Source organism: Cohnella sp. OV330 (assembly GCF_900112065.1).
Taxonomy (GTDB): Bacteria; Bacillota; Bacilli; order Paenibacillales; family Paenibacillaceae; genus Cohnella.
The window spans coordinates 504,628-562,298 of the sequence record NZ_FOKE01000003.1; the positions used below are offsets into that span (position 1 = coordinate 504,628).

41 protein-coding genes (2 of these 41 only partly in view) are annotated in these 57,671 nt (G+C 61.0%); 28 read left to right on the plus strand and 13 right to left on the minus strand.

Translation table 11 applies throughout. From position 1 onward, the window contains the following. The 10 genes from BM235_RS09230 to BM235_RS09275 form a co-directional block, all read left to right on the plus strand. On the plus strand, positions 1 to 646 hold the 3' end of the coding sequence (locus BM235_RS09230; RefSeq protein ID WP_090111905.1) for an FAD-linked oxidase C-terminal domain-containing protein. 770 nt of this gene lie to the left of the window's left edge; only the last 646 of its 1,416 coding nucleotides appear in the window; the start codon falls outside the window, past its left edge; the stop codon is at positions 644 to 646. Further along, positions 639 to 2,036 (plus strand): (Fe-S)-binding protein, encoded by a 1,398-nt coding sequence (locus BM235_RS09235; protein ID WP_090111907.1) that lies wholly within the window; start codon positions 639 to 641, stop codon positions 2,034 to 2,036. Before BM235_RS09230 ends, BM235_RS09235 begins: the two co-directional genes overlap by 8 nt. 110 nt (positions 2,037 to 2,146) lie before the next feature. Beyond that, on the plus strand, positions 2,147 to 2,347 hold the full coding sequence (locus BM235_RS09240; protein WP_090111908.1) for a hypothetical protein: 201 nt from the start codon (positions 2,147 to 2,149) through the stop codon (positions 2,345 to 2,347). 222 nt (positions 2,348 to 2,569) lie between these two features. Beyond that, complete coding sequence (locus BM235_RS09245; RefSeq protein WP_090111910.1) at positions 2,570 to 3,409, plus strand: class I fructose-bisphosphate aldolase; 840 nt, start codon at positions 2,570 to 2,572, stop codon at positions 3,407 to 3,409. Next, entirely contained in the window at positions 3,409 to 4,572 is a 1,164-nt protein-coding gene (locus tag BM235_RS09250) for a Gfo/Idh/MocA family protein (protein ID WP_090111913.1), read from the plus strand. Before BM235_RS09245 ends, BM235_RS09250 begins: the two co-directional genes overlap by 1 nt. 2 nt (positions 4,573 to 4,574) lie before the next feature. Further along, entirely contained in the window at positions 4,575 to 5,774 is a 1,200-nt protein-coding gene (locus tag BM235_RS09255; RefSeq protein WP_255374256.1) for a carbohydrate kinase family protein, read from the plus strand. A 535-nt stretch (positions 5,775 to 6,309) separates the two neighbouring features. Beyond that, on the plus strand, positions 6,310 to 6,861 hold the full coding sequence (locus BM235_RS09260) for a D-lyxose/D-mannose family sugar isomerase (RefSeq protein WP_090111915.1): 552 nt from the start codon (positions 6,310 to 6,312) through the stop codon (positions 6,859 to 6,861). Positions 6,862 to 6,938: 77 nt separating this feature from the next. Further along, positions 6,939 to 7,994 carry an aldose 1-epimerase family protein gene (locus tag BM235_RS09265; RefSeq protein ID WP_090111917.1) on the plus strand — a complete coding sequence of 352 codons (1,056 nt, stop codon included), beginning with the start codon at positions 6,939 to 6,941 and terminating at the stop codon, positions 7,992 to 7,994. 39 nt (positions 7,995 to 8,033) lie between these two features. Then, complete coding sequence (locus BM235_RS09270; protein ID WP_090111920.1) at positions 8,034 to 8,801, plus strand: DeoR/GlpR family DNA-binding transcription regulator; 768 nt, start codon at positions 8,034 to 8,036, stop codon at positions 8,799 to 8,801. A gap of 112 nt (positions 8,802 to 8,913) precedes the next feature. Then, complete coding sequence (locus BM235_RS09275; RefSeq protein WP_090111922.1) at positions 8,914 to 9,330, plus strand: VOC family protein; 417 nt, start codon at positions 8,914 to 8,916, stop codon at positions 9,328 to 9,330. 314 nt (positions 9,331 to 9,644) lie between these two features. Here BM235_RS09275 and BM235_RS09280 read toward each other — a convergent pair whose 3' ends face one another. Further along, the gene (locus BM235_RS09280; protein WP_090111924.1) at positions 9,645 to 10,052 is read right to left on the minus strand and encodes a VOC family protein; all 408 of its coding nucleotides are present in this window, start codon (positions 10,050 to 10,052) and stop codon (positions 9,645 to 9,647) included. Positions 10,053 to 10,243: 191 nt separating this feature from the next. Here BM235_RS09280 and BM235_RS09285 point away from each other — a divergent pair, with 191 nt between their 5' ends. Together BM235_RS09285 and BM235_RS09290 are read left to right on the plus strand one after the other, a co-directional pair. Beyond that, complete coding sequence (locus BM235_RS09285) at positions 10,244 to 11,467, plus strand: MFS transporter (protein ID WP_090112280.1); 1,224 nt, start codon at positions 10,244 to 10,246, stop codon at positions 11,465 to 11,467. 6 nt (positions 11,468 to 11,473) lie between these two features. Further along, entirely contained in the window at positions 11,474 to 12,235 is a 762-nt protein-coding gene (locus tag BM235_RS09290; protein WP_090111926.1) for a TSUP family transporter, read from the plus strand. A gap of 404 nt (positions 12,236 to 12,639) precedes the next feature. Here BM235_RS09290 and BM235_RS09295 read toward each other — a convergent pair whose 3' ends face one another. Continuing rightward, a complete protein-coding gene (locus tag BM235_RS09295) occupies positions 12,640 to 13,581 on the minus strand; it encodes a copper amine oxidase N-terminal domain-containing protein (protein WP_090111928.1) in 942 nt (313 codons plus the stop codon). Between the two features lie 194 nt (positions 13,582 to 13,775). Here BM235_RS09295 and BM235_RS09300 point away from each other — a divergent pair, with 194 nt between their 5' ends. From BM235_RS09300 to BM235_RS09330, 7 genes are all read left to right on the plus strand, one after another. Beyond that, positions 13,776 to 15,536 (plus strand): sensor histidine kinase, encoded by a 1,761-nt coding sequence (locus BM235_RS09300; protein ID WP_090111929.1) that lies wholly within the window; start codon positions 13,776 to 13,778, stop codon positions 15,534 to 15,536. Then, a complete protein-coding gene (locus tag BM235_RS09305; RefSeq protein WP_090111931.1) occupies positions 15,511 to 16,536 on the plus strand; it encodes a response regulator transcription factor in 1,026 nt (341 codons plus the stop codon). Before BM235_RS09300 ends, BM235_RS09305 begins: the two co-directional genes overlap by 26 nt. 234 nt (positions 16,537 to 16,770) lie before the next feature. Next, entirely contained in the window at positions 16,771 to 18,471 is a 1,701-nt protein-coding gene (locus tag BM235_RS09310) for an extracellular solute-binding protein (RefSeq protein ID WP_199408926.1), read from the plus strand. 36 nt (positions 18,472 to 18,507) lie between these two features. Further along, positions 18,508 to 19,404: an ABC transporter permease gene (locus BM235_RS09315; protein WP_090112282.1), complete on the plus strand. Its 897-nt coding sequence runs from the start codon at positions 18,508 to 18,510 to the stop codon at positions 19,402 to 19,404. Between the two features lie 16 nt (positions 19,405 to 19,420). Next, on the plus strand, positions 19,421 to 20,305 hold the full coding sequence (locus tag BM235_RS09320; protein ID WP_090111935.1) for a carbohydrate ABC transporter permease: 885 nt from the start codon (positions 19,421 to 19,423) through the stop codon (positions 20,303 to 20,305). A gap of 33 nt (positions 20,306 to 20,338) precedes the next feature. Beyond that, entirely contained in the window at positions 20,339 to 23,005 is a 2,667-nt protein-coding gene (locus BM235_RS09325; protein ID WP_090111937.1) for a glycoside hydrolase family 97 N-terminal domain-containing protein, read from the plus strand. Continuing rightward, on the plus strand, positions 23,002 to 25,221 hold the full coding sequence (locus tag BM235_RS09330; protein ID WP_090111939.1) for an alpha-galactosidase: 2,220 nt from the start codon (positions 23,002 to 23,004) through the stop codon (positions 25,219 to 25,221). Before BM235_RS09325 ends, BM235_RS09330 begins: the two co-directional genes overlap by 4 nt. Positions 25,222 to 25,255: 34 nt before the next feature. Here the strand turns inward: BM235_RS09330 and BM235_RS09335 are convergent, their stop codons facing one another. Then, the gene (locus BM235_RS09335; RefSeq protein WP_090111941.1) at positions 25,256 to 25,864 is read right to left on the minus strand and encodes a TetR/AcrR family transcriptional regulator; all 609 of its coding nucleotides are present in this window, start codon (positions 25,862 to 25,864) and stop codon (positions 25,256 to 25,258) included. A gap of 160 nt (positions 25,865 to 26,024) precedes the next feature. Between BM235_RS09335 and BM235_RS09340 the strand changes: the two genes are divergently transcribed. The 3 genes from BM235_RS09340 to BM235_RS09350 all read left to right on the plus strand — a co-directional run bounded on the left by BM235_RS09340 (position 26,025) and on the right by BM235_RS09350 (position 29,149). Beyond that, positions 26,025 to 26,816: a hypothetical protein gene (locus tag BM235_RS09340; RefSeq protein ID WP_143106656.1), complete on the plus strand. Its 792-nt coding sequence runs from the start codon at positions 26,025 to 26,027 to the stop codon at positions 26,814 to 26,816. 409 nt (positions 26,817 to 27,225) lie between these two features. Beyond that, positions 27,226 to 27,783: an NADPH-dependent FMN reductase gene (locus BM235_RS09345; RefSeq protein WP_369803491.1), complete on the plus strand. Its 558-nt coding sequence runs from the start codon at positions 27,226 to 27,228 to the stop codon at positions 27,781 to 27,783. 178 nt (positions 27,784 to 27,961) lie between these two features. Then, entirely contained in the window at positions 27,962 to 29,149 is a 1,188-nt protein-coding gene (locus tag BM235_RS09350) for a polysaccharide pyruvyl transferase family protein (RefSeq protein ID WP_090111945.1), read from the plus strand. A gap of 88 nt (positions 29,150 to 29,237) precedes the next feature. Here the strand turns inward: BM235_RS09350 and csaA are convergent, their stop codons facing one another. Together csaA and BM235_RS09360 are read right to left on the minus strand one after the other, a co-directional pair. Next, complete coding sequence (gene csaA / locus BM235_RS09355) at positions 29,238 to 29,570, minus strand: chaperone CsaA (protein WP_090111947.1); 333 nt, start codon at positions 29,568 to 29,570, stop codon at positions 29,238 to 29,240. A 52-nt stretch (positions 29,571 to 29,622) separates the two neighbouring features. Beyond that, positions 29,623 to 30,072 carry a MerR family transcriptional regulator gene (locus BM235_RS09360; RefSeq protein ID WP_090111949.1) on the minus strand — a complete coding sequence of 150 codons (450 nt, stop codon included), beginning with the start codon at positions 30,070 to 30,072 and terminating at the stop codon, positions 29,623 to 29,625. 168 nt (positions 30,073 to 30,240) lie between these two features. On the opposite strand from BM235_RS09360, the gene BM235_RS09365 reads away from it, so the two are divergent. Continuing rightward, on the plus strand, positions 30,241 to 31,092 hold the full coding sequence (locus BM235_RS09365; RefSeq protein WP_090111951.1) for an aldo/keto reductase: 852 nt from the start codon (positions 30,241 to 30,243) through the stop codon (positions 31,090 to 31,092). Between the two features lie 63 nt (positions 31,093 to 31,155). Here the strand turns inward: BM235_RS09365 and BM235_RS09370 are convergent, their stop codons facing one another. From BM235_RS09370 to BM235_RS09380, 3 genes are all read right to left on the minus strand, one after another. Beyond that, positions 31,156 to 31,638 (minus strand): tetratricopeptide repeat protein, encoded by a 483-nt coding sequence (locus BM235_RS09370; protein ID WP_090111953.1) that lies wholly within the window; start codon positions 31,636 to 31,638, stop codon positions 31,156 to 31,158. 25 nt (positions 31,639 to 31,663) lie between these two features. Then, positions 31,664 to 32,068, minus strand: coding sequence for a hypothetical protein (locus BM235_RS09375; RefSeq protein ID WP_143106657.1), 405 nt, complete (start codon positions 32,066 to 32,068; stop codon positions 31,664 to 31,666). Positions 32,069 to 32,316: 248 nt separating this feature from the next. Next, entirely contained in the window at positions 32,317 to 33,633 is a 1,317-nt protein-coding gene (locus tag BM235_RS09380; protein WP_090111958.1) for an alpha-L-fucosidase, read from the minus strand. Between the two features lie 164 nt (positions 33,634 to 33,797). Here BM235_RS09380 and BM235_RS09385 point away from each other — a divergent pair, with 164 nt between their 5' ends. Next, positions 33,798 to 34,652 carry an AraC family transcriptional regulator gene (locus BM235_RS09385; protein WP_090111960.1) on the plus strand — a complete coding sequence of 285 codons (855 nt, stop codon included), beginning with the start codon at positions 33,798 to 33,800 and terminating at the stop codon, positions 34,650 to 34,652. A gap of 68 nt (positions 34,653 to 34,720) precedes the next feature. Here the strand turns inward: BM235_RS09385 and BM235_RS09390 are convergent, their stop codons facing one another. Next, positions 34,721 to 35,647 carry an NADP-dependent oxidoreductase gene (locus tag BM235_RS09390; protein ID WP_090111962.1) on the minus strand — a complete coding sequence of 309 codons (927 nt, stop codon included), beginning with the start codon at positions 35,645 to 35,647 and terminating at the stop codon, positions 34,721 to 34,723. A gap of 108 nt (positions 35,648 to 35,755) precedes the next feature. Here BM235_RS09390 and BM235_RS09395 point away from each other — a divergent pair, with 108 nt between their 5' ends. Then, positions 35,756 to 36,643, plus strand: a complete 888-nt coding sequence (locus tag BM235_RS09395) for a LysR family transcriptional regulator (RefSeq protein WP_090111964.1) — start codon at positions 35,756 to 35,758, stop codon at positions 36,641 to 36,643. Positions 36,644 to 36,717: 74 nt separating this feature from the next. Here BM235_RS09395 and BM235_RS09400 read toward each other — a convergent pair whose 3' ends face one another. From BM235_RS09400 to BM235_RS09415, 4 genes are all read right to left on the minus strand, one after another. Next, positions 36,718 to 37,890 carry a ParB/RepB/Spo0J family partition protein gene (locus BM235_RS09400; RefSeq protein WP_090111966.1) on the minus strand — a complete coding sequence of 391 codons (1,173 nt, stop codon included), beginning with the start codon at positions 37,888 to 37,890 and terminating at the stop codon, positions 36,718 to 36,720. 188 nt (positions 37,891 to 38,078) lie between these two features. Next, positions 38,079 to 40,571 carry a DUF4073 domain-containing protein gene (locus tag BM235_RS09405; RefSeq protein WP_158543711.1) on the minus strand — a complete coding sequence of 831 codons (2,493 nt, stop codon included), beginning with the start codon at positions 40,569 to 40,571 and terminating at the stop codon, positions 38,079 to 38,081. Between the two features lie 1,042 nt (positions 40,572 to 41,613). After that, positions 41,614 to 41,949, minus strand: coding sequence for an ArsR/SmtB family transcription factor (locus BM235_RS09410; RefSeq protein ID WP_090111970.1), 336 nt, complete (start codon positions 41,947 to 41,949; stop codon positions 41,614 to 41,616). Between the two features lie 49 nt (positions 41,950 to 41,998). Beyond that, a complete protein-coding gene (locus tag BM235_RS09415; protein WP_158543712.1) occupies positions 41,999 to 42,511 on the minus strand; it encodes an SRPBCC family protein in 513 nt (170 codons plus the stop codon). Between the two features lie 225 nt (positions 42,512 to 42,736). On the opposite strand from BM235_RS09415, the gene BM235_RS09420 reads away from it, so the two are divergent. From BM235_RS09420 to BM235_RS09430, 3 genes are all read left to right on the plus strand, one after another. Then, entirely contained in the window at positions 42,737 to 50,818 is an 8,082-nt protein-coding gene (locus BM235_RS09420; protein ID WP_090111974.1) for an S-layer homology domain-containing protein, read from the plus strand. A 200-nt stretch (positions 50,819 to 51,018) separates the two neighbouring features. Further along, positions 51,019 to 51,621 carry a cupin domain-containing protein gene (locus tag BM235_RS09425; RefSeq protein ID WP_090111976.1) on the plus strand — a complete coding sequence of 201 codons (603 nt, stop codon included), beginning with the start codon at positions 51,019 to 51,021 and terminating at the stop codon, positions 51,619 to 51,621. Beyond that, on the plus strand, positions 51,605 to 57,671 hold the 5' portion of the coding sequence (locus BM235_RS09430; RefSeq protein WP_090111978.1) for an S-layer homology domain-containing protein. 3,509 nt of this gene lie beyond the right edge of the window; the window shows 6,067 of its 9,576 coding nt (coding positions 1-6,067); it begins with the start codon at positions 51,605 to 51,607; its stop codon lies off the right edge, out of view. The genes BM235_RS09425 and BM235_RS09430 overlap by 17 nt, the downstream gene beginning before the upstream one ends.

The following is a 57,671-nucleotide window of genomic DNA, read 5'->3' on the forward strand; positions in this document are numbered from 1 at the left end:
GATCCGCGTCGTCGACGACTTCGCGAAGCTCGGGCTGCCGCTCGACATGGAGGCGATCCTCCTCATCGAGCAGGACGGCGATCCCGAAGCGGTGGAGCGTGATATCGCCCTGATCGAAGAGATCTGCATCGCGGAGCGCGCGGACCGCGTACAGGTCGCGGCGGACCGCGAGGAGGCGGAGCGTCTGCTGACCGCCCGGCGGAGCGCGTTCACCGCGCTCGCGCGGCTGCGTCCGACGACGATCCTCGAGGACGCGACCGTGCCGCGTTCGAAGATCGCGGACATGGTGCTGCGCATCAACGAGATCGCGCGCAAGTACAACGTCACGATCGCGACGTTCGGCCACGCCGGCGACGGCAATCTGCACCCGACGGCGACGACGGACGCGCGCGACCACGACGAGGTGCACCGCGTCGAGCAGGCGTTCGCCGAAATTTTCGAGGCGTCCATCGCGCTCGGCGGCACGATCACGGGCGAGCACGGCGTGGGCATCGTCAAGGCGCCTTATCTCGAGTGGAAGGTCGGATCCGCGGGCCTCGACATGATGAAGGGCATCAAGCAGGCGTTCGATCCGCACAGGCTGCTTAACCCGGGCAAGCTGTTCGCCAAGGAGACGAGAAAAAGGGTGGTGCTGCAGCATGAGTAGTCCAACCTTCGGCAAGCCGGACATCGCGCATGCGAACCCGCTCGCGCGCACGATGCTGAAGAAGCTCGATTACGACCAGCTCACCAACTGCATGCGCTGCGGCTTCTGTCTCCCGGCTTGTCCGACCTTCCGCGAGACGGGCGTCGAGCCCGAATCGCCTCGCGGCCGGATCGCGCTCATGAAGGCGGTCGTCGACGGCGTGATGGAGCCCGACCAGGCGTTCGAGGACCAGATGAACCACTGCCTCGGCTGCCGCGCGTGCGAGCCGGTCTGCCCGGCCGACGTCAAGTACGGCCAGCTCATCGAGCAGACGCGGGACGCGATCGAGGACCACGCGCATCACGGCGCGGTCGTGAACGGGACGCGCAAGCTGTTTTTCCGCGGCGTATTCCCTCATCAAAATCGAATGAAACTGCTGGGCAAGTCGCTCCGGCTGTACCAGAAGTCCGGCTTGCAAAAAATCGCGCGCGGCACGGGCGTCATGAAGCTGTTCCCCGCCCACATGCGGGAGATGGAGCAGATCTTGCCGGAGGCGGCTTCCAAGGGCGTCGTCGAGCGGATCGGCGAGCGTTACCCGGCCAAGGGCGAACGGATCGCGACGGTCGCTTTGTTCAGGGGCTGCATCATGGACGTGCTGTTCGCCGACACCAACGTGAACACGGTGAAGCTGCTGTCCGAAGCGGGGTTCGACGTCGTGATCCCGAAGACGCAGGGCTGCTGCGGCGCGCTTCACGCGCATAGCGGCGAGATGGACCAGGCGCGCGAGCTGGCCCGCGTCAACGTCAAAGCGTTCAAAGATGCCGGCGTCGACTATATCGTCAGCAATGCAGGCGGGTGCGGCGCGCTGCTCGTCGAGTACGATCACCTGCTGCACGAAGACGAGACCTGGGCGGCGGACGCGGCATGGTTCGCGAAGCGCGTCGTCGATATCAGCACGATCCTGGTGGACAAGGGCCGCGTGCCGGCCTTCGCGGAAGAGGCGGCTGAAGGCGAGGTCCCGGCGGCAGTCGCGGAGACAGCGGCCTCGGCGACGATCACGTACCAGGATTCCTGTCATCTGCGCAATGTCATGAAAGGCTCTACCGCGCCTCGCAAGCTCATGAAGTCGGTGGCCGGGGCGAACTTCTGCGAGATGCGGGAGTCCGATCGCTGCTGCGGTTCGGCTGGCATTTACAACGTTACGCAGCCGGAGATGGCGGGCCAGATTCTCGAGCATAAAATGGAGCATGCCAACGCGACGGGCGCGCAGTATCTGCTGACCAGCAATCCCGGCTGCCTGCTGCAAATGAAGCTCGGCATCGACAAGCACGGCCGGGGCGGCGACATGAAGGCGATGCACATCGTGGACTACTTGTACGAGCGGATCGCGCGTCCCGGCGGCGAGGCGTAAAGAATCGCAGATACAGAAGCGTGCCGTATTTTTGATGAATCAAAGATGTGGCGTGCGTATGGGCGGCCGAACCTATATAATGATAGTTAAACAGTCTAGGAGGTTCGCCGTTGAAGAAGTATAACTTCGTGCGCCCGGTGCTGCTCATCGTGACCGCGCTGCTCGTCAGAAGCATCGTTACCAACGCCTGCTTGCTGCTGGGCATGGAGGCCGAACCGGCGTCCAGCGTCGGCTTCATGGCCATGATCGTCGCCGCCTTCATTATTTTCTCCCGCATGAACAAGCGCCGCCGCAAGCCTTCGGACAAGTGAAGGCGATTCGTCCGCAAGCGACTTTTGACTTATAGATAAGCTCGAGCCTCGAGAGGCTGTTCCGACATGTCATGGCATGATCGGGGCAGCCTTTTTTTGGCGGTCGATGCATGTTTGAAACGCTAAAATAGTTTCGTTTTAAAATTAATTGTAGCGTCATGATGTTAATTATGATAAATTAATGTTACAAAATAACATTGTTAATACAGAGGAGATGCGAAAATGTCGCACAAGTACCGCTTGAACCGGATGTTCAGCGCCCAGGGAAAATGCTTTGACGTCGCGATCGATCACGGCTTTTTCAACGAGCATACGTTTCTGGCGGGCATCGAGGAGATGGACGCCGCCGTCCGCACGATCGTCGAGGCCGGTCCCGACTGCGTGCAGCTCAGCACCGGACAGGCGCGCCGCCTGCAGTCGCTTCCGGGCAAGAAGCCGGGGCTCGTATTGCGCACGGATGCGGCCAACATTTACGGCAGCGTCCTGCCTCGTTTCCTGTTCAGCGAGCTGATCGCAGGCGCGATCGAAGAGGCTGTCCGTCTCGATGCCGTCGCCGTGTGCGTCAACCTGCTGATGCTGCCGGAACAGCCGGAGCTGCACCATCAATGCGTGCGCAACGTGACCGCGCTGAAGGTCGAGTGCGAGCGCTACGGCATGCCGCTCATGGTCGAGCCGCTCGTCATGCTGCCGAACGAAGCGAAGGGCGGCTATATGGTCGACGGCGATCTGAAAAAGATTATGCCGCTCGTCCGTCAGGCGGTCGAGCTAGGCGCCGACGTCATTAAAGCAGATCCGTGCGACGACGTGTCCGAGTATCACCGGGTCATCGAGATCGCTTCCGGCGTTCCGGTTCTCGTCCGCGGCGGCGGCCGCGCGAGCGACGAAGAGATCGTCGCCCGCACCGTGGAGCTCATGAACCAGGGCGCCGCCGGCATCGTCTACGGCCGCAACGTCATCCAGCATCCGAATCCGGCCGGCATGACGTCCGCGCTCATGGCGATCGTACATCAGGGCGCGTCCGAGGACGAGGCGCTCGCGATTCTGAAGGGAGGCCGCGCGTAATGGCGAAGGACAAACGCATCATCCGTTTCGGCGTCATCGGCTGCGGTCTCATGGGGAAGGAGTTCGCCAGCGCCGCCGCGCGGTGGTGCCATCTGACGGACGTGGGCTTCGAGCCGCGCATCGTTGCCGTCTGCGACGCCAATCCGGTTGCGACCGAGTGGTTCGTCGACAATGTGCCGAGCGTCGTCCATGCTTACGGCGATTATCGCGAGCTGCTCGCCAATCCCGACGTAGACGCCGTCTACTGCGCCGTGCCTCATAATCTGCATCAGCAGATTTACGTCGATATCATCCGTTCCGGCAAGCATCTGCTCGGCGAAAAGCCGTTCGGCATCGATCGCGAAGCCAACGCCGCGGTTACCGAGGCGCTCGCCCGGCATCCCGAGGTTATCGTACGGTGCTCGTCGGAATTTCCTTTTTACCCCGGCGCGCAGCAGATCGTAAAATGGGTGAACGAGGGCCGTTTCGGCCGGATCATCGAGGTGGAGGCCGGATTCTGGCATTCGAGCGACCTCGATCCGAACAAGCCGATCAACTGGAAGCGGCGCATCGCGACGAACGGCGAATACGGCTGCATGGGCGATCTCGGCATGCACGTTCTGCATCTGCCGCTTCGCTTCGGCTGGAAGCCGAAGAGCGTGCGCGCATTGCTGTCGAAGATCGTGCCGGAGCGTCCGGACGGCAAGGGCGGCATGGTGCCGTGCGAGACGTGGGACAACGCGATTCTCGCTTGCGACGTCGAGACGGACGGCCAGCGGTTCCCGATGGTGCTGTCCACCAAGCGCATCGCGCCAGGACATGCCAACACTTGGTTTATCCGCATCCAAGGGACGGATTTCTCGGCCGAGTTCACGACCAAAAATCCGAAGCAGGTCGGCTCGCTTCCTTACGAGCCTGGCGCCGCGCAAGCTTGGCACGTCGTGGATGCGCCTTACAAATCGGCCTACGGGACGATTACGGGCGGCATTTTCGAATTCGGGTTTTCCGATTCGATCCTGCAAATGTGGGCGGCCTTCTGCGACGAGCTGGTCAGCCGCGACGGGATGAGCCAGCCGTTCCGCTGCGCGACGCCCGAGGAGGCGTCCGCCAGCCATCTCGTCTTCACCGCGGCGCTCGAGTCGGAGCGCACGGGCAACACGATCGCGATCGACTGGGAGGAATAAACGTGACCGACCGCGCAGCGGACATCGTCGTCGCCGGACACATCTGCCTGGATATCATTCCGGCGCTGCCCTCGCATCCCGAAGGCTTAAGCCAGCTGCTGGCGCCGGGCAAGCTGGTCGAGATCGGGCCGGCCAGTCTGTCGACGGGCGGCGCCGTAGCGAACACGGGGCTCGCCTTGCGGCGGCTCGGCTTCGGCGCGCGTCTCATGGGCAAGATCGGGGACGACGCCTTCGGGCGCTCGATCAAGGAATGCCTCGACGCCTACGGCGCCGGCGCGAGCGACGGGATGATCGTATCGGCGGGCGAGAGCAGCTCCTACACGATCGTCATCAGCCCGCCGGGGATCGATCGCCTGTTCCTTCACGCGACGGGAACTAACGATACGTTCGCCGCTTCCGACGTTTCTTCGGAAGCGCTTGCGGGCACGCGGCTGTTTCACTTCGGCTATCCGCCGCTCATGCGCGGCATGTACGAGCGGGGCGGCGAGGAGCTCGTTCGGCTGCTTGCGCGCGCGAAGGAGGCGGGGGCGACCGTGTCGCTAGATATGGCCAGGCCCGACCCGGCCTCCGACGCGGGACGCGCGGATTGGCCGGCGATTCTCGCCCGGGCGCTGCCGCATGTCGACGTTTTCCTGCCGAGCCTGGAGGAGATTCTGTTCATGCTCCGGCCGGACACGTACCGGGAACTGTCGGCGCGCAGCGGCGGCGAGGAGCTGCTCGGCTTGGCGGACGGTGCGCTGCTGTCTTCGCTCGGCGAGGAGCTGCTGGCCCTTGGCGTCGCGGTAGCCGGCATCAAGCTGGGCGAGCATGGGCTGTACGTCCGCACGGCGGCGGATGCCGCTCGCCTGCAGGCGATGGGCGCCTGCGCGCCGGGCGCGGACGCGATCGGCGACTGGCTGGGGCGCGAACTGCTCGCGCCGTGCTTCGCGGTCGACGTCGAGGGCACGACGGGCGCCGGCGACTGCACGATCGCCGGGCTGCTCGGCGGGCTCGCGAGCGGCTTGACGCTCGAGCGGTCGCTGCTTAGCGCCGTCGGCACGGGCGCGTGCAACGTCGAGCGTGCCGACGCCGTCAGCGGCATTCCGCGCTGGGAGGATCTCCAGCGCCGCATCCACGCCGGCTGGCAGCAGCGGACGCCGGTTCTGGCGCTTCGGGGCTGGACGCGGCTCGCGGAGAGCGGGCTCTGGAGCAGTGCGCGCTAGGTCTGGCGGGAGGCGCGTAGGGGGAGCCAGCTCGGTTGGGAGATAAGGCGCAAATGCGCTTATCTGACGGTGGCGGCAGCCTCATCTGGTTGAGATAGGGTGCAAATGCACCTATCCGCGGGAGACGGCAACCTGATCTGGCCGAGATAAGGTGCAAATGCGTCTATCGGACGGTGGCGGCAGCCTGATCTGGCTGAGATAAGGTGCAAATGCGCTTATCGGCGGGAGCTGGCAGTCTGATCTGGCCGAGATAAGGTGCAAATGCACCTATTGGCACTGAGTTACACGGTTTTACCGCGCAACTGGCGCTCGCAGCCCGAGGTTTGCCCGGAGTTACGCGATTTTACCGCGCAACTGGCACTCGCAGCCCGCGTTTTGCCCGGAGTTACACGGTTTTACCCCGCAACTGCGGTGCCGGCAGCCTCATCTAACCGAGATAAGGTGCAAATGCGCATATTGGCCGGCGCCGGTACCCAAATCGAGTCCTATACGGCATCTCCTATACAGACAAACATTTTAAAGAGGAGCGATACCGATGAGCATCAGACGCAGCGAGATTCGCGAGGCGCAGCGGCGCACCGACGAATTGTTTCGCAAGGCAGGCATCGTGCTGACCGAGGAGGAGCGCGCGGGCATCGAAGTGGCGGGCTTCGGCCTCGGCGAGTTGGAGACGGAGGGACTCGAGCTCGTCACCTACGTGAACACGGATCGCTACTGCGCCAAGGAGCTGGCGTTGTTCCCTTATCAGACGTGTCCCGAGCATCTGCATCCCGACGTCGGCGGCGAGACGGGCAAGATGGAGACGTTCCGCTGCCGCTGGGGGCTCGTTTACCTGTACGTCGAGGGCGAGCCTGCCGCGGACGTGAAGGCGCGCATTCCCGAGCGGAGCGCGGCGCACTATACCGTGCGGCACGAGATCGTGCTGACCCCAGGCGAGCAATATACGATACCGCCGAATACGAAGCACTGGTTCCAGGGCGGGCCGGAAGGCGCGATCGTGTCGGAGTTTTCCAGCACGAGCCGCGACGAGTTCGACGTGTTCACCGATCCGGCCGTCGTCCGCATCCCGCCGATCATCGAGGATTAATAGAAAAGGCTTGCCGGAGGAAGAGAGACCGGGCGGTTAGCGCTGCTACGAGACAACGAGGGAGCGGAGGCGGTCGAATGCGACTGTACAGCAAAGATTGGACGCGCCGCGAGCTGGAGGCCCGCGTCGGCCGCATGAGCCAGATCGGCGGCGTGCGGCGCATGACGCTGTCGGAGGGCAAGGAGGCGGGCGTCGAGCTGATCCGGGTGACGACCGGCGCGGGATTGACGCTGGACGTCGTGCCGTCCAAAGGGCTGGACATCTCGCGCGCGGAGCTGTGGGGCGCGCCGCTGTCTTGGCAGTCCGCGGCGGGCGACGCCCACCCGGCCTATTATGAGGCGGCCGGCACCGGCTGGCTGCGGACCGCGTCGGGCGGCTTGCTCATGACGTGCGGCATGACCCACGCCGGCTCGCCGTCGGAGACGCCCGGCGGCTCGCAAGGTCTGCACGGTCGGGCGCATCATACGCCGGCCTCGCAGGTAGCCGCGCGCGAGGTATGGGAGGGCGACGATCTCGTCTGGCTCATCGAAGGCACGATCGAGGAGAACGCGTTGTTCGGCGCGAATCTTAGGCTTCATCGGCGAATCTCGGGCAGGCTCGGCGCCAATGAGATTCATATCGAAGACCGCGTGGAAAACCTGGGCTTCACCACGTCGCCACACATGATGCTGTACCACTTCAACTTCGGATTTCCGCTGCTGGACGAGAACGCCTCCATCCTTTTGCCGCCCGCCGTCACTTCGGAAAGAGGAGAAGCCGGGAACGCAGCCGACTGTGCCGGCTGGGAGCGGCCCGACCCGGATGCCAAGGAGCGCGTCTTCTATCACGAGCTGGACGACCGCGACGGCATGGCCGAGGTTGGTTTGCGCCAGCCGGCCTTCCCGGCGGGGCCCGCGCCCGCGGACGTATTGGTCCGTCTGCGCTGGTCCGCGGACACGCTGCCTCGGCTCGTGCAGTGGCGCATGCCTGGCGCCGGCGCGCACGTGCTCGGCCTTGAGCCGGCGAACTGCCGGGTCGAAGGCTTCGAAGCGGAGGTCCGCGAAGGCGGACCGGCGATGCTCGCGCCGGGTGCTTGCGTGACGCACCGGCTGGAGTTGAAAATAGCGGCCGAACGAGCGATGATAGAGGAATAATGAGCGGACGCGAACGGCGGACGGAAGGAGCGGCGGCAGATGATCCACAATCAGGCGGACTGGAACGCAAGGCAGCGCCAGATCCATGAGCAGATCGCGCAGAGCGGGGAGGTCCGCATTTCGGAGCTGAGCGAGCGCCACGGCGTGACCGAGATGACGATCCGGCGCGATCTGGAAAAGCTCGAGGAGAGCGGGAGCGTCAGACGTACGTTCGGCGGGGCCATCTACGTCTACCGCGACGTCGCGCTGCAGGACCGCACCGGCATGCATACGGACGAGAAGGTACGGATCGGCCGGCACGCCGCGTCGCTGATCGCTCCCGGCGAGTCCGTGTTCCTGGACGGCGGCACGACGACGCTGCAGATCGCGCGGGCGCTTAAGTCCGGCCAGCAGATCACGGTCGTGACCAACGCGCTTAATATCGCGGCCGAGCTCGCGTCCAAGCAGATTCCGACGATCATGACCGGCGGCATGCTGCTCGAGTCCACGCACTCGCTCGTCGGTCCGATCGCCGCGCAGAGCCTGTCCGGCATGGCGTTCGACCGCGCGTTCCTCGGGGCGACGGGACTGAGCGAAACGCACGGCTTCAGCAATTCCAACCTGTACGAGGCCGAGATCAAGCGGATCGCCGTTCGCCAGGCGAAGGAGACGACGGTCGTGCTCGACCGCACGAAGTTCGGCGCGCGCGTGCTCGTGTCCTTCGCCGGGCTCGGGGACGTGAAGCGCATCGTGACCGATCATCCGCCGGGCGGCGAGCTCGCTCGCGCTTGCGCGGACGCTGGCGTTCGGATCGAAGCGGCCGAATAAGTCATCGGTTTCGCCGTCGATTAGCAATCGAGAAGAAACCCGCCTCTTCGCGCCGTGGTAAAATGACGTCAGTGTCCGATTCGGACGACAACGAAACCATGAGGTGACGACGATGGCCTTTCAAATTTCGCAAACTTTTCTTAACCTGCCAGTCAAGGATCTGAAGCGCTCCATTGCCTTCTTCGAAGCGCTCGGCTTCGCGTTCAACCCGCAATTCACCGACGACAATGCCGCCTGCCTGGTTCTCAGCGATACGGCGTTCGCCATGCTGCTGACCGAGTCCTATTTCCAGACCTTCATCAAAAAGGACATCGCGAATGCGACGAAGACGACGGAGTTCATCATGGCCGTCTCCGTGAGCAGCAAGGAAGAAGTACAAGAGCTCGTCCGCAAGGCGCTCTCGTCCGGCGGTTCGGTTTCGAACGATCCGCAGGATCACGGCTTCATGTATACGGAGAGCTTTCAGGATCCGGACGGCCATCTGTGGGAAGTATTCCACATGGATCCGACGTACGTGCACGAAGCCTGATTCATCATGCATTGCGGCTGTCGCCGTTAAAAGCCCGCTATCCCGTCCGCATGGACGCGTAGCGGGCTTTTCCAAATGCAGCAGACCCCGCGACCCGGAAGTCTCGACCAGCAACAAATCATGCCAGCCTGCAGCAACTCGAGACCCGGAAGTCTCACCTAGCAACAAATCGTGCCTATCCGTATCCCCTCGCATCTCGGAAGTCCCGACCAGCAACAATTCATGCCCGCCCGCAGCAAACGCAGTTTTTTTACGCAAGAAAAACGCGAAAAAAAAGACCGCCGAAGCGGTCTTTTACGTGCGCTATCGCGCTGTTAGCCTTGCTGCTGCTGCTCCGTCGACACCTGCCATTCGACGCCGTACTTGTCCTGCAGCGCGCCGAACAGCGCGCCCCAGAATTGCTGCTTCAGCGGGTCGTGAACCGTGCCGCCGGCCGCCAGCTTGTCGAATGCCGCATGGGCTTCTTCGGGCGTGTCGAACAGGAGGCTGAGCGCCGTGCCGTTGCCCCGTTCGATCTGCCGGCTCGGGCTGTCGGACATGAAGATGGTAATGCCGCCCGCGACCATGTGCAGGTGCATGATCTTCTCCTTCAGCGCTTCGGGCGTGCCCGGCGCATCGCCGAACGTCATGACGGAGAGGAGCTCGCCGCCAAGGGCGTCCACGTAAAACTGGGATTGCGACCTTGCGTCTTCGGAAAAAATATAGGGAACCAATCTTGCCATGTTTATCCGCCTCCTGAATTCATCATGCGTCAGCCGTTCCTCTTTTATTCTATCATTCGAGCGTTCCGCCGCTTTCTTTTCGATTGCTCTTTTGGGCGCTTTGAGGGACAATGTTCCTATTGTCCGGCCAACCTGCTATTGCATCATACGGAGGTTTTAGCACATTGATCAAGCGCGCTTCAAAAATAAGCATGAACGAAATATGGCTGCTGTCGATCGTATTCGGCGGCTTCCTCGTGTTCGGTTTGTCGGAAAACGTGAAAGGTCCCGCCATCCCGCGGATGCAGCTGGACTTCGGCTTGAACGAGGGGCAGCTCGGCTTGATGCTCGCGCTCAACTCGCTCGGCTATCTCGTCGCCTGTACCTTCACTTCCTATCTCGCCGACAAAGTCGGGATCAAGGTTACCAGCATCGCGGCGTTCGTGTCGATGGCCGTGGGGGGCGTGCTGATCGGCGTTTCGAACGGCTTTCAGGCGCTGTCCGCCTCGTATTTTTTTATGTACATCGGCAACGGCATGCTGGAGATCGCGCTCGCCATTCTCGCCGCGCGCATTTTTGTCAAGCATACGGGCTTCTTGATGAACCTCTCGCACTTTTTCTATGGTTTGAGCTCGATCGTCGCGCCGATCGCGGCCGCTTCGATGATGGGCTGGCGGCTCCCGGGCGGCGACGCGTTGGGATGGAGGGGCATGTACGTCATCGTGCTGCTGCTGTCGCTGCTGCCGATCATTCCTTCGCTCCTCGGACGGCTCCCGGCCGATCCTGCGCACGACGAGGCGGAGGAGCGCATCTCGTACCGCAAGCTTCTGAGAGATCCCGTCGCTTGGCTGATCGTGCTCGTCCTCACCTCCGGCGTTATCTCCGAGCTGTCGATCGGGAGCTGGCTCGCGAATTTTTTGGAAAAAGCGTATGACTGGAGTCCGACCGATGCGTCGGGCATGCTGTCTGCCTTTTTCCTCTGCTTCACGCTTGCGAGGCTGTTGCTCGGACCGCTCACGGACCGTTTCGGCTATACGATGTCGATGATGGTCCTGTCGCTGAGCTCGGGCGTCTGCAGCATCGCGGCGCTATTCGCGGGGGAGGGCGGCGCGATCTTGTTCGCCCTGGCGGGCGTCGGCATCGCGCCGATCTACCCGACCGTGATGGCGCTGCTCTCCAAGCGTTATCCCCGCGGCACGGGAACGGCGATCACCTTCACCGTCACGCTGATGGGCATCGGCAGCGTGCTCGGCAATCTCGCGATCGGCGGTCTGATCGAAGGGGTGCGCGATTGGTATTCGGGCAGGGGCGAGGACGCGAGCAGGCTGCTCGGCCTGCAGGCGGGCTATGGGTTTATCGGGGTGATGGCGCTTCTGTGCACCGCCGCATGTCTTGTGCTATATGTCTATTTGCGCAAAAGAGGGGAAAGGTACTAAGCCGCCATGGATCATCTGAGTATCGGCATGCTGGCGTTGATCGTCGCAGGCGGATTCGCGGCGGCCTTCGTCGACTCGGTCGTCGGCGGAGGCGGCCTTGTCTCGGTTCCCGTCCTGTTGACCGCCGGACTGCCGCCCGCGGCGGCGCTCGGCACCAACAAGCTGGCCGGCACGTTGTCCTCGCTCGCGAGCACCCTGTCCTTTTTCGCATCCGGCCATATCGACGTCCGAAGCGTGCGCGGATTGATCCCGCTATCCTTGCTGGGCGCGGCGCTCGGCACGCTCACGCTCCGGCATGTGCCTTCCGGCTTCCTGAAGCCGATGGTCGTCGTCATGCTGGCGGTCATCGCCGTGTACACGCTGCTCCGCCGGGAATGGGGCGAGCGAGCGTCTTTCGTGCGCTTCACCGCAGGCACCGCCTGGCTGACGGGGATCGCCGCGTTCGCGCTCGGATTCTACGACGGCTTCTTCGGCCCCGGTACGGGGTCGTTTCTGATCTTCGCCTTTCTGCTGCTTGGCTTCGACTTCGTGAAAGCCGCGGGCAATGCCAAAGCGCTCAACTTCGCCAGCAATCTCGCGAGCCTCGCGACCTTCCTCGCACTCGGCTCCGTCCACTACGGCGTAGGCCTGCTCATGGGCGCGGCGATGATCGCCGGCTCTTTGCTCGGCTCGCGCTTCGCGATCCGCCGCGGCCGGGCGTACATCAAGCCGCTCTTCCTCGTCGTATGCGCCTTGCTGATCGGCAAGCAGATGCTCGACTTGTTGTAAGCGCGCGTCGTCTCATCCACCTCGCCCATCCGGACCCAGCAGCCGCTATTTGTCGCCATTTGAACGAATAGTTCACGCTTGCGGACCGGAAAGTCGCTATTTCCTCCAAACTAACCGGATTACGCCTTTAAAAAGGCAATTAGCGGCTCTCCGGTCCTCCAATGCTTCAAACACACCATAAATCTGAAAATAGCGGCGCCTGTGTCCGCAGCCCAGGAATAACGATGCGCAGCATCGCTATTCGGCAGAATATCGGTTACTCTCGCGGAATAAGGATGCGCAGCATCGCTATCCGGCAGAATATCGGTTACTCTCGCGGAATAACGATGTGCCGCATCGCTATCCGGCGGAATTTCGGTCACTCTCTCACAATAACGATGCGCCGCATCGCTATTCCGCGGAAACTACTTCCGCACTTCGCCCGGCAGCGTCAAAGACAGCTCTCCTCTAGCTTGGCCGCCAGATTCGCCTGCGTTCGTGATGCGCGAGCCGAGGATTTCCTTCCCTGCGTCGCTAAGGCGGCCCGAGGTCAGCACGTTTGTCGTGAGGTGGTCCGTGCTGGACCAAAACAGATAGCTGCCTTGCAACTTCGGTGCCGTCCCTTTTTGATCCGTCACCTTCATTTCCCACAGCAGCTCGATCGTATCCTTCTCTCCGACGGGAATATGCGCTTGCCACTTTACGATCCAGCCGTCCTCGGTCAGCTCGGCGTACGACGCTTGATCTCCGTTCACGACGATCAAGCGGTCGGAACGGCCTTCGGGGAACAAGCACGTGACGTTGTAGCCTTCGCGCTCGTGCGTGTATGGCAGCAAGTCCACGGCATAATGCGTGAGCTCTGAGGGGAGAGACATCGCGAGGCGTCGCGCTTCGGCGAGATCGCCGTCGCGAAGCAGCGCGAGCTGCGACGCGTCCAGCGGCGCGCGAATCCGCACGTCCTGACCCTCCACGGACACACGGTAACCGAATTGTTCCGCCAGAAACCGAAGGGGGACGTACACGCGGCCTTTAACGATCCGCACGGGGCTGCCCAGCTTCATGCTGCCCATATGCACCGGATTGCCGCTTGCAATCGCGATGCTGCTGCCGACGGAGAGCTTGACGCGCTCGTTCCATTTGCCGAACGTGGCCGTCTTGGAGGCCGAATCCCAAGATAGCGACAAGCCGAGCGGCTCGGCGACGGAGCTGAGCGGTACAAGCACCCGGCCCTTTTCTACGATAGGTTCATCGGCCGCTTCAACCAGCTTGTCCTTCACGTAAATATGCGTGGGTGCCGCGGCAAATGTCGCTCCGCCGCCAACCACTGCGCTTGCAATCAAGGCGATGCAGACGATCCGCTTAAACATGCGTACACGCTCCTCTCTGACCGATTAGACGAAACTTGAGGTAAATAGTTTCTGGTTTTCCATACGTTTACTGCAAAACAATGCCCGCAAAACGCTCCCGGACAATCGCCCTATTCCACCGACGAACAATGCTGTTATAATAGCGGCAACCAATTGTCCGTCCATCCCTGCCGGCTGCGAAGCGGAGGCTACTCATGAACTTTATTCGACGTTACGCGTTCCTTCCTTCCCTCAGAGGGCGGCTGATCGTGATTCTGATTATCGCCGCGGTCATTCCGAGCCTGCTGACCGGGTACATTTCCTACCGCTGGATCTATATCGTGCAGACGCAAAAAATCGAACGGGACTGGGTAGCGAAGGCGGCGCGGGACCGGGACGAGCTGGACCGGAAGCTGGAGGAGCTCGCCAAGGTGTCGCAGCTGCTCGACGTCGAAGGCGGCATCGGGCGGGAAGTCGTGCAGTTCATCGGCAGCTCCGATTCGTTCGAGCGGTCCGTGCTGTACCGGAATATCGCCCAGTCGATGGCCAACGTCAACTTTTCGAATCCGAACGTCGGCACGATGTTTTTCTATGCCCCGGACCTTGAGGATCCGCTGCTGTTCCCCAATACGAGCGCGAAGCTGGCGTTCGATCCGCAAGCGCTGCCGGTCTTTTACACGCAGAAGCTGTTCTCTTACTTCGGGCCTTATCCTTCGCTCGATCCCGGCGACCGCAAATATCCGGTATTTTCGCTGCTGCGCAAGCTGCCGTACGGCAAAGGCCACTTCCTGTACGCCTATATCGAGACGAAGATAACGGGGCTCGAGGATATGTTCACCCCCGGCGATTCGCCCGCCGACTATCCCAATTCGCCCGTATTCCATGTCCTGACGGATCCGAACGGGAAGGTCGTCTACAGTACGATAAAGTCGGATGTCCCCAACAAAGCTCGCGAGGCAAATTTTGAAACCGGATACAAAACGTTTCGCGCCGAGGGCCGCCACGGCTGGACGGTCGTCCAGCTCATCCCGACCGCCTCGTACAACAGCGAGCTGAACCGGTGGCTGAGGGAGTTCGGCCTGTTCGCCTCCTTGTCGCTCCTGCTCGGCATTTTTCTCGCCTGGCTCATTTGGCGCATGGTCTATCGCCCGATCCGCATCATTAACAAAGAGATTACGCACTTCAGCTACAATCAATCGCCGACCAAGGTATCCGCCACCGGCCTCGCGGAGTTCAACCGGATTTTGACAAACTTCCAGCAGATGAGCCGGCGCATCGCGGAACTGATCACGGACGTCGAGGAGAAGGAGAAGCGCCGGGGACAGCTGGAGGTGGAGAAGCTCCTCGTGCAGATCAACCCGCATTTTCTCCACAACACGCTCAACACGATTCAATGGCTCGCCCGCATGCAGGGCCAGACCAACATTTCCAAGCTCGTCTCGGTGTTCACCCGCGTGCTGCACTACAATCTCGGCAAAAAGAACATGATGGTGACCGTCCGGGAGGAAGTCGAGGCGATCCGGGATTACATCGAACTGCAAGGTTACCGCTACGATCATGTGTTCAATGTCGGCGTACGGGCCGACCCCGCCCTGCTCGAGCTGCCGATCCCGCGATTCATCCTGCAGCCGATCGTGGAGAACGCGCTGTATCACGGCTTCGACGCGGACGAGGGCGGAGAGATCGACGTGGTCGTTTCCGAGGAGAACGGACGCTTGCTGCTGCGCGTGCAGGATAACGGGCAGGGCATACCGGAGGAGAAGCTGGCGGAGCTGCTCGAGAGCCGCGAGCCGCTCCACAAGTCGGGCCTCGGCATCGGACTCAGGTACGTCAGAGAAATGCTCGGCGTGTACTACGGCAGTTCGGCGGAATTGAAGATGGAGAGCAAGCCCGGCATCGGGACGACGATCTCGATTCGGCTGCCGTTCGACAAGACAGGAGGGCTCGGCATTGATTCAGGCATTGATCGTGGATGACGAACACTTGGTGCGCAAAGGACTCCGGCTGCTTTTTCCCTGGCAAAAGTATGGCGTGGAGATCGCGGGCGAGGCTGCGAGCGGCGAAAAAGCGATGCAGTTCATGCGGGAGCATCCGGTCCAGCTGCTCATGACCGATATCACGATGCCGGGCATGTCGGGGCTCGAGCTTATCCGCCAGGCGCAGCATCACGACGCCTCGATCAAGGCGGTCATCCTCACCTGCCACCAGGACTTCGAGTACATTCAGGCAGCGCTGCGCATGGGCGCGGTCGATTATATCGTCAAAACGCAGCTGGAGGAGATGGATCTCGACCAGGCGCTGGCACGGATCGTCAATGCCGTGCGCGCGGAGGCGCCGGAGCCGCGTGCCGGCGGCTCGCAGGCATCGCTGGTCAAGGACGTCGCCGAGCGGGCGGGCAGCGTGCGATGGGTGATGGACGACGACGGCTTCGAGTCGCTCCTCGAGGCGATCCGGCAGTTGAATCCGGACGCCGGACAGCTTGGGGAGATGTGGCAGTCCGCCATGGATCGCTTGCAGCTGAGCTTCCCGATGTTCGACTGGCAGGAGGTCGAGGCGGCAGCGCCGGCCGATGCCTACGGCTTCGAGCAGCGGCTGAGCAAGCTGCGTGCCGGCCTTCAGGCTTGGCTGCGCCGTTCCGGCTATTCCGAAGACATTATCCAGGCGATCGTCAAGGCCGTCGGCCGGATCGCGGAGCAGCCGGTCGCGCACGTGAAGCAGAGCGAAGTGAGCCAGTGGGTCAATTTGAGCAAAAATTACTTCAGCACGAGCTTCCGCGACATCATGCGTTTGACGTTCAGCCATTTTCTTCAGGCCGTCAGCGTCCGCGCCGCCCGGGAGCTGCTCGTCACGACCAATTATCCGGTCTATTGGATCGCGGAGCGGTGCGGCTTCGCTGACCAGCGGTATTTCAGCAAGCTGTTCAAGGAACAGACGGGATGGCTGCCGAGCGAGTACAGGCAGCGGCACGGCAAATAGCGAATCGCAGCACCCAGCGGGAAAAGCGGAGAATGCCGGCCGTTTCTTCAGCTGGGTGTTCGTCGCATGTAGACGATTTTCCGCGAGCAGGGGGAGGAAAATCGGCGGGCGCCGGGCGAATGCGGAAAATAACCCTACTCCGCTTGGAATCCCGTCGCTCACGATCCCGTCCCGCGCGTTGCTATAATTCGGATGAAAGATAGATACATCGACGACAAGGGGATGAGTAGCACGATGAAACGGCAACGGGTCAGCACGATTCTGCTCTCGCTCGCGCTCGTATCGGCGCTCGCGGCTTGCAGCGGCAATAACGGAAACAAAGCGGATCATCAGGCAAGCGGCAGCGCCTCCGCAAGCGCCGGGAGCGCAGGCAGCGCAGGTAGCGCGACCGCATCCGGCGAGGAGGCCGCGCCGGCCGATCCGCTCGGCAAGTACGACCCGCCGATCGAGGTGTCCGCGGTGCGTCCGATCTCGGAGGGCACCAAGTTCGGCGAAGGGGAGTCGATCGACGACAACGTCTGGTCGCGCGCCTACGCCGACCAGCTCGGCATCAAGATCAACTACTTGTGGACGACGCCGGCCGCGCAGTACGACCAGAAGCTCAACATCGCCATCGCGTCGAACGACCTGCCCGACATCATGTCCGTGAACGCGGCGCAGCTGAAGCGTCTGGTCGACGACGGCCAGGTCATGGATCTGTCCGCCGTCTACGACCAATACGGCTCCGAGCTGACGAAGAAGCTGCTCGGCGAAGACGGAGGGAACGCGCTCAAATCCGGCACGTTCGACGGGAAGCTGTACGGCTTCCCGAAGATGAGCTCGGGACTCGGGCAGGCGGACGTCCTGTGGGTGAGGACGGACTGGTTGACGAAGCTGGGCTTGTCCGAGCCGAAAACGATGGACGACGTGCAGAAAATCGCCGAAGCGTTCGTCAAGCAAGATCCCGACGGCAACGGGAAGCCGGACACGTACGGACTCGGCGCTACGAAGGACATCTTCGGCTTCTTCGGCGCATTGGAAGGGTTCTTTAACGGCTACCACGCCTATCCGAACATTTGGGTGAAGACGGACGACGGCAAGCTGGCGTACGGCAGCGTGCAGCCCGAGACCAAAGCCGCGCTGCAAAAGCTGCAGGAAATGTACAAGGGCGGCCTGATCGACAAGGAGTTCGGCACGAAGGACGCCACCAAGGTGAAGGATGCCGCCAACGCGGGCAAGCTCGGTCTTTTCTACGGCTACTTCTGGAACGCAGGCTGGCTGCTCGACGGCAAGAAGACGGATGCGGCCATGGACTGGAAGCCGATCTCGCTGCCTTCTGTCGACGCGGAGCCGGCGCAAGCGCAAGTGCCGTTTGCCATCAGCACGTATTACGTCGTGAAGAAGGACGCCAAGCATCCCGAAGCCGCGGTCAAGCTGCTGAACTTCGACCTGGAGAAGCTATGGGGCAAATCGGCCGAGCCCGAAGTGTATAACGCCGACAAGAGCGGCAATGCGGTGTTCGAATACGCCCTGCTGTACGGCGAGGCGCCCCGCAAAAATCTCGACGCGTACCTGAACGTGGTGAAGGCGCTCGAGGCGAACGATCCCGCCGCGCTCAACGCGGAGGAGAAAAGCTATTACGACAAGATCGTCTCCTACCGCGGCGGCGACGTCAACTTCTGGGACAGCGAAAAAATGTACGGTCCCGAAGGCTCGCTGGCGGTCATCGAGGGCTACGCTAAAGACGGCGCGCATACCGACGACGCGTTCTACGGCGCGCCGACGCAGGGCATGACGGACAACAACGCGACGCTTGGCAAGCTTCAGTTGGAGGCTTTTACGCGGATCATGATGGGCGGCTCCATCGACGAGTTCGACCAATTCGTCAGCCAATGGAATTCGCTCGGCGGCAAAGCCATTACGGACGAAGTCAATGCTTGGCAAGCGTCGCAATAACGAAGCGCAGTACGAATGCAGGAAGAGGCGAACACGATGAAGCGCAAGCACGGCGGCGAATGGCCTTTTCACCTGATGTTGATTCCGGGCGTCGTTCTGGTGTTCATCTATAGCTACGTGCCGATGGCAGGCATCGTCATGGCGTTCAAACGGCTGGCGCCGTCCAAGGGGATGTTCGGGTCCCCTTGGGTGGGCTGGCGCAACTTCGAGTACATGCTGCATATGCCCGAGATCTCGGGCGTCGTCTGGAACACGGTTTTTATCGCCGTCATGAAGATGGCCGCGGGCGTCGTCGTACCCGTTACCTTCGCGCTCATGCTGAACGAGGCCCGCAGCCGGCTGTTCAAGCGGAGCGTGCAGACGATCATTTATTTCCCCCACTTTCTGTCCTGGATCATACTCAGCGGTCTCTTAATCGACATCCTCTCGCCGTCCACCGGCGTCGTGAACGAGCTGCTCCGCGCGCTCGGGCTGAAGGAGGTTTACTTCCTCGGCGATCCCGGCTGGTTCCCTTATACGATGGTGCTGTCCGATACGTGGAAGGAATTCGGCTACGGCACGATCGTCTACCTGGCCGCGTTGACCGGCATCAACCCCGCTTTGTACGAGGCCGCGGCGCTCGACGGTGCCGGCCGGCTGCGCCAGACGCTCTACGTCACTCTGCCGGGACTGCTCCCGATGATCATCCTCATGTCCGTCTTAAGTCTCGGCAACGTCTTGAACGCGGGCTTCGAGCAGATTTTTAACCTGTACAGCCCGCAGGTCTACAAGACCGGGGACATCATCGATACGCTGGTGTTCCGGATCGGGCTGGAGAACGCGAACTACGGCGTCGCCACCGCCGTCGGGCTGTTCAAGTCGGTCGTGTCGTTCGGCCTGATCGGCATTTCGTACGTCCTCGCTTATCGATGGGCCAATTACCGGATTTTTTAGGAAAAGTGGGTCGGCTATGAACAACGATGCATCCTGGGAAAGACGAACCTTTGTCGCGCTCAATTACTTCCTGATGGCCCTCGTGGCCCTCGCGTGCCTGCTGCCGATCGTGAATGTACTGGCGATCTCGCTCAGCAGCAGCGCCGCCGTCGGTTCCGGACAAGTGAAGCTGTGGCCCGTCGGCTTTAACCTGAAGTCGTACGAATTCGTGCTCGGCAAGCCGGAGTTCGGCCGTGCGTTTACCGTCTCGCTGCTGCGCGTGGCGGTCGGCGTCCCGGTGAACATGCTGCTGACGATCCTCGTCGCCTACCCGCTGTCCAAGGAACGCAAGGATTTTCGGTTTCGCGGGCCGTACGCCTGGTACTTCGTGGTGACGATCCTGTTCAGCGGCGGGCTCATCCCCTGGTATATGACGATCAAGATGACCGGCATCGTCGATACCTTCTGGGCGCTGATCCTGCCCGGCGCAGTACCGGTGATGAACGTCATTCTTCTGCTCAACTTCTTTAAGTCGCTGCCCGACGAGATCGAGGAAGCCGGGTTGATGGACGGCGCCGGAAGGTGGCAGGCGCTGTGGCGCATCGCGGTGCCGCTGTCCGCGCCCGCGATCGCGACGCTGACGCTGTTCTGCATCGTGAATCATTGGAACTCGTGGTTTGAAGGACTCATTCTCATGAATCGCCCCGAGCACTACCCCCTTCAGAGCTATCTGCAAACCGTCATCGTGAACCGCGACATGTCGCTCCTGTCGGCCGCCGACGTCGCCAAGTGGTCCTTGATCTCCGACCGGACGTCGCGCGCGGCCCAAGTCATCGTCGCATTGCTGCCGGTGCTGCTCGTGTACCCTTTTCTGCAAAAATACTTTGCCGAAGGCATCGTCATGGGCAGCGTGAAGGGGTAGCCTCTATCAACTATCAGAACGGAGATTACGCACATGTGGAAACTCGCATCGCCCGATCGAAAGCTTACGCTGTCCGTATTTCAAGATCAGGAAGAAGGTCTTTACTATTCGCTTGCGTCGAATGGACGCGACGTCCTCGGCCGGTCCAGATTGGGCATGGCGACGAGCCTCGGCGACCTGCGCACCGGCTTCCGATTCGCGAAGAGCGAAGAAGCCGCTATCTCGGAGCGCTATTCGCTGCCGGTCAGCAAGAAGTCGGTCTATATCAACGAAGCCAACGAGCTCGCGCTGCACTTCGAAATTGAACGCTTGGCCGTATCCGTCTGCTTCCGTCTGTTCGACGACGGCCTTGCTTTCCGCTATGCGATCGGCAGCACGGAAGGCGATAGTGCGGACGCAGGCGCAGACGGGCAGTCCATTCGCATCTACGCGGAATATACGGATTTCGCTTTTCCGAAAACCTACGACGACCTGTGGCTGCAGGATTGGGTGAACACGTACGAGGGCACCTACAACCGCTGCGGCTGGGAAAAGGCGGGCCGGCGGGATTACGGCATGCCAGCGCTCCTGCACAGCGCAGACGACGGCCGCTGGGCGATGATCACCGAAGCGGGCATATTGAACGCGGGCGGCAGCTATTGCTCCAGCCATCTGCAGACCGAGCCGGGCGGCCGGATGAAGCTCGCCTTCGCGCCGGAGCAGCTCGAGCCCATGAAGGGCGAGCTGCCGCTCGCGACGCCTTGGCGAATCGTCACCGTCTGCGACACGCTGGATCAGTTGGTCAACAGCACGCTGAATTACAACCTCAACCCGCCGTGCGACTGGGAAGATACGTCCTGGATCAAGCCGGCGCGCAGCATCTGGTCCTGGTGGGCGTTCGAAAACGGCGCGCAGCTGTACAGCGAGCAGAAGCGCTACGTCGACTTTGCCGCGGCCATGGGCTTTGAGGCGATCACGGTAGATGCGGGCTGGGACGACAGCTGGGTGAAGGATCTGTGCGACTACGCGAGAGAGCGGAGCGTCGACGTCTGGCTGTGGTCGGACATGCAGGCGATCGACACGCTTGAGAAGGCGCAGGAAAAGATTCCGCGCTGGGCGGCATGGGGCGTCGTCGGCCTGAAGGTCGACTTTTTCATGAACGATTCGCAGCACACGATGTGGCAGTACAACATGATCGCGGATCTCATGACCGCGCACAAGCTGATGATCAACTTCCACGGCAGCACCAAGCCGGCCGGAGAAGGCCGGACGTATCCGAACATCATGACGGCCGAGGGGATCCTCGGGCTGGAGCATTACAAATGGAGCGGGCTGCCGCATGCCGTGCATAACTGCACCGTGCCGTTCACCCGCAACGTCGTGGGGCCGATGGATTACACGGTCACCGGCTTCTCCAACCTGAACCGCAACACGACGCAGGGGCATCAGCTGGCGCTCTCGGTCGTGTTCGATTCCGGCGTGCAGCACTTCGCCGATTCAATTTACTCTTATGAGGCGTGGAAGGGCACGGAATTCATGCGCAGGCTGCCCGCCAGATTCGACGAAGTGAAGGTGCTGACGGGCTTCCCGGGCGACCATGCGGTCCTGATGCGCAGGGCGGATCAAGAATGGTTCGTCGGCGGCATCGTGACGTCGTCGAGGAGCCTGACGCTGCCGCTGGACTTCCTGCCCGAAGGCGAGTACCAGGTGGAGATCTACAGAGACGGCAAGAACGGCGACGTGTTGAAAAAGGAAGTGCGACGGTTGTCCAACCGGGAAAGTCTGTCCGTCCAGTCGCTCGAAAACGGCGGCTTCGCGCTGTACATTAGCGACGGCAAGCGCGCGCTCAAGTCCGGCGTGCAAGGCGGGTATATGGATGCCGACGCGAAAGCTTATGCTTCGCTGGACGCCGCGCTTCGCGGCAGCGCGGACCGCGTCGCCTGCGAGAATGCCGCGGGCGGCAGCGCGGTTCGTCTGAGCCAGGCCGGCGGGCTTGTATTCGAAGGCATCGCGGCGGAGCGCGAGGGCCGGCATACGCTGCGGCTGTTCTATCTCTCGGCGGCGCCGAGCAGCCTTAGCGTCAGCGTAAACCAGGGCGAGCCGCAGCAGCTGTTCCGCCTGGAATCCTCCGGCGGCGACGAGGTCGTCCGCACGTCCGATCTCGTCGTGACGCTCCGGCAGGGCGAGAATACGATCGTGCTGGGATGCGGCGGCGATGGCGAGCCCGCTCCGGGGATCGATCATATCCGGGTCATCGGCTGGGCGCCGTACGAGGACTCCTTCTATCCGGCCGAGGCGGGCGTGCTCGCGGGCGGCGCGGGGCTTAGCCATGTCGACGGTTCAGCCGGCTTGCGGAAGGCGGTCGGTATCGGCCGCGGCGGCTCGATTACGTTCGATTCGGTCATGGCCGATGCAGACGGCGAGCACATCCTCACCTTGGACTATTATTCCGGCGAGAACCGGGCGCTGCTCATCGCGGTGAACGACGAGCCCGCCATCCGATCCGTGCTCTTCAATACCGGCGGTTGGGGACCCGCTCGCTGGGATATATCTGGCATCAAGGAAGTGAAGATCCGGCTCAGGAAGGGAGCGAACCGCATCAAGCTGTACCACGACGAGGAGCTTGCCCCCGAGATCGGGAGAATCGGCGTACGGCTGGAAAAGCATGCCGCGGAGGGTCAGACGAAAGGTCTGGCGGAAAGTCTGGAGAGCCGCAGATGATTCAATTCGATTCGGACCGCCGCTTGTTCTCGATCTCGACGGACGGCAGCTCCTATGTGTTCGGGCTAAACGATAAAGGCGTCCTGCAGCATCTGTACTGGGGAGATCCGGTGGCGGCCGCCGACTGCGCGCCGCTGCTCGGCTCCCGGCTCCACAGCTCGTTCGATGCCGCGCTCGACCGCGAGGCGGAGGAATTCGCCTATTGGGGCGGCTTGTCGTACATGGAGCCGTGCCTTAAGGTGCGCTGGTACGACGGCGTCCGCGATCTGCGCATGGCCTACGCCAGTCACCGGATCGAGCGGGCGGACGACGGCAAGGAGACGCTGACGATCGTGCTCCGGGACGAGGCATATCCGCTCGAAGCGCATTTGGTTTACGCGGTCCGGCCCGGACATGACTTGATCGAGCGGCACGTCGAGATCGTCAATGCCGGCGACCGCGACGTCGTGCTCGAGAGCGCCCAGTCTGCCGCCTGGTCGATGCCGGAGCTTCGCGACTACCGGCTGACGCACGTGACGGGCAAATGGGCCGGCGAGTTCCAACTGCGCGGCGCGGCGCTCACGGAGGGCAAGAAGGTGCTGGAGTCGCGGCGCGGATTCACCGACGGACATGCGAACCCCTGGTTCGCGATCGACGACGGGGCCGCGACGGAGGAGGCCGGGAGGGTGTGGTTCGGCGCGCTTGGCTGGAGCGGCAACTGGAAGATCGTGCTCGAGAATACGGCGTTCGGCCGCGTTCGTGTCACGGGCGGCATCAACGACTTCGACAGCGAATGGACGCTGGGCCCGGGCGAGCGCTTCGAGACGCCGTCGTTCGTCGGCGGATATGCAGCAGGCGGCTTCGGCGCCATGAGCCGCGCGCTGCACCGGTACCAATACGAGCACGTGTCGCCTGGCAAAGAGCTGCGCAAGGTGCTCTACAACTCGTGGGAGGCCACCTACTTCGACGTCAACGCCAAAGACCAGATGGCGCTGGCGGAGCGCGCGGCGAAGGTCGGCGCGGAGCTGTTCGTAGTCGACGACGGCTGGTTCGGCCAACGTCATCACGACCGGGCTGGGCTCGGCGACTGGATCGTCAACGCGGACAAATTCCCGAACGGGCTCGAGGAGCTCATCGATCGGGTGCGCGGGCTCGGCATGGCGTTCGGTATCTGGGTCGAGCCGGAGGCCGTCAACCCGGACAGCGAGCTGTACCGGAGCCATCCGGACTGGGTCTATCATTTTCCGACGCGTCCCCGGACGGAGCTGCGCAACCAGTTGGTGCTCGATCTCTCGAATCCGGCGGTGAAAAGCTACATCGTCGACTTCATGTCGCGGCTGCTCGGCGAACACGACATCTCCTTCGTCAAATGGGACATGAACCGGACCATCACGGAGCCCGGCATGCGGGATCATCCGTTGAACCGGCAGAAGGAGCTATGGATCCGCCACGTGCGGAGCCTGTACGAGATCTGGGCGGAGCTGCGTCGGCGCTTCCCCGGCGTGGCGTTCGAGACCTGCGCGGGCGGCGGCTCGCGCATCGATCTCGGGATGCTGCGCTATGCCGACCAGGCGTGGCCGAGCGACAATACCGACGCGTTCGACCGGCTTGGCATTCAGGAGGGCTTCTCGTATGCGTACGCGCCGAAGCTGATGACCTGCTGGGTGACGGAGGCGGTGAGCGGGATGAACAAACGGATCACCTCGCTGAAGTATCGCTTCCACAGCGCGATGACGGGCACGCTCGGGATCGGCGCCAACCTGAACGAGTGGAGCGAGGAGCAGTTGGCGGAGGCGGCCAGGTTGGTCGCGCAGTACAAGGCGATTCGGCCGCTCGTGCAGGGCGGCAGGCAATACCGGCTGGCGGCGCTCAAGCACAAAGGCGTGGACGCGGTGCAATACGTGGGCGTCGGCGAAAGCGGCGAGGAGAGCGTGCTATTCGCATTCCTGCACGCGCAGAAGCTCGGGGACGGGCTGCCGCGTCTCTGCTTGCTGGGGCTCGATCCGGATAAGCGGTATGAGATCGAGGGCGGAGCGTTCGACTGCGCGAAAAACGAAGAGCCGGAGAGCGAAGGCGCGAAGGGCGAAGGTGCGGAAATCGAAGGTGCGAGGGGCAAAGGAAACGATGGCGCGAAAGACGTCCGCAGCGGGAGGGCGCTGATGCGGATCGGCGTCGAGCTGCCGCTGCGCGGCGACTTCGACAGCCTGATGTATCGTGTTCGCGAGCTGCGGAGTTAGACTTCGGCGGTCAATCGGCACCCGTTCAGTGCGGTCACGCCGTCAGATGCTTCATCACCATGGCTTCCATGTCGTCCAGGATTCGCCGATATTCGGTCTCGTCCCCGTCGAGCAGGAAGCTCATGGCAAGTCCATCCCTAACGGCCCAGAACAGGTAGGCGGCCGAGGACTCGTCCAGGTCGGCGCGGAACTCGCCTGACTGCTTGCCCGACGCCAGAATCCGGTTCAACAGGTTCAGCGCTTTGTCGAGGTAGGCGCGGTTGGAGGAGATGAGCTCGGGGCGGCGCGACGCGTAGGTCGTGAATTCCAGGTGGAACGTCAGCCATTTGCGAAGCTCGTCCAACGGCTGCCTGCGGAAACGCCCGAACATATGCCGCAGCATCGCCTTGGCGCTCGACGTCTCTACGTACAGCGCGTTGAGCGATTCGATCATATCGTCCATCCGGGCGTGCGCCAGCTGAATATAGATTTCCTCCTTGCTGGCGAAGTAGCCGTACAGCGTGCCTTTGCTGATGCGAAGATGACGCGCGATGTCATCGGCCGTCGTCGCCTGAAATCCCTTGTCCAGGAAGCAGTGAAGCGCCCCCGTCAGGATGGAGGCTCGCTTCTCTTCCTTATATGCTTCCGTCACTTTGGGCGACATCTCGCTCACTCCTTTTCCGTCATGAGGCTGCTGTTTTCCGCGAAATGCACTATGGATTGAATATACCGTGATGAGAAGGCGCGCGCAATAAAGAGCGAGGGACGCGCAGCTTGGCAGCACCGCCGCCGTATGCTATTCTGATGCTGATCGACGAACGGTCATGAACGAACATGCGCGTGAAGCACACGCCGCTTGCTCCTATGGGAGCGAGCGGCTTTTTGTTTTTCGAAATTCGATCGAGGGGGGCACATTCATCGTGGTCAAAAAAGAGAAACGTCACAATGGCGGTCAAACGGCGGAGTCGATCGTCGCTGCGTTTATCGAAAAGCAGAGGAAGACGGCGAAGGGGCAGCGGCTGGAGATGCTGCAGCGGGATCTCAGCGGCACGATCAAGTTGTTGACCGATCTACTGCTGCCGGTGTTCGGGACGCTTGAGGGCTTTCACCTGGAATATGAGATCGTAGGAACGAACGGCATCAAACTTTATGCGGACGTGTTCTATGAACCGCTGGGACTGGTGTTCGAGTGCGACGGTTACGTGCCTCATGTGGAGCTGATGACAAGGGATCGCTTCTCGTTCGAGCGCATGCGGATGCGGACGTTCGCGCTGGGCGGGTATATGTATTTTCCGTTTAGTCGGGACGAGTTGGATAAGAAAACCGAGATGTGCAGACGAGCGGTGTACGAAGTATTGGGTAAGCGCGGTCGAGGAGGCGCAGGCCTTCGCGACCTGCCCGTGCATGAAAGGGAGTTACTCCGGATGGCGGTCGATGTGTCCATATTCGGGCCGGCGGACGTACGCGAGTGGTTAGGCATTCGGGAGGAAAAAGCTCGTTTACTTCTGCGGAGCATGACGCAGTCTCAATTACTCGTGCGCGTCGGTGGCGGCGAGCGAAGGTGCCACCGCTATTCGATCGCGGAGCAGGGCAAGGAACTGCTAAGGAAACCGTAGGATGGATAGCGAGGGCGAGTTAGCCGGAAAAACCGTGTAAGTGGGGCGGTTGAGCGGTGGGAGTGGCGAGTTAGCCGGAAAAACCGTGTAACTAGGGCGGTCGGGCGGAGGAAGTGGCGAGTTAGCCGGAAAAACCGTGTAACTGGGGGGGATTGGGCGGAGGAAGTGGCGAGTTAGCCGGAAAAACCGTGTAACTGAGGCTGTTGAGCCGTATGAGTGGCGAGTTAGCTGGAAAAACGGTATAACTGGGGCGATTGGGCGGAGGAAGTGGCGAGTTAGCCGGAAAAACAGTGTAACTGGAACGGGTGGGGCGGTGGAGTCGGCGAGTTAGCTTGAAATCACCGGATGCGGCCTGCTATGGTGAGATAGTCGTTTAATTTGCCATGACCGTTTATCGGGAGAAAGGTTGATGAATCAGATGAAGTTGATCGCGCTAGTAGGCAGTTTGCGCAGGGAGTCCGTGAATCTGAAGCTGGCGTTGACCATGCAGGAGAGGTATCGCGGCAAGTTCGAGCTGGAGATCGCGAATCTCGGCACGCTGCCGTTTTACGATCAGGACGAGGAGGACCGTCCGCCCGAGTCCGTGCGGAAGCTGAGCGAGCAGGTTGCCGCCGCGGACGGCGTGTTGATTCTGACGCCGGAGTACAATTGGTCGGTGCCGGGCGTGCTCAAAAATGCGCTGGACTGGCTGTCGCGCGGAGATAAGGTATTGATCGGCAAGCCCGTGCTCGCGGCGGGCGCGAGCCCAGGCATGTACGGCACGCTGCGCGGCCAGCTGCACCTGCGGGAGATTCTGTCGAGCCCGGGCATCCAAGCGGTGATGCTGCCCCCGGCGGGCAACGAGATCGCGGTCGCGCAGGCCCCGCAGAAATTCGGCGAGGGCGGCGCCCGCCTGACGGACGAGCGCACGTTGACTCATATTGATGTCGTCGTCGATCGCTTTTTAGATCTGATCAGACAGCGTTGATCCATCCGATCGTTTGAGGCCCGAATGTCCGCCGCGGCGGCGTCCGGGCCTTTTTATTGTTTGGTATGGCCAGGCAGGGGGTATAAGCGACTATCTTCTATGTTTTCCGTCCTTTCGGACGGTGCCGTCTAGTTGCAGCCGGCCATTCTATCAAGTTAAGCGAAAGGGAGATCGACGCATGGGCAAAATATTGATTGTCGGGGGCCAAATGGAAAATAAGGGCGCCCAGGCGATGACGTTCACGGTCGTGAACGAAATCAAGATGCGATATCCGGATAAGGAGCTCGTGCTCGTCTGTCCGGACGAGGACCGCAATTACGCGTTTCAACTGGTGAAGATGGGGAAGAAAATGAAGATCGAGCTGCTGGGCGGCGTGTACACGTTGATCGGCAAATTGATCCCGAACGACGAGCGCGTCAGCATCACCAAGGCGCAAATGAAGGAGATTTTGAAGGAAACCGACCTCATCGTCGACATCAGCGGCTTCGCCCTCTCCTCGCAGTTCAGCATCCGCCACACGATCAATTATTTGGCGAACATCCGGCTCGCCCGGCAGAACAAGATTCCGATGGTGCTGCTGTCCCAGTCGTTCGGCCCGTTCGAGTACACCGGCATTTACAAATACGTCATTCCGCCGATGATTAAAAAGTACATTCGCTATCCTAAATACATCTACGCGCGCGAGCAAGAGGGAGCCGAGTATCTCGGCAAATACACGTCCGGCAACCTGCGCAGATCCGTGGACATCGTGCTGCAGGGCGCGAATCCGTACAATCTGTCGCACCTGTTCCGCGACGGCATCTATATCAAGGGCGAGCCGCTCGCGATCAAGCCGAACGCGGTCGGCATCGTGCCGAACGTCAAGACGATGAAGTACGGCACGCGCCAATCGATGCTCGCGATGTACGAGCGCATGACGCGGCACTTGCTCGAGCGCGGCAAAAACGTCTACCTCTTCCGTCACTCCACGGAGGATCTGATCATTTGTCAGGAGATCAAGCGCAGATTTCCGAACGACGATCGCGTCGTGCTGCTGGAGGAAGAATACGACTGCATCGCGATTCACGACGTGCTCGTGCAGTTCGAATTTCTCGTCGCCTCCCGCTATCACTCGATCGTGCACGCGTACAAGAACGGCATTCCGGTCGTGGCGCTCGGCTGGGCGACCAAATACCGCGAGCTGCTGGGACGGTTCGGACAAGGCGAGTACGTGTTCGACGTGCGCGACAGCGCGCATATCGAAGCCAACATGATCGCGAAGCTCGACGCCATGATCGAGAAACGTGACGCCGAAGCCGTTAAGATTGACGATACGCTCAGAGAGATTCACCGGGAAAGCATTTTCGCCGAGGCGTTCGCGCTGTAGGCTGGACATGAAGGACTTGGAGACACGTGGAAAAGCAGCAGGCGGGGACTATGAATATAGTTCCTGTACTGCTGCTTATTTATAATACTTACGCAATAGGCGTCCCATTAGGTATTTCAACTTCCGGTCGCAAAAGAACGACGTCTCCCTTTTCCGGTACGCCGCCAAGAACCAACACTTCCGATTTGAATCCGGCGATGCGCCGGGGAGGAAAATTGACGATGGCGACAATTTGTTTGCCAACGACATCCTCGGCCGCGTACCGCTTCGTAATTTGCGCGCTGGACGATTTGATGCCGATCTCCGGACCAAAATCGATTTGAAGCTTGATTGCGGGAACTTTCGCTTCTCCAAAAAACGCGGCTTCTATAATCGTCCCCACGCGAATATCCAGTGCCGCAAAATCATCGATCGATGCCAAATTTTCTGCCTCCCGATTGAATCTTAGGCCAACTCGCAAATAACAAAGCTGCTCAGGCCCTTTGAGCAGCAGGCGTGTAGAATACGTCGCTATGCATATGCTGGACGTTGTCCCAATTGGCGGGATTGGTCGTGTCCGGCATGCGGCGCTCCATGATGGCTTGGTACAGGGCCGTTTTTTGTTCTAAATGGTCGATATGCCTTTTGGCTTCTTCGAGCCTCGCGCGCGCCGCTTCCTTATGCTCCATCATGAGCGCGGCTCGCTGCGGAATCGTCGAATCCCCTTCGAGGCACAGTTCGACGTACATTTTAATGACTTCGATCGGCATCCCGGATTGCTTGAGGCATTTGATTCCGTGCAGCCAATTGACGGCTTCCGCGTCGAACATCCGTGTGTTGTTCTTATCGCGCCGTACGCTCGGCACCAGTCCTTTATCCGTGTAAAATCGCACGGCATGCTCGGTGAGTCCCGTTATACTGGCGGCTTCTTTGACCGTATGCATGTGCAATCCCCCCTTGAAAATATTTTTCGTTAAGGCTTGCCTTCGTGTAACACGAAGGCTTTAAGCTAACTGTAACGCAAATCGGTCGCACGCGGAATACCCGCCGGAGGGATGATCCCGGGATGCGTGCCGTTTGCCGTTATACATTCGAAGAATGGGGGAAGTACTATGCAAACCGTAACGTTGAACAACGGCGTGAAAATGCCGATCATCGGCTTCGGCGTCTATCAGATTCCCGATGCGGAACAATGCGAAAACGCGGTGTACGAAGCGCTGATGGCCGGTTACCGCTTGATCGATACCGCCGCCGGTTACTTGAACGAGGAAGCGGTCGGCCGCGCGATCAAGCGCAGCGGCGTGCCGCGAGAAGAGCTGTTCATTACGACCAAGCTCTGGATCCAGGATGCCGGCTACGAGAGCGCCAAGCTGGCGTTTGCGAAGTCGCTTAAGAAGCTTCAGCTCGACTATCTCGATCTGTACCTCATTCACCAGCCCTTTGGCGATTACTACGGCGCTTGGCGCGCGATGGAAGACCTCTATCGGGAAGGCAAGATCAGGGCGATCGGCGTCAGCAACTTCCTGCCCGACCGCCTGATGGACCTCATCGTGCACAACGAGATCGTGCCTGCCGTCAACCAGGTTGAAACGCACCCTTTCTACCAGCAGCATGAGAGCGCCGAATTCATGAAAGAGCAGGGCGTGCAGCATCAGTCGTGGGCCCCGTTCGCCGAAGGACTGGGAGGCATGTTCGGCAACGAAACGTTGGTCTCGATCGCGGCAAAACACGGCAAGTCCGTCGCCCAGGTCGTGCTGCGCTGGCTCGTCCAGCGACAAATCGTCGTGATCCCGAAGTCGGTGCGGAAAGAGCGGATCGTAGAGAACTTCGACATCTTCGATTTTGAACTGGACGCGGGCGATCTTGAACGAATTTCCGGTCTCGATACGCGGGAGACGCTGTTCCTGTCCTATCGCGATCCGAAGTTTGCCAAGATGCTGGGTACTTTGCGGGTCGAGTTGTAAGCTTAAACTTTAAGAGAGGACAGGCAAGAGCAGCTGTCCTCTCTAACTTGGCTGGCCGGCTTATTAACTCCAAGTCTGATCCAGCTTATCCGAGTAAAATAAAATGGCTTTCTTATAGCTTTGAATGCCCTCATCCGTACTCGTTTCGGCTAACTGTTTCAATAAAGCGGCCATCGCTTCCCTATATTCACCACGGTTATACAGGACCATCGCGCGGAAGACTTGGTATTCTCGCCGATCGGGAAATTCTTGAATGGCCTTCTCAAAGAGCAAGTGGGCTTCATCGTACATGCCCAAGGTTCTATAGGTACTTCCAAGCCCTAACAGGGCGCCTTTCCTTTCTTCTTCCGTTAATCCGAGCTGTAGCGCTTTTTTGTAATAAGGGATTGCCTCGCGTTCTAATCCGAGAACGTCATGAATCCATGCGCATTGGTACCAGACAGAGGCATCCGATGGCCGTTCCTGCAGCAGTTCAAGGATGAACGAACGCGCTTCTTCTAATTTTCCCGATTCTCTTAGTTGAATGGCGGCTGTTAATCGATCCATATTCAATCCTCGCGTTCTTCATGGGTTAGTATCTCTGCTTATACATAAAGTCCTTGACGCTGCCCGAGAAGATCAGCACCACGGTAGTTACGATTGACAACGTCAGCATAATGACGGTTAATACGTTCAATAATAGAGAAGCTTTTGTAGCTATGGATCCTGCAAACAAAGCGTACAATAAATTAAGAATATTGAATGAATTGATTGCGATATATATCCATTTCGCGGCTTGAAAACCGTTATAGATCAATAAGCATAAAATAATCATCATGATGATTCCCAGCAAATTACCCAATATCCCATCCTTGAGACTGACGATGAATATCATCGCAAAGAGGACTATATTGGTTACGATGAGCGATTGGAGAATCCGCTTGCCTGCTTTCTCCTGTTTTTGGATGAGATCCTCATTTTCCATGCCATCCGTCACCTTCCTCCTCTATGTAAAGAATGATCGCTACGAATCATCCCTTACGATCCACAACTTCAAGATCATGAGCACAAGAACGCCGATCAGTAAGGCTTAGCTCACTTATGCTTTTTTGATTGTGTTTTAAATTGTACTATTTTTTCCATGATTTTGTTGCGCGAGCTGGGAGTGAATATAAAAAAACCGACCGGCCTGATGCCGATCGGTTTAATTCCTTTGCGCGATCCTCGCGGGAGAGCAAAGCTGCTTTACTTCAGCTCCAGCTCGACGACCGTCCCGCGCGCATCCGGCAGCGGGTAGGTGTAGTGCTCCGGACGCGCGAAGTTGAAGAAGGCGTCGGATTCGAACAGCGCCGCGTTCCACGGGCGGGATACCGGCAGTTCCGAACCGTCCGCGAGCAGCCGCGCGCGCTTGATGCGTCCGGCGAGCCCGGCCAGGTTGATCGCGCCTACGCTCTCCTCGAAGACATGCGCGTACAGCGTGTTCCCTTTTTGCGTATAACGCCCCCAGTCGGGCTTGGGCAGCTCCGCCTGTCCGCAGCCGTAGATGCTGTCGCCGTTCAGCGCCATCCAGTCGCCCACCTCGGCCAAAATGTCCAGCGACTGCTTGGGGATGCGTCCGCGCGCATCGGGACCTACGTTGAGCAGCAGGTTGCCGTTTTTACTGACGCACTCCACAAGTTTGCGGATGACGATGGTCGGGCTCTTATAGTTGGTGTCCGACGCGACGTATCCCCAGTTGTTGTTCAGCGTCACGCAGGCTTCCCACGGGATCGGCTGGCCGTCTTCGTCGGTCACGCCGGACGGCGGAATGATCTGCTCTGGCGATGCGAAGTCTCCCGCGTACGGCAGCGGCTCCTTCGTATAAATGCTGCCGCCGCCTTCGCCGCCGGCTTCGAGCCGGTTGTCGATGACGATGTGCGGCTGAAGCTCCCGCATCATGGAGATCAGCTCCGAGGCGCGCCATTTCTCGCCCTGCATGACGTCGTAGGAAAAGTCGAACCACATGAGGTCCAGTTTGCCGTAATTCGTCAGCAGCTCGCGCACTTGCCCGTGCATGTAGTCGAGGTAACGGCCGAACGTCGAAGGATCGCGCTTGTACGCCTCGTTGTCGCGCATCGGGTGGTGAAGATCGCCGTAAGCCGGAAAATCTTCGTGATGCCAGTCGATCAGCGAGTAATAGAGCCCGACTTTGAGCCCTTCCGCGCGGAACGCCTCCAGGAACTCCGCCACGAGGTCGCGCCCGGCCTTCGTTTTCGTCGACTTGTAGTCCGTCAGCTTGCTGTCGAACAGGCAGAAGCCGTCATGATGCTTGGCCGTCAGCACCGCGTACTTCATGCCTGTCTGCTTAGCGGCTCGCGCCCAGGCACGCGGGTCGTAGTCTACGGGATCGAACTCGTCGAAATAAGCCTGGTAATCCTCCACCGAAGTGCGTTCCACGTTGCGGACCCACTCGCCGCGCGCCGGAATCGCGTACAGCCCCCAATGAATAAACATCCCGAACCGGTCCTGCAAAAACCAGCGCGTCCTCTCCTGGCGGTCCAGCCATTCCTGATTATGTGCCATCGTCGCGACTTCCTCCGTTATAATAGGGATAGGCTCTCGGCCTTGTCAGCCCAGTGTACCAGCATCGGGCGGGAGGCGGGGAGGGACGGGGTTAAGGCTTGCGGGTATCAGATTAACCTCGTTCGAGAACGCTGCCAATTTACTTGAAAGCGCAGGGGAAAGCGATGGGCGACGGATCGGCCGGAATCAGCGCGCTTGACGATATTCTGCATCAGCTTCGGGTCGACGTGATCGAGGCGCATTATTCGCAGTGCAGTCCGGTGTGGCGGGAGATCGATTATGTGCCTGCCCACAACAAGCTCTATTACATATGCGAAGGCGAGGGCTGGCTGCGCATCGGCGACAAGGAGTTCCGGCCGGAGCCGGGGGAGCTCGTGGTGATGCCGGCCAATGTGCTTCAGTCGTTTTCGGCGATCGAAGGACGCAGGCCGTTTCTAAAATATTGGTGCCACTTCAACGCGGATCTCGGGGATGCGGGGCTGTTTTCGTGGCTTGACGTGCCGTACCGGATGACGGTGGACGCGGGGCGGCGGGAGGAGGTCGGCCGCAAGTTCGAGGCGCTCGTCGCGTGCGCGGCCGAACGGGGGATCGGCGCGAGGCTGCGCGAAAAAGCGTATCTGCTCGAGCTGCTGGCGCCGGTAGTAGAAAAGGCGGCGCTCAGCCGAACAGGCGGAACCGCCGAGGACGCGGAGCGGATCATGCTGATCACGCGGTACGTCGAGACGCATCTGGCGGAAGAGTTGACGCTGGACGGTTTGGCCGATTACCTGCATTTGCACCCCAACTATCTGGTCAAATACTTCAACCAGCGCTTCGGCATGCCGCCGATTAGGTACGTAAACCGCAAGCGCATGGAGCGGGCTCGCCTGCTGCTCCGCACGACGGACCGCAGCATCAAGGAGATTGCCGCGTCCGTCGGCTATCCGGACACGAATCACTTCGCCAAGGCATTCCGCCGCGAGACGAGCGCGAGCCCGTCGGCGTACCGGTCGGGGGGCGGAGGATCAGGCGAAGGGTAACCGGCGGGATCAGGCCGTCGACGCATCAAGCAAGGCATTCGGCCGACGGCTTCGTTGCCGCTACCCGTTCATCCTGTTTCCCCGATCCGAAGCACGATCTTCCCGCTGCCGTGTCCGCCGTCAATCTCGCGGTGCGATAGCTCGGCTTCGCGCAAGGCATAGACGCGCCGAATGCGCACGTCAACTTTCCCTTCTTCATACAGCTTCACCAGTTCCGACAGCCTGGCCGCGCTGCGAGCGCCTTCGAGCGGCGGAATGCCGAGCTCTTTAATCAGCGGACGGGACAGCATGGAGCGGATCCGAGATTTGTCCGCCACGAGCGCCGCGGATACGCGCAGCGCTTCTTCGCTGTCCACGGCCGCGAATGCCGCATCCACGCCCTTTGGCGCGACGGCGCGAACCCGCTCCTCCAATCCTTCGCCGTAAGCGACCGGGATCGCGCCGAGCTCTCGCAGATAAGCATGATTCCGCTCGCTGGCCGTCCCGATGACCGTATCCGCGCCCCAAGCCAACGCCAACTGGACGGCGAACGTCCCCAGTCCGCCGGCGGCGCCGTGGATCAACACGGTGTCGCCCGGCCGGATGCCGATGGCCGACAGCGCCATATGAGCGCCCTGACCGTTGCCGGAGAAGCCGCCGGCCGTCTCCCAAGGCATCGCCGCGGGCTTGCGGACGATCTGATCCGCGCTCGCGACGCGGTATTCCGCATAGCTGCCCAGCGTGCCGAACCCGAGCACGGCGTCGCCGGCCGCGAACGCAGTCACACCTTCTCCGACCTGGTCGACGATGCCGGCGAATTCGTTGCCCGGCACGAACGGCAGGGCGATCGCGGCGCCGGGCGGCGCGTAGCCCTGCCGAATTTTACCGTCGATCGGCATGACCCCGGCCGCCATGACCTTGACGCGGACTTCGCCGGGACCGGCCTGCGGAGCGGCGATCTCGGACAGCTTCAACGCTTCCGGTCCTCCGAACGAATCAATCACGATTGCTTTCATATGCTTCGCCCCCTTCATAACCACATCTTAACGAACAAATTTAATAATCGATAATATATCTTTATCTATGTATTCGATATACTCGAGTATATGGAAGGGGGGCTCTGGATGGAGCTTCTTCAGCTTCAATACTTTCAGAAAGTCGCAAAGCTCGAACATATGACGAAGGCGGCAGAGGAGCTTCGTATCGCGCAGCCTGCGCTTAGCAAGACGATCTCGCGGCTCGAGGCGCACGTCGGCGTGCCTTTGTTCGACCGGCACCGGGGACGGATTCGGCTGAACGATTTCGGCAGGGCCTTTTTGAATAAGGTGGAGCAGGCGATGATATTGCTCGAGGAAGGCCGTACGGAAGTTCGGGAGCTGGCCGGGTTGGAGCAAGGGAGCCTTCATATCGGCACGTCCACGACGGAATTGCTGTCGAAGCCGCTAGGCGCGTTTTTGGCTGAAAATCCCGGGGTGAAGGTGCAGATTACGCAAGCTCGGCCGCATGAGCTTGAAGCGCTTGTCGACGCCGGCAAGGTTGATCTAGGATTCACGGCTTTGCCCGTGCAAAGAGCCGGTCTTCGGCAAGCCGTCGTACTCCAAGAGGAAATCTACCTGCTCGTACCTCCTGCGCACCGGTTCGCGGAACGGGAGAGCATCGACCTGCGCGAAGCGGCGGAAGAGCCATTTATCGGATACAAAGAAAATTTCGGATTCCAAAAATTAAACGATGCCCTGCTCCGCGAAGCAGGCATCGCGCCGCGCTATGTCTGCCGGGTCGACGGACCTCAAGCCGTCGCCAGCCTCGTGCGGGCGGGGCTCGGCATCGCCTTCACCGGCTGCAAGACCGGCAGGGACAAGGGACTGGCACTCGTCCGGATCGAGACGCCTGCGTTTCAGCGCGACTTTCGAATCGTATGGTCGGAAAACCGATTTGTGTCCCAGGCGTCGCGCAACTTTCGAGATTTCGTGGTCCAGTACTTCGCTGGAATCGGCGCGTTCGCGGCAGAATAAAAATGTGTCGCATCGTTATTTGCGCCGCGTAACGTAAAGGAACGTCAGGGCGACCGCTCCCGACGTTCCTTTTTTTATATGCGTCTAACGACTTCGGCTCTCGCCGTCCGGCAGGCGTTCAGATGGCCTTCGAGACGGCCGATCAGGTCGTCGAGCCCGTCCAGCAGCGCCTCCGGATCGACGGTGGTGGCCGTCTGCAGCTCGGACGCCAGCGCGTCCGGCGCCGGCAGCGCCGCGAGCAGGTCGCGCAGCGTGGCCATCGTCCGCGCGCCGGCCGCCGCAGCCGCCATGGCCGCCACGGCCGCGGCCGAATCGGCCTGGCCTAATGCTGCCGCCCCCGGCGGTGCCGACGCCGTCGCAGCTGCGGCTTGCGCGGCTACGCCTTCGGCGGCCGGGCGCGGCTGTGCGACGCTCGCTGCAGCTTCACCCGCGGCTTCCGCCTTTTTCCGCTGCGCCTCTTCGCGCTCCGCTTCCTCGCGTTCGGCCTCGGCCTCCGCCTTTTTCCGCTCCGCGTCCGCCGCGGCGCGGGCCCGCTCCTTGCGGCTCGCCTCGTACGCGGACCAAGTGTCCAAGAGGCCCGGCCCGTCCTTGTACAGCAGCTGGCTCTTCGTGCGCTCCGAGATCGACGCATCCTTGAACAGCTTGGCTATCCGCTTCACGTCGATGACGGGCATCTCGTCCTTCGCCATCGTGAGCGCGAGGGGATCGCGGTACTCCATCGGCAAATCCTTGAGCGGGAGCAACTGATCCTCGGTCAGCGTGCCCTTGCGGATATCGGTGCCGCTGACGACGAGCTTTTTGACCGCGGGCCCGAACTTCAGCAGCTCGCATTTGTTTTTGATATAAGACTCCGGCTTGCCGAGCTTGGCTGCCAGAAACTTTACCGAGCTTGCGAACTTGGGATCGTTCAGCAGCTTGTCGAACGCTTCGCCTTCCTCGATCGGCGTGAAGCCTTCGCGCGTCAAATTTTCGGCGACCTGCTCGAGGTAGATCTCCGTCTCGTCCGTCGCTTCGGACACGATGGCTGGGATCGTCTCGCGGCCGAGCTTCGAGCAGGCGAGGTACCGGCGGTTGCCGTAAATGATCTTGTAGCGGCCGCCCTCGGCCTTGCGCACCTTGATCGGGGACAGCAGGCCGATCTCTCCGATGCTGTTCACGAGCTCCTGCAGCGATTCCTCGCCGAACCGGTAGCGGGGCTGATCCTTGTCTTCGTCGATCAGATTCATGGGCAATTCGATAATTTGCATGCGGCATAATCTCCTGTACGAATAATGGACGCCGCGCGGGCGCCATTTGCTTATCTATCTATTATAGTACAGGTTGTATCGGATAGGAACGCACGCTCCCCATTGTCTGGACGATCAATTCCTTCCTGCGAAAAAAAAGAAGCCGCGAACGCCGAAGCGTCGCGACCTCTCCCAAGTTTGTCCTGCCTTTAAGGTGCAGCGATATGTTCCGCACCTTGCGCGTCAACCGTGAACGTATGGTTGGTCGCGGCTTCTTCAACCTCGCTGTATGCCCAGTGGGAAGCAGGGACGTCCGAGAAGGTGACTGCCGTAGCCCCGTTCAGCGGTCCGCGATCGAACAGACGGTTCAGCACCTTAACGGCTTCCGCACGCGTCAGCTTCTGATCGGGCTTGAACGTCTGGCCGGCGTAGCCCGTCATTATGCCTGCAGCCGAGACGGACGAGATCGCGTCTGCGGCCCAGTGGCCGGCAGTTACGTCGCTGTAGCCTGCGGTGCTTCCCGGAACCGGGGTGATCTGCGCAGCGGTGGGTCCCTTCTGGAGCCAACGCGCGGCACTCGTAGCCATCTGGGCCCGCGTGACGGCGCCTTCCGGATCGAACTTATCCGTCGTGATGCCGTCCATGATGCCCGCTGCCTTGGCTTTGAGAATCTCGGCGAGCGCCCAGTGTCCGGCCTTAACGTCAGAGCCTGCCGTCGTGCCGGTAGTCGCCGTGGTGTCCGGCAGATTGCGCGCGAGCATTGCGGCCATCTGGGCGCGCGTCACAAACGCTTCCGGACGGAAGTCCGTACCGAATCCGTTGATATAAGGCGTATGCGTAGACGGCGTTTCGGTTTGGGTACCGTTCAAGCCGTCCATATAGACGAGCGCGAACGTACTGAATTTCTGAACGGTGAACTGGATGCCCGTCACATTGTTGACCGTGACGACCTTGCCCTGCAGTAGTTCCTTGGTACCGTCGCTGTGTTCGGCATAGATGCCGAGATGGTTCAGAATGCGATTGCGTTCGGTCGCATCGGTCGGCAGGCCGTCCTTCAGCGGCAGGAAGAGAGTTGCTTCCCTGCTTTGCATATTCGTATCGATTTGCATCGGACGACCGTAGATTTTAACGGATTCGTCTTTTACGAATTCCTGAACCGCCTTTTCCTGCTTGGCTCTCGTCTCGATCTGAACGCGTCCGTCCTCCGACTTGACCGGCACGAGGCGGAAGTACAGATCCTGGCCGAAGCCGGATAGGGAAGCCGTCGGGATCGTCACGACGCCGTCGATGGTGGACAGTTCAAGGCTCATCTTCGAATCGCCCAGCTGCGTCAATGCGGTTTGCGGAATGTTTACGGACACTTCCGACACCTTGTCTCCAGCGTCCGGGAGCACGATGCGAACCGTAGTGCCGCTTTGCGCCTTGGCTTTGTCTACGGCTTCCTTGGCAATGTCGGAAGAGAGCGTCACGGTGTCCGTCACTTTGCCGGAAGCATCCGTCGTGCGCGTCACCGGCGTGCGCGCCAGGCCGCTGCCGTTGCTGCCTTGCACGTCGACATACAGCGTTTCTGTGGTATTGTTCGAAGGAACGTACACATATGGCGCATTAAAAGTTACATTGGTCGTTGCGCCGGCCGACATTACGCCGTTTGCCTTGGCGCGGACGAGGACGGCAGCGTTGCCGGAGAAGACCGGCGCTTTTTCAGGGTCGTAGCTCGTCCAGGTCGTTCCGTTGTCGGTTGAGTACTCCATGGTCGCATCCGCGCCGACGAGCTTGTCCGCATTGTCGTCGGCGGTTACGGAAGGCGCAGCCGGCGTGAAAAATTGATCGAAGGCGGACTGGATCGCGGCCAGGTCGGCATAGCCGCCTTCGGGACGCTTTTCGAGCATCCAGTCGCTAAGCGCTTCATAGGTTTCCTGCGGGAAGGAAGGATCGTTGATCTTGGAAAGATCCAGATCCCAATCCTCGATGTCAGGGTTTGCTTGTCGGAGCGCTTCCGCCATCTTTTGAATGCCTTGGAGGAGTTGCAGCGCTGCCGACATTTGCGTCGTCGCCGAAGCGCTGTTTATCGCAGGAAAATTGGCCATCGGCATAAGCAGAATGCTGAAAAGGCCTCCCGCCACGTCTTCGATCTGCTGACCCTCGGGCGCATGATCCAAAGTTGTTAGTGCCAAGTAAATATAATAGGCATAAATCGATTTCTCTAAGGGTGTTAGCGAATGGTAGGCATCGGCCAACTGGATAAACATCTCGGCTCCCTCGACGTCGGGGAACACGGTGTCGAAGTTGGCGACGTGTTCGAATACTGCCTCGATTGCGGCATTGACAGTCGGCAAGCTCCGGTCGTCCAGCAATGCGATCGGGCCGGCCACCAGATCCGAGATGTACTGAACTTGTTCGACGTTCTTATACGTAAAAGGATCGGGCTCTTCGTTACTACCACTGCTGCCGGGGTTTCCGATCTTGACGTTCATGATAGTCTTGGCCCATGACAGCTTAATGGCATCGCTCCAATCATCGAAGCCCTCGGGCAGCTTAAGGCCCAGTTCCGGATTGGTCAGCGCGACCAGCATGCCCGCTTCGTTCTTGGCGGCGATCGCCGCATTAACGGCTCGTAGCGGGAGCATCTCGAAGAAGTCGTCGAATGCAGTCTGGATGGCGGTGAGGTCAGCATAGCCTTCCTGCGGACGCTGATCCAACATCCATTGTGCGAGCTCCATAAATTCTTCTTGTAACTCGGGATCCGCTTCCGGATCAACCATCGCTGCGGCTTTGTTAAAATTAATTCCTAAATCCGCAAGGGGGATGTTCTCATCCTTTTCTCTGACCATGGCGATAAACATCGGAAACTGAACCAACATCCCGATTACACTACCAAGCTGTTCCGCCGACTCAGGCATGTTGAATGCCGGAGATCCCGCAGCTTCAGGGTTTAAGACCAAGAACGTAAGCATAAAGGGCGTGTAGGGTTCTTCTTCACCGCCGCCGCCTCCACCTACGTTGACGCTCTTCGCAGCCAACTGCAGCTGTACGAAAGAATTAAAAAGCTGTCGATCGACCGGCGTCAATCCTTTGATCCAAGTCACGGTCTGTTGAATTTGCTTAGCTTTCGAGGAATTTGGAAATATGTCGTTTATATTCTCCGATAACGCGAGGATCCGGTCGATTTTGCCGTATACGGTCGCCGGTTCCAAATCATCGCGCGAGTCGAATACGGCGTCGAGCAGGTCCAGAACGTACTGGATTTGCGCAACGGTCTCATAGTTTGTGCCTTCAACGTCTGTATTGGGATCGATAAAGTTCTTAATGACCCCATATGCCGTCGCTAAGTCCTCTGGGCTCCATTTGGCGAAGTTGTCTACATCGACGTTTGGATCATCGTCCGGTAGCGTCAGATCGGTCGCATTTGTAAGCGCCGACACTAAACTCGCTACATCGTCTGCGTTATTAACGGCTTCCACAGTGGGGCTCGTAGCGGCCGCGGCGCGTCCCAAGCTGCCCAGCCCGCCTAGCAGTGGTTGCAGCAGTAGCAGGACGGCGAGGAGCCTGGCGACAAATCGAAATTTAGGTCTCATCTCTCAGTTCCCTTCTCAGTTGGAATTTTTAATCTCATAGAACGTTAAACGCTAGAAAAAGTTGTTAAACATATTAATAAACAGAATAATAGAGGAAAATTTTCTCATATTGACAAGGCTGGGCAACAAAAAGGGCTCTGCCCGCAAGCAGAACCCTGAATCTATTCGCTCAGCCCATCTCATCCGGCTTGCTTTTCCCCTGCATCTCCGCGAGCAGCGAATCGAGGCGGTCCAGCCGCGCCTCCCACGACGCACGGAACGCCGAGAGCCATTGATCCATCTCTTGCAGCGGCTCCTCACGCAGCTTGTACATGCGCTTGTTGGCCGCCGGCTGCGACTCGACGAGGCCCGCGTCGCTCAGCACGCGCAGATGCTTGGACGCTTGGGGCTGGCCCATGGCCAGCCGGTCGGCGATGTCTCCTACTGAGAGCGGACCGTCCCGCAGCAGCTCGACCATGCCGAGTCGGTGAGGCTCAGCCAGCGCGCCGAACGTAGCCGTATTCATATGCGAACCTCCTAACTCGTTGCCCTTGCTTCTAGTTGTCCATGACCGATCAACTGCGCATCATCGCGGGCAATACCTCTTGCGCGAGCGTGTCCAGCGCCATCGCCGTCCCCTCGCTCATACCCATCTTAAGCGTCTTCTGAAGTTCCTCTGCCGTAGGCAGGCTGAAGCTTAGGGTGAGCGTCGTCCGTCCATTCCCCGCGTCCGCGAATTCTACCGTAACCTCCTGCTTCGGAATCACATCCGTCGGATTCGCCTCCTCGTCCGCGAAGGTGATGGCGTACGATACGCTCTCCAACGGACGAATCTCCTCATAAATCCCCAGCACCCACTGCGTGGCGCCTTCGGGGGAGCGCATGCAGTAGTGCCATCTTCCGCCCGGCCTGAGGTCGATCCGGCAGACCGGAATCGTATAGGGCTTGGGCGCCCACCACTTCGACAGCAGCTCGGGATTCACGAATGCCTCGTAGACCATCTCCCTCGGCGCCTCGAATACGCGCTCCATGACGAACGTCCGGCCGCTGACGCGCGTGATCGGCTGGTTTGCGTCCTTTTGACTCATGGCTGTTGCCTCCTCTTTCATGATGACCTAAATATATCTAAATGGATATATATCTGTCAAGGTATATTCAGGTCAGCCGATGTATCTTTGTCCCAGTCTCGCATGACTCGGATCGCGCGAAGTCATGACCGGCATGACAAAAGCGATGACGCCTGTTCACTAGTGGGATCTGGCTCAGCGGCTTACGCTAGTTCATAGAATCATGGAGAATACGGAGGAATCGTGATGAGATTCATGCGAATGAAGCATCTGCATCTGATGCTGAGACAGATCGTCGTGGCGGCGCTGCTGGTCGGCATCGCGCTGCCGGGCGGACTGTCGCGGTCTGCGATGGCCGAAGAAACGGCAGGAGAGTCGATTTCCGAAGCGGCATCGACAGAAGCGGGGACGCCGCCCGAAGACGTAAGAAATCTGGACTGGAGCCTGATCGACTACAACCGCGTGCAGCTGCAGTGGGAGAAGCCCCTGCTGCCCGACGGTACAGGCGAAGACCCTGATATCGAGAAATACGAGGTCTACGAGCGGGGATCCAATACGGTGATCGCGGAAACGCAGGAAACGCATGCCGTCATCGGCGACCTGGCGCCCAAGCGGTTGTACAGATTCATCGTCAAGGCCGTGAATAGAGAGGGAGAGCGCTCTTCGGGCGAAGAAACGATTCCGGGCACGTCTCCGCAATACTCGGCCGAATTGGCGTCAGCCTCCATCGGGGGCGAGGATGACCGCATGATGGACTTAAGCGCGGATGGTTCGACGCTTCTGCTCGCCAAAGGCCATGGGTCCTCCATCTATGAATTCAAGACGGCGACAGGCGTTCTGCGCACCCTTCCCTTGACGGAAGACGCCGGCCCGCTGAACGAATCGATCAGCGGGCTGTCAGTCAGTGGCGACGGTTCGGCGATAGCGTTTGCCACGGCTGCCGGCAATCTGAAGGGGATTCCGCAAGCAAGCGGCGAGAAAACCGTATACGTGTACGACGTCGGCAACGATCTTCTGCAAGCCGTCAGCCCGCCGGGAGCGAGAAGCGCCGATCCTTCAATCAGCGGCGACGGCAATCGGATCGTTTACGTAGAAGACGATCAAATCTATCTTTACGAAAGGCAGTCGAACAGCCGTTTTCTCGTGAGCGCCAATTCGGAGGGACAGCCGAGCGACGACTTCAACTACCGCCCCGTGATCAGCGCCGACGGCAAGTATATTGCCTATTACTCCACGGCCTCGGATCTCGCAGGCGTTCCGGCGGGTAGTCCGACGCAGTCCCTGATCGTATACGACGCCGAGACGCGTGCCGTGGACAGCTACTCGCAAGAGGCTAGTACCTATAATACGATCGCGATCAGCGATGACGGCTCCAAGATTGCCTTCACGGCAAGATACTTGGGATTCGCGAAGCCCCACGTATTCGACAGAGTCACAGGCCAGACCAAATACTTGAACGAGGATCGTCCCGCGGCGGAAGATAAAAACAAATCCTATTCGAACATCTCCATTAGCGGAGACGGCCGAACGGTCGTGGCCGATCTCACTCACCACGACCCGGCTGCCGGCCAGGCCAGCGCTTTCGGCGAGCGTTTCGACTTGACCGAGGGCCAGAACGGAGAGATCGTCGTCGCACAGGCTTCGCAAACGTTCAATCCCGCGTATACGACCGCAAATAATACGCCTGATCATGACGGTAAGCGGCTATATTTGCTACACGTTGCAAAGCTTTATGTAGAGTGCAGCGAGGCATGCGGTTCCGGCGGGCCTGGCGGAGCCATACAGGCCATGTCTTGGAGCGTGCCGGGCGACGCCTGGGCAGGCGGCGAACTGAAGACGGGAACGACTTTGAGTCTGCAGGCGTCCGGTCAATCGGGGCTGCAGGCCGAGGCGGTTGTCGACTACAGCGCGCTGACCGAGTCGGGAACGCACGAGAAGAAGCAGGCAGTCGTGCAGCTGACCGAGGATGCGCAGGCGCCGGGCGTCTACCGCGGTCAATGGCAGCCGCCGGCTGAAACGAGCGCCGTCGACAAGCTGTCCGCCAGGGAGAAGGACGCGGGCGAAGCTGTCTCCGCGCCCGGGATGCCAATCCGGATCGCGGGCACGCTTCGCATATCGCTATCCGGACCGACGGAGTCGCTCCCTGAAGTCATGACGCTGACGGCGACGCACGAGGGCAAAGCGGCCGTATCGAAAACGATCCAAAAAGGCGCGGGAACGTACGACCTCCCGCTCGCGGCGGGCGCGGCGTACGCCGTCAAGCTGACCGCGAAGCCCGAGGAAGGCGCCGAGACGGAGCTCGCAGCGGCATCGGGCGTTCAGGTGACGGGCGGCGCCGTCACGCCGCTCACGTTGACGCCGGCGCTGACGGCCGGCCTGCAGGTCAAGGTCGAGGTATTCGGCGAGCCGGCGGAGGCGCTCAAGGTCGTGTTCAAGCGGGACGGCAGCGACGAGACGGTCGCCGAGGTGAAGCCGGACGCAAACGGGATCGCGGCGCTCCCCGGCAGCCATCCGGCAGGCGAAGCGTTCAAGGTGTCGGTCGCGGTTCCGCCCGGGTATGTCGCCGACGCGGAGAAAAAAATCGTACTTCAGCTCGGTACGAACACGCTCCGGTTCAACGTGAAACAAGCGGGCGCGGCGGTGCGCGATCTATTCATGACCTACGCGAAAAAGATTCCGGCAGGAACGTTAGATCCGCTGCCCGTGCAGGACAGCGATGCGACGCTCGTCGTGCAATCGGACGCCGGCCAGCAATTAGCCGCGGACGTCAGCTACTGGTTCTGGGAGAGCCAGGACGACGCGGAACCGGTCAAGCGGACGGCGCGCGTCTCGCTCGCCGAACTGGGAGAGGGCAGATACGAGGGGAACTTCCGGATCGCGGCCGGCATGTCCAGAATTGAATCGGCACGCGTCATTTATAACGGCCAGGCGGTCGACCGGGACTATGCGATCGGGAAAAATATTGCCGGCCGGATGATCCTCCGGATTCCGGAGCCCGCGGAACCGCTGGAGGACTGGGAGGCGGCCGCTGCGGGCAGCACCCTGCGGGTCGCCTACTTCAAGGACAGATATACGAATTATTCCGGGGGCGGCAACTTGGAGGAAGGGCTGGAGATGACGGTCGACGTGCCGTATCCCGGCGTGGAGTATGCGGCGACGCTGTGGCCCAAGTCCGGATCGCCGCTCTCCTACCTGCAATTCGCGGCCATGCAGACAGGCTATGGACGCAGCGACGTGATAGAGATTCCTGCGGCCTACCATATCGCGCTGGCAGCTTCTCTACGTTTCGAAGACGGCGCGGAGGGCTCGGCAAAATATTGGTTGACGAACCCGGACGGCGCGGTCGTCGCTGAAGGAACCGCATGGATAGGCCGGGATAGCACGCTTAAGCTCCCGCTGAAGCTGTCCTCGGGAGGGACGTACCGGCTGAAGCTGGTGCCGAACGATCCGGCTTATTTGCCTGAGGAGCAGCCGATCCTCATCGACCGCTTCGACGTCCATGCGAGCGTAACCTTGCATCCGAAGCCGCTCGGGAAGCTCGAAGGCGTCGTGAAGGGCAAGGACGGCAAGGCAGCGTCCGACGCCCAGATCGTAGCCGAGCTGCTGGACGACGGCAAGAGCAAGCTTTACTATACGAAAACGAATGCTTCGGGCGCGTATTCGCTGCAACTGCCGCAAGGTCAGGTTCTGATTCGCGCGATCGCGACATCGTCCGTTCAGGGCTATCAGAGCCAGCAGGAGTCCGTTCGGTTGGCGGCGGGCCAGACAGCGCAGCAAGCGCTTCGGATCCTGGATTACGCCGATGTGGGCGTAAAGCTGTACACGCTGCAGCCGGGCGGCACCTGGCAGGGGCCGATACCGATCGACGGGATCGTCGCAGGCTCTTACAAGTTAAGTTCCGATCGCATCATTCAATCGCTGCAGTCCCGCTTGCTCCTGCGCGCTCTGCCCGGAGAGACGGTCCAGATCTGCGCGGATGGCCGGGATCTAAGCCTGTCCGCCGAATGCAAGTCGGTCGCGATCGGCGAAGACGGCAAGGCCGAAGTCGAGCTCCGTCTTAAAAACGAATCATCCAAAGCCGCGATCCGGCTGCTCGGCACGGACGGACAGCCGCTGACCAGCGCCTACGTCGAGCTCTTCGACGGCGAGGGAGAATATGTACCCAACATAAACTACAATCTCAAGTCCGGTGAAGAGCGCGGCATCCTGAGTTTGCAGGGCTCGGGCAGCTATAAGGCGACCTTCTACGCGAACGGCGGCTTTGCGGAGATTGCGTTCAGTACCTCGCAAGGAGAGACGACCGACCTGGGCGTAGTCGCGCTGCAGCCTTTCGGCGCGTTTGCGAGCGGCAAAGTCAAGCAGGCGGTGACCGTTTCCGATACGAAGGTGGCGCCTGACAGCACGACGACGCTGCGCGTCCTCTATCAGAATTACTACGCGCCGACGGTCGCCGCGGAGAATGCAGAGATTGTCGTCGCGCTGCCGGCGGGCGCGGAGCCTGTCGAAGGCACGGCCGTCGTTGCCGGCAAGGCGGCGTCCTACAGACTGGACGGCCGGAAACTGACCCTGCCGGTCGGCACGGTAGCAGACGACAAGCAGCAGAGCGCGCAAATCAAGCTGCGGTTCGACGAAACGGTGGGCGACGAGCCCGCGATTCAGGCTTCGATCCGATACAAGATGAAGGGCGAGCAGTCAAGCGAACTTCTGGGAATGATCTTGCTGTCCAAAGTGCGCGTCTCGCTCAGGGCGCCGGCGCTGACGGTCAAGCGCCAGCTGTCGCTCGGCGGTTCGGCGCCTCCGGGAGCCGCTGTAACGATTTACGACGGCCGGAACCCGATCGGCACCGCCACGGCCAATAAAGACGGTATATGGTGGGCTGACTCGACGCTGACCGGGAGTGACGGCGTCTATATGGAGCATAGACTAAGCGTTGAGGCCGTCGATGGTGCAGGGGCGCGAGTCTCCGGCGAAGAAGCCGTCGTCGTCTACGATCCGAACGATCCAGGTCTGGTATCGATGACGATTTTGTCGAACCACAAGGAAGTAACCTTTAACGTTGAAGGCGGCGTCGCGGTATTTCCGCTCTCCGTCGTTACCAACGCGCCGATCGCTTACCGCCTGAACTTCAGGGATCCGGAGCGGGTGTACGACGTTCGCGTGCAGAACGGAGATACGCTGTCGCAGGCGGCGAAAGGGGACGACGGCGTATACCGGGGCGTGATGCCCTTCTCGAAGAGCTTCGGTCAAGTGTGGATCGACTACCGGACGAAGGCAGATTCCGCCGAGCTGGCCGCCCGGCCGGCGATCGCCGAGGAAGAGCTTCGGAGCTCGCTGCCGGCGGCGCTAAGGGAATTCGCCATGCCGCAAGTGACCAATGCGGGAGAAGAGACGCCCGGCGGCGAGCGACTGCCGGAAGGCGCATTCGAAGCCGAGGTCGAGCTGGCGGAGGGCGTCACATCCACGATTCGGGGAACGTTCGAATCGGTCGCCTATACGGCAAGCGACAAGGATTTAGCGTGGCAGTCAAGCACCGGTCTTCCCGTTTACAGGTTCAAGGAAAGCCACAGCGAGACCAAGGACGGCTCGCTGCAGACCTCAATCAGCTTTGTTATTCCATCGTCCGCTTCGGCTTCGGCCCGCGGCATTCAGGGCGCCTCGGTCGGCGGCATCGCGATCACGCTGAGCGGGTTGATCAAGTTCGGGGAAGCGGGTTTTAAGGGTTGGTCGGCGGCCAAAGCGGGGCAGGATACGCTGGCGAACTACCGGCGCGCCCAAGATCTGCTGAAGGCGGCCGAGGCGATATGCGAGCCCGAGGCCAGAGAATATTACACGGGATTTGCGAAAGAAGTGGTCTTCGAGGTTAACGCCCACTATACGGTGTCCAACATGCTGAAGGTCATCAAAAACTTCGGCAAGATCGATAAAGGACCCGGCGTGCTTTTCAGCGCCGCGAGCGAGTATGCTTCCATGACGTTCAAGGAAGTCGAAAACAACGATATGGACGAACTCGAAGAACATATTAAAAAGTATACGTGCAAGCTGAAGCCTTATCCGCCGACGGATCGCAAGGACTCGCCGGCCGCATCGCCCAAGTACATCTGGGATCCGAGCGGATACGTGTACGAAGGCATGCCGTCCAATCGCGTAGAAGGAGCGACCGCTACGGTCATGGAGCTGGTCGGCGACGTCTGGACCGTATGGGACAGCGAATGGTACGGACAAGAGAATCCGCAGTCGACCGACCGGGAAGGCCGGTACGGATGGGACGTACCTGAGGGCAAGTGGAAGGTTCGCTACGAGAAGGATGGCTTCGAGACGGCGTACAGCGATGCGCTGGACGTACCGCCGCCGCAGCTCGAGGTCAATGTGCCGATCGCCTCGTATGCGGCGCCGGAGGTTCAGTCGGTTCGTCCGTCGCCGGGCGGCACGGGCGTGACCGTATACTTCACGAAGCCGGTGAACGTCGAGACGCTAAGTGATGCGTTCGAGCTGAAGGATTCGGCGGCGACGAGCGTCGAGGGAACGGTCGAAGCCAAGGATATGTATACGGACAAGGACGGACTGTCGCTCGCGATGGCGGCCGAATTCGTTCCCGCGTCCCCGCTGCGGATCGGCGACAGCTATACCTTGACGGTGCGCGGCACGGTACAGAGCTATGCGCGTGTCCCGATGGGCGAAGAGGCGACGGCGACGTTTGTGGTGGAAGCCGCCGACACGACGCCGCCGGCAGAAGTCTCGGAGCTCGCTGGCGGAATGACGGACGAAGGCGCCATACTGACGTGGCGCGACCCGTCCGACAAGGATATCGCCGCCGTGCGGATTTACTGGAAAAAAGCGTCGGATGCATCGTTCGGCGAACCCGTCACCGTACCGGCCGGCACGATGTGGGGAGCCGTCTCCGGTTTGGATGCGTCTTCCGCCTATGAATTCAAGGCCGCTGCTGTAGATGAAGCAGGCAATGAAGCGCGCGGCGTCGCATTTGATTGGACGCCGCAGCGCGGCGCGGACGTCACGGCGCCCATGCCGATCTCTGCACTGGATGCAAAGACGCAAGGGGACAGTGCGATCCGGATGACTTGGACAGATTCGTCTTCCGTCGATCTGGCGAAGCTCCGTATCGAATGGCGAATCTCCGGTTCAGAAGACAAATACGCGACGGCCGAGGCGGAGAAAGGCAAAGGCGAGTTTACGGCCAACGGCCTGAAGCCGCTCACCGAATACGAGCTCCGCGTATTCGCGGTCGATGATTCGGGGAATGAATCCAAGCCCGTCGGCGTGTCGGCCTCGACCGGCGCGTCCGGGCAAAGCGGAGGACCGAACGGTTCGGGCGGAGACGGTCAGACGGATCCGAACGTGGAAAGCGCCGATCTGGCGGAAACGGGCGCAAGCCTGAGCTTCTTTGGCGGAAAGCTCAAGCTTCAGCTGCCGGGCAGCGGCGGAGCGGCGGGCTCGGCCAAGAAAGTGACCGTTTCGAAGGCTCCGAATTCGCAGGCTCCGGCGGATACGCACCTGCGTCCGGTGTCGGAGATCTATAGCTGGAAGCTCGACACGGACGGCAAGCCTTCGGCCGCAGTCAAGCTGACGATCGCATACGATGCGGCGAAGCTGGCGGGCGGCGATATTCGAAAGCTGGGGCTGTACCGTCAAGATACCGCCGACAAGACGAGGTGGATCTATGCCGGCGGCATCGTGGACGGCGTCGCCGGCACGGTTGAGGCGGAAGTGACGGAGCCCGGCGCTTATGCGGTGCTCATCGCCGAGTATACGTTCGGCGACCTGGCCAATCACTGGAGCCGCGGCGATGTCGAGGTGCTGGCGGCGCGCGGGATCGTGACCGGCGATCCGGACGGCTCGTTCCGTCCGAACGGGAAGGTGACGCGGGCCGAGTTCGTGAAGCTGCTGCTGCCGCTGTTCGCAGGCTCCGGCGCAGGAGCAGACCGCGCATCCTCCGCACCGCTTACCGACGTGCCGCAGGACGCCTGGTACGCTGAAGCCGTGGAGAAAGCGGCAGCTGCAGGCATCGTGCAGGGCGCGGGCGGAAAGTTCAGGCCTACCGATCCGGTCACGCGCGAGGAGATGGCCGTCATGTTGTATCGGGCGCTCGGGATCGTTACGGACGATCTGGATCCCGAGAAGCTGCTGGGCGTGTTTGCCGACCGCACCAAGGTTTCGGGCTGGGCGAGGATGCAGGTTGCCTATGCTGTCAAGGCCGGGCTGCTCAAGGGCAGCGGAGGCAGGCTGAATCCGGGTGCGACCGCCACGCGGGCCGAGGCCGCCACAGTCCTGCTCCGGGTGCTGGAGGCGCAAGATAAGGTTACGAAAAAATAAGCGTACGAGATAACGGGATCTAGAGTTGCCCCTGAAGTCATGTGAATGACGAGGGGGCAGCTTTTATTTTTTTGTGACTAGAAGCTTACGAAGTCATGACCGGCATGACAAAAGCGATGACGGCTGTTCACTAGTGGGATCGGCATCTAAAACTTACGCTAGAAATAGCCATTATCGCCAAATAAGGAGAATGATTAGACATGTCTGCAACATCATCATCCAGGACGATACAAAATCCTCAGATCGGGGACGCCGTAACCTTCCTGACGACGGCGCAGGAGTCGGGCGGCGCCTATGAATGGGTGGAAGTCCGCCTCCAGCCCGGAGGGGGCACGCCTTTGCATTACCATACGACGTTCGAGGAGGAGTTTGAAGCGCTGGAAGGCAGGCTGTCGCTCGACTGCGACGGCAAGACCCTGCTGCTCGCGCCCGGCCAGAAGGCGGTGGCGCCGCTCGGCTCGAAGCATCGCTTTTACAACCAGGAGAATACGGAGATCGCGTTCCGCGTGAAGGTGCTGCCGGCGCGCAGCTTCGAGAAGTTTCTGCGCATGCAGTACGGCTTGGCGCGGGACGGCAGAACGGGCGCGAACGGCATGCCGAAAAGCATGCTGGAACTGGCCGTCGTCATTCGAATGGGCGAAAGCTACTTGATCGGTCCGCCGGTCTGGCTGCAGAAGGGCATGTTCGGGCTGCTGTACCGGATCGCGCAGTGGCGCGGCGTGGAACGCAGGCTGCTGGCGCTCTATTGCTCGGCTTCGGAGGAAAAGAAAGGAGCGGGGGAGCGGTATGCGGAGATTTCTTGACCGGCTCGCATGGAAACGAGGTCTCGCCGGACTGCTCGCCGCTGTCTTGCTGACCGGAAGCCTGGAGCAGCTGGCGTATGCGGAACCCGCTGCAGCCGATACGAAGGATCTAACGCTCTCCGGACTGCTGGAGCAGCTCGGCGGTTCGCTCGAGAACGATCTTGAACCGTCGGTGAAGGACGGCGTATACGCAGACGATGCAGAGAAGATGTCCATCGCCGGCGCAGTCTACGGGCTTCCCGTCAAGATCAGTGCAGCCGTCGCCGGAGCGCCCGGTACGGGCGACAGCCGTTCGGCATCCGTGAGCGCCGACGGCAGATTCGTGGCGTTCGCTTCGGCTTCGACCAACCTGGTCGACGGGGATACGAACGGCAAGCAGGACATTTTCCTGCAGGACCGCGAGACCGGGACTACGAAGCGGATCAGCCGCGGGGCGGGCGGGTCGCAGGCCGACGGCGACAGCTACGCACCGTTTGTGAGTTTCGACGGCACCTACGTGCTATTCACTTCCAAAGCGCAAAACCTCATAAGCGGCGACGCGAATTTTTACGAGGATTTGTTCCTCTACGATGCTAAGTCGGAAGCGGTGCAGCGGGTCGCGCAGTACGTACCCGGCTCCGAATTTGCCGGAGCGGGAAGCTCCTATCAAGTCAGCGCGGACGGCCGCTATGTCGTATACGCCGGCAAGACGAGCAGCCAGGGCACCTGCGACATCTGGCTGCTCGACCGCAGAAGCGGCAAGGTCAGGCTCGTCGCGAGACAATTTTACATTTACGAAACCTTCCGCTCCAGGCTGTCGATCAGCGCGGACGGCCGCTACGTCGCCTTCGACTCCTTTTCCAAGGAGATCGTTCCCGACGATGTCGGCGGCAACTACTCCTACAAGTATCGCGACGTCTACTTATACGACGCGGCGCTGAACGAGATGAAAAAGATCAGCCGGGCGCCGAACGGAACGACGGGCAACAACTACAGCTATTACCCCGCGATCAGCGCGGACGGCAATTACGTGGCATATTTGTCCAAGGCGAGCAACATCGTCGCGGCCGATACGAAGCCGGCACAGGACGTTTACGTCTATTCGCGGCAGACGGGGACGACGGAGCTCGTCAGCTTGGACGGGACAGGCGCGCAGCCTGGCGTAGATGCCTACGATCCGTCGATCAGCGCGGACGGCCGCTACGTCTCGTTCCATACGGACGGCGCGTACGACGAGTCCGATACCGGGCGCACGGACGTGTACGTGCGCGACAGAATCGCCGGCACGACGATTCGGGTCAGCAAGACGGCCGGCGGCGCCAATGCCGACCAGCCGGCGGACAGAGGGACGCTGAGCGCGGACGGCGGCACGATGGTGTTCGAGACCGCCGCGACGAATATGGCCGAATCGGCGGATCCGGATGCATACAGAGACATCTACGCCGTCGCGTTGAATACAGGCGCCGAAGCGCCGGCTTGGCCGGACGGCGCAGCCGTCACGGCCGAGCCGGGCGGAACCTACGTAGCGCTCAGCTGGCCTGCCGTGCCCGGCGCGGCCTATTACAAGGTGCTGCAGGACGGGCGCTTCGCAGGCATCGTGACCGGCACTTCGTTCGCGGCGGACGGTCTGGCGCTTGGATCGCCGCACCGTTATCAAGTGGCGGCAGGGACCGCGGGTTATGCTTGGTCCGCCTGGTCGCCCGAGGTCGAAGCGCAGACGCTCGGCGCCAAGGAAACAAATGCGCCCGGAACGTCCGCCGCGGCGGTCGTTCCCGTCCTGGGCGGGGCGCAGGTATCCTGGAGCTATCCGGGAGATAGGGATATCGTCGGGGCGAAGGTGCGCTGGCGCAAGCCCGGCGGCGCGGCGTTCGAATCGCCGCTGTATCCGAAGAGCGTCGTCTCCGCGCTCGTGCCGAATCTGGAGAACGGCGAGTTCTACGAATTCGCGATCGCGATCGTGGACGGAGACGGCAACGCGGGCAGCGGCGAGTGGTCTCGCGTCAAGCTCCCGTCGGGTCCGGCCGTCGTGCGAATGGATGTGCTTCGAGGGACCGGCGGGCCGGCCGGCAGCCAGAATGTTTATGTCGCCGATATGAACGGCGACGGACGCTATACGCTGTTCACGAGCGACATGCACTTCCTGGTCCCGGAGGACGATAGGACGGCGCCCTACAACTCGTATTCGTCGACCACGCAGCTCTATCTCTACGACTCGGAGCTCGGCTCGGTCCGCCTGATTAGCCGGACGTGGGACGGCAAGCTGGGCAACGGCAGCTCGGGCGGCGCTTCGATCAGCGCGGATGGCAGGTATATCGTATTCGGCTCCGCGGCTTCCAACCTGCTCGAGGACGCGCCGGACACGAACGGCAAATGGGATGTTTTCCTCATGGACCGGGACGTGAACGGCAACGGGACGTTCGACGAGCAAGGGGATACATCGCTGTCCAAGATCAGCACGCCGTACGTGAACGGCGGACAGGCGAACGGGGATAGCTCGGGCCCCGTCATCAGCGCGGACGGCAGCACGATCATTTTCAGCACGAACGCTAAAAATCTCGTGGATGAGCCGCCGACCGATACCAACTACTACAATGTCATCATGAGCACGGCTGCCCGCGAACCGGAAGCGCTGGTGCTCCCGAACGGCAAGTCGCCGGGGGCGTCAAGCGGATCGCTGGACCTGAGCGCGGACGGCAAGACGATCGCGTTCAACACGTACTACTCCTTCGACGAAGAAGATACGGGCAGCGATTCGGATATTTACTGGTACGACTGGCACGATCCGGACGACAAGAAGCTCGTCTGGATCAGCGGGATGATCCAGGACCGGAAGTATTCGAACGAGATCAAGCTCGACGCCTCGGGCAAGATCGCGGTCTTTAATATGATGCTGCAGAACAACCAGTACCAGACGTATGTTTTCGACGCGAACGCGCCTCCGGGGACGATCCCCGCGCCGCTCATCGAAGTGCCGATCGAGAGCAGCACGTCGCTCGATTATATAACCGCTACGGCGATCAGCGCCGACGGCCGGCAGGTGCTGTTCGAGTCGTCGGGGAAAGACATCGTGCCCGGCCTTTCCGGCAACTACACGAGAGTCTATTCATGGGATCGCATCGCAAAGAAAGCATCCCTGGTCAGCCAGCCTTACGATCCGGCGCTGGCCGCGACGTCGAGCGCGTTCAAAAGCCGTATGAGCGGCGACGGCACGCGTGCGGCTTATGTTTCGACCATGATAAACATGGTTCGGGGCAGCGAACGCGCGGAATATAGCTATGGCGCGTATATTCAGCGGATCGCGCTGGCAGCGCCGGCGGCAAGCTGGCCCGCGGGCAGTTCGCTGACGGCCTCCGACGTCGGCAAAAACAGCGTGAAGCTGACTTGGACCGCCGCCGCCAACGCGACGGGAGGCTACCGCGTAGCGGGCGGCCCCACGCCGGTCGAAGTGCCGGTCGGAACGCTTGAGACCGTCGTGACCGGACTCTCGCCGTCGACCGACTACAACTTCGCGGTCCAGGCCTCGGCGGCGGGCGGCGTCTGGACGGCCGACGGACCGACGGCGACGGCGCGCACGACGGCGGATACGGGGCTTGCGGACCTGACGCTGTCGCTTCAGGCAGGCGAAGTACGCTTGGCCTGGGGCGAGCCGTCTGCCGGAGCCGGCATCGCCGCATTTCGCATCGTCCGCAAGACCGGCGGGAGCGAGTGGACGACGGTCGCGACGGTGAGCGACGCGGCGGCGCGCGGATACGCAGACCGGACGGCGCTCTCGGGCAGGACCTATACGTACGCGGTCCACAGTCTGGACGCGGCGGGGACGGAATCGCCGTATTCGGTCGAAAAGACGATCGCGGTCGGCGGGACCGACATCGCTTCCTTCACCTACGCGATGCCTTTCTACAACCGTCAGCACGTCGGCCAGGAGGATACGATCGCGCTCAAGCTGGTCGCGCCGTCCGGCGCCGAGGCGAACGCGACGCTGTCTTACAAGGATAAAAACGGCATCGCCAGAACCGCCGAATCCGAGCTTGCAGAGAGCGCGCAGCCGGGCGTGTACGAAGGCCGCCTGACGATCCCGAAGTTCGCGGTGAGCCTGGATTCGATCCTGGGCAAGATGACTTACGAAGGCGTCTCCGACGAAGCCGAGGCGCTGCAGAAGCCGATCGTCGTCGGCGGCACGGTCAAAGTGGCGCTCGAAGCCGGCTCCGAGATTCCGTTCGACAGCCTGCTGACCCTATACAGCAAAAAAGCGGCCGCATACCGGACCGTGACGCTGAACGGCGCGCTCGAGGCGAGCTTCAAAGGCTTGCCCGCGGCCGATGACTACAAGCTGACGCTCATCGGCGCCGGCGGCCTGGACCTGCTCGAGGAATCGCAGGTTCCGCCGATCGCGGCCGAGGCAGGCGGCAATCACGAAGCATCGACGAAGCCGCAGCTGCCCGCGCAGCTGTCGCTAGCCGTCTCTTATCCGTCGGGCTCGGCGCCGAACGTGCAGGTGCTGGTCTCGGATGAATCGGGCGCGACGCTCGCATCCGGCGTCACGCCGTTCAACGGCAATCTGTCTTTCCCGGCCTTCAAGGGAATGATCGGGAAGACCGTCACGATCCGGGCGATTCCCGGGGACGCGCAGTATGCGCCGCTCGAGCAGTCGCTGACCCTCGTCAGCGGCCGCAACCGGGCGGAGCTGCATCCGGCGCTGAAGACCGAAGCGACCTTTAAGGGCACGGTCAGCGATATGAACGGCTTGCCCGTTCGCGGCGCGACGGTGCAGGTCACATTCCGGGGCAGCTATTACACGGCCATGACGGACGACGCGGGCAAGTACACGGTGAACGCGCCGGCCGGAGAGGTTTACGTGCAAGCGCAGGTCGGAGGCTCGTTCAGCTCCGGGTGGATCAAGACGGAGGCTGTCGCCGGGCAGACGCAGACGCTGAATATCGAATACAAGCAGCGCATCCCCGCCATCGTCAGGCTGAATCTGTATACGGAATCCGAAAATGGCATGTGGATCGGGCCGTATGACCTCGATTGGCGCGAGATGGTCCACTATCACGTTTACGCGAAGGAGGGCATGGTGAGCAGCGGCAATCCGATGCTCGTGTACGCAGAAGCGGGACAAAAGGTAACGGTATGCGCGAATGGCTACGAGGCGGGCTATGCCAGTACTTGCGTCGAAGCCATGATCGGTCAAGACCTGCGGGGAGAGGCCACGATCCGGCTGGAAAACAAGATCAGCAAGGTGGCGGGGAACGTGTCGGACGTTCCTGCCACGCTCACCGTCTACCGGCTGGACGGTGCGAACCGTTCCTACGTGAAGAGCGAGGGCGTGCCGGCTGACGGCGACTTCAATGTCGCGCTGCCCGGCGCGGGCACTTACGAGCTCCGCGTGGCGGCTGGCGGCGGCAAGTCGCTGCTCCGGACTTTTACCGTCGCGGATCGCGATTCCGTCGATCTCGGCGAGCTGAAGCCGACGCTCGGCGGCGCGTTCGCGGGACAGTCCGGCAACGCCGTGCTGCTCGGCACGACCCGGCCGGCGCCGGGGACGGCGCTTCAGGTGCGTGCATCCTACGCCAACGTGACCTATGCGCAGATCGGCGGCGCAGCTCTCGTGCTGGACGTACCGGCGGAGACGACGCTCGTGCCGGACAGCGTGATCTGGAACGGCAAACCCGTGACGCCAACGCTTGAAAACGGACGTTACGTCGTGCAGATGGGGACGATTCCAGGTAGAGGCGCGGGAACGTTGCAGTATCAGCTCCAGATCGCGGATGAGCCTGAGGCGCGCGAGCTGGACGTATCGCCCCGCATCCGGTATGACGCAGAGGGCTCCCAGCAAGAAGAGGAGCTCGGAACCGCGCGGGCGAGTCTCTCGCAGGTCACGATATCCGCGCCGAGCCGGACGGCATTCCGCGCGTTTGTCGTGACGGGCTCGGCGCCGAGCGACAGTCAGGTCGCCGTACAGGCCGGCGACAAGATCGTCGCGACGGCGGACGCATCGCCCAACGGCAGATGGTCGGCCTCCGTCGAGATGCCTGGGGAAGGCAAGACGGCCGATTGGCAGCTTCGCGCCG

What these genes read in the sequence shown, in the direction of transcription:
- BM235_RS09235 (WP_090111907.1), top strand. Translation starts at nt 639, where the DNA reads ATGAGTAGTCCAACCTTCGGCAAGCCGGACATCGCGCATGCGAACCCG.
- BM235_RS09245 (WP_090111910.1), top strand. Translation starts at nt 2,570, where the DNA reads ATGTCGCACAAGTACCGCTTGAACCGGATGTTCAGCGCCCAGGGAAAA.
- BM235_RS09250 (WP_090111913.1), top strand. Translation starts at nt 3,409, where the DNA reads ATGGCGAAGGACAAACGCATCATCCGTTTCGGCGTCATCGGCTGCGGT.
- BM235_RS09260 (WP_090111915.1), top strand. Translation starts at nt 6,310, where the DNA reads ATGAGCATCAGACGCAGCGAGATTCGCGAGGCGCAGCGGCGCACCGAC.
- BM235_RS09265 (WP_090111917.1), top strand. Translation starts at nt 6,939, where the DNA reads ATGCGACTGTACAGCAAAGATTGGACGCGCCGCGAGCTGGAGGCCCGC.
- BM235_RS09270 (WP_090111920.1), top strand. Translation starts at nt 8,034, where the DNA reads ATGATCCACAATCAGGCGGACTGGAACGCAAGGCAGCGCCAGATCCAT.
- BM235_RS09275 (WP_090111922.1), top strand. Translation starts at nt 8,914, where the DNA reads ATGGCCTTTCAAATTTCGCAAACTTTTCTTAACCTGCCAGTCAAGGAT.
- BM235_RS09280 (WP_090111924.1), bottom strand. Translation starts at nt 10,052, where the DNA reads ATGGCAAGATTGGTTCCCTATATTTTTTCCGAAGACGCAAGGTCGCAA.
- BM235_RS09285 (WP_090112280.1), top strand. Translation starts at nt 10,244, where the DNA reads ATGAACGAAATATGGCTGCTGTCGATCGTATTCGGCGGCTTCCTCGTG.
- BM235_RS09290 (WP_090111926.1), top strand. Translation starts at nt 11,474, where the DNA reads ATGGATCATCTGAGTATCGGCATGCTGGCGTTGATCGTCGCAGGCGGA.
- BM235_RS09295 (WP_090111928.1), bottom strand. Translation starts at nt 13,581, where the DNA reads ATGTTTAAGCGGATCGTCTGCATCGCCTTGATTGCAAGCGCAGTGGTT.
- BM235_RS09300 (WP_090111929.1), top strand. Translation starts at nt 13,776, where the DNA reads ATGAACTTTATTCGACGTTACGCGTTCCTTCCTTCCCTCAGAGGGCGG.
- BM235_RS09310 (WP_199408926.1), top strand. Translation starts at nt 16,771, where the DNA reads ATGAAACGGCAACGGGTCAGCACGATTCTGCTCTCGCTCGCGCTCGTA.
- BM235_RS09315 (WP_090112282.1), top strand. Translation starts at nt 18,508, where the DNA reads ATGAAGCGCAAGCACGGCGGCGAATGGCCTTTTCACCTGATGTTGATT.
- BM235_RS09320 (WP_090111935.1), top strand. Translation starts at nt 19,421, where the DNA reads ATGAACAACGATGCATCCTGGGAAAGACGAACCTTTGTCGCGCTCAAT.
- BM235_RS09325 (WP_090111937.1), top strand. Translation starts at nt 20,339, where the DNA reads ATGTGGAAACTCGCATCGCCCGATCGAAAGCTTACGCTGTCCGTATTT.
- BM235_RS09330 (WP_090111939.1), top strand. Translation starts at nt 23,002, where the DNA reads ATGATTCAATTCGATTCGGACCGCCGCTTGTTCTCGATCTCGACGGAC.
- BM235_RS09335 (WP_090111941.1), bottom strand. Translation starts at nt 25,864, where the DNA reads ATGTCGCCCAAAGTGACGGAAGCATATAAGGAAGAGAAGCGAGCCTCC.
- BM235_RS09340 (WP_143106656.1), top strand. Translation starts at nt 26,025, where the DNA reads ATGAACGAACATGCGCGTGAAGCACACGCCGCTTGCTCCTATGGGAGC.
- BM235_RS09345 (WP_369803491.1), top strand. Translation starts at nt 27,226, where the DNA reads ATGAATCAGATGAAGTTGATCGCGCTAGTAGGCAGTTTGCGCAGGGAG.
- BM235_RS09350 (WP_090111945.1), top strand. Translation starts at nt 27,962, where the DNA reads ATGGGCAAAATATTGATTGTCGGGGGCCAAATGGAAAATAAGGGCGCC.
- BM235_RS09360 (WP_090111949.1), bottom strand. Translation starts at nt 30,072, where the DNA reads ATGCATACGGTCAAAGAAGCCGCCAGTATAACGGGACTCACCGAGCAT.
- BM235_RS09365 (WP_090111951.1), top strand. Translation starts at nt 30,241, where the DNA reads ATGCAAACCGTAACGTTGAACAACGGCGTGAAAATGCCGATCATCGGC.
- BM235_RS09370 (WP_090111953.1), bottom strand. Translation starts at nt 31,638, where the DNA reads ATGGATCGATTAACAGCCGCCATTCAACTAAGAGAATCGGGAAAATTA.
- BM235_RS09380 (WP_090111958.1), bottom strand. Translation starts at nt 33,633, where the DNA reads ATGGCACATAATCAGGAATGGCTGGACCGCCAGGAGAGGACGCGCTGG.
- BM235_RS09385 (WP_090111960.1), top strand. Translation starts at nt 33,798, where the DNA reads ATGGGCGACGGATCGGCCGGAATCAGCGCGCTTGACGATATTCTGCAT.
- BM235_RS09390 (WP_090111962.1), bottom strand. Translation starts at nt 35,647, where the DNA reads ATGAAAGCAATCGTGATTGATTCGTTCGGAGGACCGGAAGCGTTGAAG.
- BM235_RS09395 (WP_090111964.1), top strand. Translation starts at nt 35,756, where the DNA reads ATGGAGCTTCTTCAGCTTCAATACTTTCAGAAAGTCGCAAAGCTCGAA.
- BM235_RS09400 (WP_090111966.1), bottom strand. Translation starts at nt 37,890, where the DNA reads ATGCAAATTATCGAATTGCCCATGAATCTGATCGACGAAGACAAGGAT.
- BM235_RS09405 (WP_158543711.1), bottom strand. Translation starts at nt 40,571, where the DNA reads ATGTTGGATCAGCGTCCGCAGGAAGGCTATGCTGACCTCACCGCCATC.
- BM235_RS09410 (WP_090111970.1), bottom strand. Translation starts at nt 41,949, where the DNA reads ATGAATACGGCTACGTTCGGCGCGCTGGCTGAGCCTCACCGACTCGGC.
- BM235_RS09415 (WP_158543712.1), bottom strand. Translation starts at nt 42,511, where the DNA reads ATGAGTCAAAAGGACGCAAACCAGCCGATCACGCGCGTCAGCGGCCGG.
- BM235_RS09420 (WP_090111974.1), top strand. Translation starts at nt 42,737, where the DNA reads ATGAGATTCATGCGAATGAAGCATCTGCATCTGATGCTGAGACAGATC.
- BM235_RS09425 (WP_090111976.1), top strand. Translation starts at nt 51,019, where the DNA reads ATGTCTGCAACATCATCATCCAGGACGATACAAAATCCTCAGATCGGG.